The organism is Sphingobium sp. PAMC28499, assembly GCF_004795815.1.
In the GTDB taxonomy this organism is placed as follows: Bacteria; Pseudomonadota; Alphaproteobacteria; order Sphingomonadales; family Sphingomonadaceae; genus Sphingobium; species Sphingobium yanoikuyae.
Window position 1 is genome coordinate 4,576,715 of record NZ_CP039248.1, and the last position, 57,671, is coordinate 4,634,385.

Here is a 57,671-nt window from a genome sequence, read left to right on the forward strand (position 1 = left end):
CACAGGACGGCTTCACCGCGCAGGCCAACAGCTTCGCCACCGTGGCGGCGAGCGGCGACGTGGCGAAGATGCGCGTGGCGGCCAAGACGCTGGGCCAGAGCTGTGGCACCTGCCACCGCAGCTTCCGCGTCGAGGAGAAGCGCTGATGTGGCGCCGGGCGGCCGCGATCCTGTGGCTGGCGCAGCCGGCCGCGCTCTGGGCGCAGGCCGCCGACCTGCCGCCCGAGGCCGCAAGTGGCGAGCCGCTGCCGGCGGGGATCAGCGTCCGCAAGGTTGGCGAGCAGAGCGTCTATGTCGATGCCCATGGCCGCACCCTCTATGGCATGGATATGCGCGCCGTGACCGGGCGGACCGGGCATCAGCCGCTCTGGTGTTCGGGCGATTGCCTGACGCACTGGACGCCGCTCGCCGCGCCCGCCAAGGCGGAGATCGTGCCTGCACCGCCCGAGTTCGGCGGCGATCGCAAGGCGCCCCGACTGAAGCAGGACGGCCCCGACTGGATCGTGATGCAGGGACCGAGCGGGCCGCAATGGGTCTATAAGCGGGTCAATCTGGTCTTCACCCATGTTGGTGAGCGGCCCGGCACGATCGGCCATGAGGGCGAGGACGGCCTCGTCTGGAACAGCCTGAAATATGTGCCGGCCGCGCCCAAGATCGACGCGCTGGCCGATGTGACGGCGCGGCTGGTGGACGGGCGCTATCTGCTGGTCGATGGTCAGGGCAATTTGCTGGTGACGCATAAGGGCAAGGGCTGTGGCACGGCCTGCGCCGACTGGCGCGTCTTTCCGGCGGGCATGGCGCGACGGGGCATGGGCGCCTGGACCGTGCGGCCCGATGGCGACCGCGCCCAATGGGCCTATCGCGACCGGCCGGTCTTCACCATCGCGGGCGACGACCCGGCGGACATTCCCGCCGAGGCCGAACCGCTGATCCCATGACATTTCGCAAGGAGAGGATGATCGTGCAGTATCATCGCAAACTGATCCTGCTGCTGGGCGCGCTGCCGCTGGCGGCGTCGGTGCCGGCATCGGTGTCAGCGCAGGGGGACGCCCCCGCGAAGTCCGCCGTCCCTGCCACGCTGCCCGCCCCGCCAGCCAATGGCGAGATGGGTTTCGTCGTCAGCCATTTCGCGCCCGCCATCTATCAGGGCAAGGAGGATTGCCCGCAGGGCCTCGCCGCGACCCTGCGCGAAAATTATCTCCAGACCCAGCCAGTGGGGGAACGCACGCGGCTGCTGGAAAAGGCGAACGAGAAGGAGCTGACCGCGCGCTGGACAGGCTATGCCTTCGGTCCCGACAATCTCAACATCTGCACCCATCCCGACAAGTTCGACCGGCCGCCCCAGCGCATGGTGCAGGGCAAGGTCGCGCAGGGGCTGAACCTGGACGATGATGCGGGTGGCGCGGCGGCGGACGACAGCTGCGGCCATGCCAATTTTACCGGGCCAGCCGGCGAGCCGGGCGTCGACAACCAGATGTGGCGGGCGATGGGCTGCGTGCGGACCTGGCGCGGGGTCGACGGCACGGGCGGCGACATCGTCAAGGGCCTGACCCAGTTTCTGGTAAGCGGCGAACATAGCCAGCTGCTCTTGCTGAGCGGCGTCGACAGTCTGGAAAATGATCCCGACGTGACGGTCATCTACGCCAATACCGAAGATCGGGCGGTGGTGGATTCGCGCCAGAATTTCATTCCCGGCGCCAGCTACAGCGTCACCGCCAATGCCGCCCATCGCAATGTGCTGAAAGGGCGGATCGTCAATGGCGTGCTGACCACCGAGCCGGCCCATATCCGTCTGAAGCAGAATTGGGGGCAAGGGTCGGAGCGGGACATTCGTGGCCGCCGCAACGAATATGATTTCACCAAAGCGCGGCTGCGCTTCACCTTCCAGCCGGACGGATCGATCAGGGGCATTGTCGGCGGCTATCAGCCGATCTGGAACGTGATGGCCAGCGCCTCGGTCGGTGGCGAGGGCGCGGCGACTACGGCCGGCTATGACTGCGCCGCCATGTATGCCGCGCTCAAAGCCATGGCCGATGGCGATCGCGATCCGGCGACCGGCCAGTGCCGCCGCATTTCCAGCGGCATGGAGGCCTGGGCCGTGCCCGCCTTCGTCACCGACCGCCTGCCCCAGCCCAAGGTGGCGCAACGATGAGCGGGCCTTTTTGCCACAGGGCGCGCTGGGCGCTGCTCGCCGGGTTGCTGCTGAGCGCCTGCACGGTCGAGAAGGCGCCACAGACCGCCGCCACGCCCGAGGCCAGCTTCGCGCCCTTGAAGACGCCGCTGGGCCAGGTGGCGGGGATGCGCCGTCTGACCGAAGCGCAATATCGCAACAGCATCGCCGATATCTTCGGCCCCGACATCAAGGTGGCAGGCCGGTTCGAGCCGATCGTGCGGCCGGTGCATGAGCTGATCGCCACCGGCGCCAGCGCATCGACCATCTCGCCCGCCGGGCTGGAGCAGTTCGACGCGATGGCGCGCAATATCGCTGCGCAGGTCTTCGCGCCGGATCGCCGCGCCCAGTTCATGCCCTGCGCCCCGCGCGACGCGGCCGCGCCCGACGCCGATTGCGCCGCACGGACGCTGATGCCGATCGGTCGCTACCTGTTCCGCCGGCCGATGACGCAGGAAGAGATCGGCGCCTTTGTCATGATGGCGGGCAAGGGTGCTGGCGATGGCCAGGGTTTCTATGACGGGATGCAGCTGGCGCTCGCCGCCATGCTGGTATCGCCGCAGTTCCTCTACATCATTGAGAGCGCGGAGCCCGATCCGGAGGCGCCCGGCAGCCTGCGGCTCGACAACCATGCCCGCGCCGCGCGGCTGAGTTATCTGCTGTGGAACACGACGCCCAATGAGGCGCTGCTGCGCGCGGCCGACGAGGGCAAGCTGACCGATCCGGCCCAGCTCGCAGCAATCGCGCAGAAGATGGTGCGTTCGCCGCGGCTGGAGGACGGCGTGCGGGCCTTCTTCGCCGACATGCTGCTGTTCGAGAAGTTCGACGAGATGGCCAAGGACCAGATCGTCTATCCCCGCTTCAACCCCGATGTGGCGTCGGCCCTGTCCGAACAGATGCTGCGCATGATCGTCGACCAGCTGGTGACGCGGCAGGGCGACTATCGCGACCTATTTACCACCCGGCGGACCTTCATCAACCGCGCTCTGGGGCCGCTCTATCAGGCCAAGGTGTCCAGCATGCAGGGTTGGGTGCCCTATGAATTTGCCGATGGCGACGATCGCGCCGGGCTGCTGGGCCAGGCCGGCTTCCTGGCGCTCTATTCCCATTCGGGCCGCAGTTCGCCAACCCTGCGCGGCCGGGCGATCCGCGAGCTGCTGCTGTGCCAGCCGGTGCCCAATCCGCCAGGCAACGTTAATTTCACCGCCGTGCAGGATGTCGGCAACAAGGCGATGCCGACCGCGCGCATCCGCCTGAACGCCCATAATAGCGATCCGGTCTGTGCCGCCTGCCACAAGATCACCGACCCGCTGGGCCTGCCGCTGGAGCGGTTCGACGGCATCGGCGCTTTCCGCCGGACCGAGAATGACGCGCCGATCGATACCGCCGGCGTGTTCGAGGGCACGGCCTTCCAGGGCAATGTCGGCCTGGGTCAGGCACTGGCAGCGAGCAAGTCGACCACCGAATGCGTTGCCGGCCGCGCCTTCCAATATGCGACCGGGCGCATGCCGGAGGATGAGGAGGCGACCGCGATGGCACTGGAACAGGGCTTCGCCGCCGACGGCTATCGCATCCAGGCGCTGTTCCTGCGGGTCGCGACCATGGCCGATGCCTATCGCGTCAGCACCCCGCCGCTGGCCAAGCCGCAGGTCGCGATGATGACCAGCCCGCATATCCGTGAAGGAGACCGTCCATGAGCTTCACCCTCGATCGCCGCACCGCGCTGCGCGGCATGGTCAACGGCATGGCCGTGGCCGTCGGCTTGCCGCTGCTCGACATCTTCCTCGACGGCAACGGCACCGCCATGGCGGCGACCGGCGCGCCGATGCCGATCCGTTTCGGCACCTGGTTCTGGGGGCTGGGCGTCAATCCGCCGCGCTGGTTTCCCAGCGCCGCCGGCAAGGATTATGAGCTGAAGGTAGAGCTGGCCTCGATCGAGGCGCTCAAGCACAAGGTCAATATCCTGGGCGACTTCACCCTGCCGCTCGACGGCAAGCCCAACCTACCGCACATCAGCGGCGGCATCGGCATCCGCACCGGCATGGCGATCGATTCCGACCGGGGCCTGCCGGGGCCGTCCTTCGACGTGTCGATCGGCGATGTGATCGGCACCCGCACCCGTTTCCGCTCGATCGAGCTGTCAGCAACCGGCGATCCGCGCAATTCGCTGTCCGGGCGCGGCAATGGCAATCTCAACCCAGCGGAAGTATCGCCCGCCGCCCTTTATACAAGACTGTTCGGCGCCGGCTTCCATGATCCCAACAGCGCGACCTTCACCCCCGATCCGGCGGTCATGGCGCGGCGCAGCGTCCTCTCCGGCGTGTCCGACCAGCGGCAGGCGCTGGAAGCGCGGCTGGGCGCGGCCGACAGGCAGCGGCTCGACCAGTATTTCACCTCGCTGCGGCAGCTGGAAAACCAGCTCGACGTGCAACTGACCAAGCCGGCACCGATGCAGGCCTGTGTCGTCCCGCCCAAGGTGCCCGACCTGCCCGTCAATGCCGAGATCGAGAATGTCATGCGCAATCACGAGATCATGACCGATCTGCTGGTAATGGCGATGGCGTGCGACAATGTCCGGCTGTTCAACATGAACTTCAACAATGGCGCGTCGTCGCTGACGCGGGTGGGCAGCACCATCACCCATCATCAGCTGACCCATGAGGAGGTGCTGGACAACCGGTTGGGCTATCAACCCGAAGTCACCTTCTATGTCGACAAGTGCATGGAAGCCTGGACCTATTTTATCAAGGCGATGGACGCGGTGAAGGAAGGCGACCGCACCCTGCTGGATAACAGCCTGGTCTTTGCCCATAGCGAGACCGAGTTCGCCAAATTCCACACGATCGACAATATCCCGATGATGACGGCGGGATCGGCCGGCGGGCGCATCCATACCGGCCAATATATCACCGGCGACGGATCGCCGGTCAGCCGGGTCGGCCTGACCCTGCAACAGGCGATGGGCGTGCCGGTCGACCGCTGGGGCACGGGCAGCCTGGAGACGAACAAGATCATCCCCGGACTGATCGTCTGATCCCCTATTCCACCCGCGCCGCGTAGAGGCCGTGGTGCGACAGCATGAACAGGGTCTTGCCGTCCGGGCCGCCGAACAGCAGCTGTAGCGGCCGTTCGGGCACGTCGATCCGGCCGATCGGCTTGCCGTCGGGCGCGTAGACGAAGACATGGCCATTGGCGACATAGACCCGGCCCTGCGCGTCGCTGACCACGCCCTCCCCGCCACGATCGGCGAAGGGCTTGAGGTCGATCAGCGTACCGTTGCCGGCGACCAGCGCGCTGTAGGTGCGATTTTCCGATCCGTTGGTGACATAGATGCGCTGGCCCGGCTTGCCCTGGACGAAGCCATAACTGTCGAGCGTGTGGGAGAAGCGCAGGCCGCGATGGTCGACCGGTCCCTGGGCGAAGACGCGCCAGGCTGGCAGGGCGATGCTGCCATCGGGTGAGACATAGGCCTGCGCATTGGGCTGCGCCGTGTCGCGGGCGAACATGTCGGCAAGCGTGGTGAATTGATAGGTCTTGGGGTCGATCTGATCCCTGAACTCGCCATTCACCCACCAGTTGACCGGGAAGATGGTGGCAGCAGCGCCCTGCCCCGCAGGCGTCGCCGGGATGACGCTGACCTGCGTGTCGGGCGCGCCGGGGGTGACGCTGTAGACGGTGCCGTTGCGGCCATAGGAGGAAAGGACGAGCAGATTGCCCGACTTGTCGATGGTCAGGTTCACCGGATCGAGCGCGGCGTCGCGGATCATCTCCAGCCGGCCCGCGTCGGACCAGCGCCAGATGCGCTGGAAGAAACGGTCGATGAAATAGAGCCGGCCCTGTGCGTCCACCGCGCCGCCGCCCAGACCATAGAAACCGTCAGCGAGCTTCTGAACGCTGGCGCCGCCGAAAGTCGAGGGGGCGACCGGATCGGGTTTCGCCGACACGTCCAGCACCGCGAACTCGCGTTCGCGTACTTCCAGGCCATGGGTGATATCCTGAATGGCGTTTTCGAACGGATATTTGGTGAGGCGCAGGAAGGTGCCACAGCCATTTTCGTCGCAGGTACCGACCCCGCTTTCCGCGTTCACATGGACGTTGCGGAAGCGGATGTCGTGGGAATTGTAGAGCGACACGGCGGTCGGCGCAGGCTTGCGCGTGCGGGTGACGCGATAACCGTGGAAATTGGCGACCAGGATATTGTGGGAATCGCGGATTTCGAGCGCGACGGCATCGCCGCTCTCGCCCGCCTCCCCCTCAGTCTGGGGCGCCAGCAATTCCCAGTTGGCGACGCGGTTGAGGCCGATTTCGGTGCGGACATGATGTTCGACCGAGGCCTGGATCAACCGGCCCGGCGTTTGCGTGTCGGAGATCAATATGCCCGGATGGCCGAATGTGCTGGGGCTCCAGATATTGGCGAAGGTGCCCCCGCCGCCCTGCGTCACCCAGAGGCTGGCATATTGGCCGCCCCAGCGGCGCGATGCGTCGGGATCGGCGGTGGCGTTGTTGTTGTAGGGGCTGCGCCGGCTGCCATCGAAGGCATCGGTGCCATGGCCGCCCTGGAACTTCACGTCGTTGACCATGGAGTTGGCGCCGGCCTTCCACAACAGGCCGGTCGCGCGCGGATTGGCGCCATTGGTGTCGAGCGCCAGGCCGGCGACGATCGCGTCACCGCCCCGCGCGCTTTCGACCAGCGCCTTGGGCGCGCCGACGCCCTGAAAGGCGGGCGTGCCATCGGGCAGGACGATCTGGGTCAGGCTGGGGTGGAGGCCGATCAGCACCGTGTCGGCGCGCAGCCGCAGCGTGTCGCTGACCTTGTAGAAGCCGGCGGGCAGATAGACGACACGATGGCCGTCGATCGCCTTCTGCAGCACGGCGGTGTCGTCTGTGGCATTGTCGCCTTTCGCCCCCAATGTGCGGACATTCACCCATTCGGCGACGGGCGGCAGCGGACGAATGGCGGGCGCGCCGGGCGCCGGCAGGCTGTCGATCGGCTGCGCCTGCATGTCGGTCTTGTAGTCGCCGATCCGGCCAAGCCCCGGCAGGGTCAGGCCATGGGTGAAGGCGGAGACCTTGTAAGCCTTCCCCTGCCCCGTCACCGTCCGGCCGCTTTCGCGGAAGCGGGCAAAGGTGGGCGTGTTGACGGCCAGCACATTCTGGAAGCCGACCTGGGTATAGACATTCTTCTCGTTGGAAATGATGATACCGGCCTTCGACACATTTTCGAAGCGGACATCCTGGCCCCAGAGCCAGTCGCCATAGCCCCGGTCGATCTCGATCCCGACCGGCACGTTGCGGAAGGCGACATTGAGCAGGGTCAGGCCCGCCTCATGCTCGCGAATGGCGGCGTCGCGCTGTCCCTCGAACGTCGCATCGACCAGGGCGAAGGGCCAGGCGGGCGAGGTCTTTTCCGCGAGGATGCCATAGCGGCCGCCCTTGAAGTGCAGATCCTCCGCCTCGTTGGCGACATGGTAGAGGCCGGCGAGGCCCGAACCGATGTCGAAATCGACATGGCTGACGAAACTGTGTTGGGCGGAATGGAAGCGGATCGCGGTCGCCGCCGGATTGCCGTCCATGATGCGGAAATCGATATTGCCGAGCGCAGAATAGAAGGTGCCCGGATTGGCGTCGGCAATTGTCTTGTCGAACGGCACGCTGCCGGCCGGCGGGAAGGCGGCGGGCCAGCTGTCCTTGTCGGTCTGACGCTTGCCGCCGGTGAAGATCAGCATATGGGCGACGCCGCGCTGGAAGCCGGGCGTGTTGGCGCCGAGCAGGATCACCGGGCGCTGGGCGCCAATGCCGAAGATGCGCACGCCCGGCCATAGGAACAGGGTGCGGCTGATGCGATAGGTGCCCTGGGGCAGGAAGACGATGCCGCCACCGGGCGTCGCGGCGGCGGCGTCGAGCGCCTGCTGGATCGCGGCGCTGTCATCGGCGCGGCCATCGCCCACGCCCTTCACCGTCACGGCGCGCGCATCGTCGGGCATGGCGGTGTAGACGGACGGGGACGCGAAAGCCGGCTGTGCTGCGGCAAGGCACAGCAGGACGGATGCGCAGGCTCCACTCAATCCACGATACATCTATCAGGCTCCGTAAAAAGAAGATGTCCCGGCCGTGCAGGACCGGGACAAGTTTGGGGGGGAGAGATGTTATGTTTTATCAGAAATTGAAGCGGACACCGGCGCGGTAGATGCGGCCCAGCGTGTCGTAGAGCGCCGGGTTGATATCGAGACCGGTGTTGGTCTGGGGCGAGGCGACCGGATCCTTGTCGAACAGATTGTCGACCTTGCCATAGAGGGACACACGGTCGCTGAACTTGAAGGTGGCGCCGATGTCGACATAGAAGGCCCCCTTCATCTTGTTATAGTCGATGGTCGGGTGGTTCGCGGTCGAGGTCGGGCAGGACGACTGGCAGACGACATATTGATTGCCGAAGGTGCCGTCGCTGATCCAGCGTTCCTGCACCGTCAGGCTGAACTTGCCGCTGTCATAGGTCTGCACCGCCAGCCATTTCCAGTCGGGCGTGTTGCCGTTGTTGGCACCGGCCTGATCGACCGGATCGACACCGGCAATGCCCGCCTCCACAATGAACTTGCGGATATGGGTGCCGAGCGCGCGGACGGTGAAGTTGCCCGGCAGGCCGAGCGGCTGCTGCCACTGATAGCTCGCCTCGATATCGAAGCCGCTGGTCCGCCAGGAGGCAAGGTTGAACGGCTGGACATTGATATAGTTGAGGCTGGGATTGGCATTGTCGAGGCTGAAGCCGCCACAGAAGGCCTGATTGCCATCATAGCAGAACTGGACGATCTGCTGCGCCGACAGGCTGGAGACGACGCCCTTCAGCTTGATATCATAATAGTCGAACGACAGGCTGAGGCCCGGCAGCCAGGAGGGACGCGCCAGCACGATACCGATTTCGGTGTTGCGGGCGATTTCGGGCTTCAGATTGGGGTTGCCGATGGTGTTCTGGAATGCCTGAACCGCTGCGCCCTGGAAGGGATCGCTGAAGTTCGGCAAGGTCGTGACGGTCGGCGCAGCGAACAGCTCCGACAGGTTGGGTGCACGCACGTCGCGCGAGGTGACGGCGCGCAGGCGGATGCCGTCGAGCGGCGTATCCCAGGTGCCGCCGACCTTCCACGCCCAGACCGTGCCCGATGTGCTGTAATGGGTGCCACGGCCCGCGGCGTTCAGATTGGCGCGGCCGACCGCTTCGCTGTCGAACAGCGGCATGTCGATCTCCACGAAACCTTCATAGACTTCATATTTGCCGCGACCGTTCTTGTAATTGCCGGCCGCCCAGTTGCTGCCCTGCGCACCGTTGAGCAGCGGGTCGGCGGGATAATCGGCGCTGTTCGGGCTGAGATCGGACACGCCCGCGCCATAGGGGTCGGCGTTCACGCGGTAGAATTCGCGGCGATATTCCGCACCGAAGGCAACCGAGAGCGGTCCCGCCCACAATTCCACCGGATTGCCCGAGAAGTTGAGGCTGGCGACGTCCTGGGTCAGCTTGGTGTGCTGGAACGGGCCATTGTCGTGCGGCGCGACATAGGCGAGCGCGGCCGCCGAGGGGGTGAAGCCGCCGAAGATGTTGATCGGCTGGCAACCGAGCGCGCGGGCGGCCGGATCGGCGCAGACGATCGCGCCGTTCAGTTCGATCGCATTGGCCGCCGCGGCATAGCGGTTCTGCAGCACAATATCCTTCACCCGGATGTCCGAGATGGTGATGCCATGCTCATAATAGGCGTCATAATTCCAGTCGGTGCCGGCCGCGCCGAACTTGCCCTTGGCGCCAGCGACGAAGCGATATTGCTTGCGATCGGTATAGACCTGCGGATCGGGGAAGGCGGCGTTGGACGAACCGAAGCCGAAGGAGGTGATGCCGGCCGTGGCGCACTGGTCGCGCACCGACTGAGGCAGATAGGGGTTGGAACATTGGACGGTCAGGTTGGCGCGGCCATAGCCGGGGCTGGGCTGGTTGTTGGTCTTCACCTGCGCGACATTGACCGTGACATAGGCTTCGTTGTTGTCGGCGAAATCATAGCCGATCCGGCCATAGCCGTTGATGCGCTCCAACGAGGATTTGAGCGAGGCGCCCGAGCCGGGTGCGCCCGACAGATCGCCGCCCTCGCAGAAGCTGTTGCCGCGATAGCAGTTGGTGACCGCGCCGGTGCCGGTCGGCGTGCCGTTCGATCCATAGTTGAACTGATAGGGATTGCCATTCTGGTCGAAGGCGATGCCCTGCAGCGGGCCATTGTTGATCAGGCCGTAGCGGGCATATTGATAGGGCTGGGCATAATCGCGGTAATTATATTGCGGCAGGCCATTGTTGGTCTGGCCGGTGTTCATCAGCGTGGTGGCGCGATACCAGTTGCGGCTGCCGGCCAGATCGGTGCCGAAGTCGCCGGCACCCACGCCGCCTTCATGGTCATATTCGCCGCTGACCACCACATGCAAACGATCGTCCATGAAGGATTTGCCATAGGCGGCCTGGACCAGCGCGGTTTCGTCATCGCCATATTTGGTGATGCTGCCCAGGATATTGCCCTTGAAGCCTTCGAAATGAGTGTCGGTGATGAAGTTGACCACGCCGCCGACCGCATCCGAGCCGTAGGAGGCCGAGGCACCGCCGGTGACGACGTCGACGCGCTTCACCAGCAGCTGCGGGAACATCGAGATGTCGGGCACGCCGGTGACGTTGGCGCCGACGACGCGCTGGCCGTCGAGCAGGGTCAGGGTGCGGATCGCGCCCAGACCGCGCAGCGAGAAGGAACTGAGGCCCTGCTGGCCGCTGGAGGTGGAGAAGGTGCCGGTGGCGGCGCCGGTCGAGCCCTGGAGCGAGGGCAGTTGGGCGATGGTGTTGAAGATGTTGGGCTGGGCGTTGTTGGCGATCTGCTCCTCACCGATGACGGTGGTGGGCGTCGGCGCATTGAAGCCGCTGGTGGTGATGCGCGATCCGGTGACGATGATGTCGGCGCTCTGCGCGGCCGGCGCATCGCTCGTCTGGGCCTGCGGCGCGGGTTCGGCCGCCGGTTCGGTCTGGGCCTGGGCGGTGCCGGCCAGCGCCATGAAGGCGACGGCGGCCAGGCTGACGCCCGCCATATGCCGATGGATTGCGATCTGCACGTTCATTCCTCTTCCCCTCTTGTCACCAGGCGCCCTCCCGGCGTCGGCGCGCCCATGGCGGGCTATTGTGTGAGTATTAATCCCGAGCGGTCGCCACCGCACTTACGACATAGGTCGTAGGTGGCGGCGAACCGTCGCTTTTTCAGGGCTTTGCGGCGTAGAGCGCGTGGTGCGTCAGGATGAAAAGCGTGCGCTTGTCGGGGCCGCCGAACAGGATCTGGAGCGGCCGGTCGGGCACATCGATCCGGCCCGTTTCCTTGCCGTCGGGGCCGTAGACGAAGATCTGGCCATTGGCGACGAACACCCTGCCCTGCCCGTCCACCGCGACGCTCTCGCCGCCACGATTGGCGAAGGGTTTGAGGCCGGTCAGCGTGCCGCCCGGCCCCACCGTGCCGCTATAGGTGATATTCTCCGACCCGTTGGTGACGAGCAGGCGATCCCCGATCTTGCCGGAGACGAAGCCATTGGCGTTGAGCCCGTCGGACCAGCGCCAGCCGGTATGATCGATCGGCCCCTGCTGCCAGACGCGGAAGGCGGGCAGGGACAGGCTGCCGTCCGGGGAGAGATATTCCTTGGCCTTGGGCGTGCCGACGTCGCGGGCGAACATCTCGGCGAGGGTAGTGAATTCATAGCTCTTATGGTCGAGCTGATCCTTGAACTCGCCATTATTCCACCAGTTGACCGGCAGCAGCGTCTTAGCCGGGCCAGTGCTGCGCACCGGGGTCGGCTGGATCAGCGTCAGCGCGTCCTTTGGACCGGCGGGGTCGAACGAATAGGCGCCCCCCTTCGCGCCGAGCGAGGACAGAACCATGACATGGCCCGAAGCGTCGATGGCCAGATTGACCGGATCGAGCGCATGGTCACGGACGATCTCCAGCCCCTTGCCTTCGCTCCAGCGGTGGATGCGCTGGAAACGGCGATCGATGAAATAGAGCGCACCCTGTGCATCGACAGCCGCGCCGGAGATCGACCAGAAGCCATCCTCCAGCTTCTCGACCTTGGTGCCGGACGGTGCGACCGCCGGGACCGCACTGCCGGCCGGGCCGATGTCGAGCGCAGCAAACTCGCGTTCGCGCACCAGCAGCTTGCGGCTGACATCCTCGATCGCATTGTCGAACGGATATTTGCTGGCGCGCAGGAAGGTGCCGCAGCCTTCATCGTCGCAGGTGGCATAACCGCTCTCGCCATTCACATGGACATTGCGGAAGCGGATATTGCCCGAATTGGTGATCTTCACCGCGCTCTTTTCCGGCGCATAGGTGCGGGTGACGCGATAGCCATGATAATTGGCGAAGAGCAGATTGCTGGAGTTGCGGATGTCGAGCGAGATGGCGTCGGGGCCGTCATCGACCTCCTGTTCGGTCTGGGGCGCCAGAAACTCCCAATTATGGACGTTATCGAGCACGAATTCGTTGCGGGCATGATGTTCGACCGACATTTCATAGACATGGCCGGGCGTGTCGGTGTCGGTGATGTAGAAGCCCGCCTGGGCGAAGCTGTTGGGGCTCCAGACGTCGGCAAAGGTGCCGCCGCCGCCGTCCGTCACCCAGATGCTGGGATATTGGGCGTCGAGCCGGCTGTCGGTGACCGGATCGCCAGTGTTGACGCGCAGCGTGCCGAGCATCTTGCCGTCGGCGGTAGGCGTGCCGCCGCCGCCCATGATCTTGACGTCCTCGACCAGGCTCTGTTCGCCCGATCGCCAGAGCAGGGCGGAGGCGCGCGGGTTCACCCGGCCGGTGAACAGGCCAAGGCCAGAGAGGATATTGTCGCTACCCTTGCGGCTTTCAAGGATCGGCAGGACCGCGCCGAGACCGGCATGATTGGGGTTGTTATCGGGAATGAAGAGCTGCGTGATGGCAGGGTGCAGGCCGATGAGGATGCTGTCCGGGCGCAGGGTCAGCCTGTCCGTCACCTTGTAGAAGCCGGTCGGGAAATAGAGGATGCGATTGGCGTCGATCGCCTTTTGCAGGGCGGCGGTGTCGTCCGCCTTGCCGTCGCCGACCGCGCCCAGGGTGCGGACATTGACCCACTGATCCATCGGCGGCAGGTCGCGGATCGCGGACGCGCGCGGCGCGGGCATGGCGGAGAGTGGCTGGATGTCCGCAGTGGTGGCGTATTCGCCCGTGTGGCCGAGTGCGGGGACGGCGAGGCCATAGGAGAAATTGGCGACCTTATAGGCCTTGCCCTTGCCGTCGACCGTCCTGCCGCTGTCGCGGAAGCGGGCGAAGACCGGGCTGTTCACGGCCAGGGCATTGTCGAAGCCGACCTGGGTGAAGACATTCTTCTCGTTCGAGATGACGACGCCGGCCTTCGACACATTTTCGAACCGGACATCCTTGCCCCAGAGGCTGTCGCTGTAGCCGCGGTCGATCTCGATCCCGACCGGCGTGTTCCTGATCGCGACATTGACGAGGGTAAGGTCGACCTCATGCTCGCGGATCGCCGCGTCGCGCTGCCCGTCGAAGGTCGAATCGAGCAGGGTGAACTGCCAGGCGGGCGAGGTCTTTTCAGTGACGATGCCGTATCGGCCGCCCTGGAAATGGACATTCTCGATCACATTGCCGGCCTGATAGACGCCGGCAAAGGCGGTGCCGAGACGGAATTCCATATGGCTGAGGAAGGCATGCTGGGCCATGCGGAAACGCACGCCGGCAGCGGCCGGATTGCCCGCACCGATCTCGATATCGACATTGCTCATCGACGAATAGAAGGTGCCCGAATTGGCATCCCGAACCACCTTGTCGCGGGGCACGACGGTCGGCACCGGGACCGGCACCTGACCGACATTATATTGATCGCCGCCAGCAAAGATCACCATGGTCGACACGCCCTGCTGGAAGCCGGGGGTGTTGGCGCCGAGCAGCAGTAGCGGGCGGGTCGGGCCGACGCCATAGACGCGCACGCCCGCCGGCACGATCAGCGAGCGGGTGATACGATAGGTGCCCGATGGCAGGAAGACGATGCCATGGCCGGTCGCGTCGCGGGCCTGGTCGAGCGCCTGCTGGATCGCGGCGCTGTCGTCGGCACGGCCGTCGCCGACCGCCTTTACCGTCACCGCATGAGGCTCGGCCGGCGCGACCGGGAAGACCGAGGTCGTCGCGGCGAAGGCCGGTGCCCCAAGCGTTGTTGCCGCCAGCAAAGCCGCGATCATGCTGCGTCCGATCATGTCCGCCTCCCATCCTCATTTTTATAGATGGTGCATGGCTAGGGGAGCGGTCGCGGCTTGGCACTTGCGACAAAGGTCGTAGTTTTCCTGTGGGGTGACGCGGCCTTATAGCGGGAAAACCAATCCCCCTGCCCCAGCGACCAAGGACGCCCGCTTGCCGATTTCCGCCGACCCTGCCCCCGTTTCGCCCAAAGCCGTGGGACGCGCCGTCATCGTCATGGGGGTCAGCGGCTGTGGCAAGTCGACGCTGGGCGCGATGCTGGCCCAGGCGCTGGACTGCCCCTTCCTGGAGGGGGACAGCTATCATTCGGCGGCGGCGGTGGAAAAGATGCGCGGCGGACAGGCGCTGACCGACGAAGATCGCTGGCCCTGGCTCGACCGGCTGGGCGCGGCGATCGCCGGCACGGTGGCGGCGCGGGGCGTGGCGGTCGCCGCCTGCTCCGCATTGAAGCGCGCCTATCGCGACCGGCTGCGCGCGGCGATCGGCGTGCCGGTGCATTTCATACTGCTCGACAATGACCGCGACGAACTGCTGGCGCGGCTGGGCAACCGGCCGGGCCATTATATGCCCGCCAGCCTGCTCGACAGCCAGCTTGCCACGCTGGAGCCGCCGCTGCCCGAGGAAGGGGCGATGATCCTGACCACCAATGTGCCGGCGACCGAGTTGCGCGACCGGGCGCTGGCCTGGCTGGGATAAGGGCACACCGACGCGACAGTTGAAAGTTCATAGTGTCGATAGCCAGCAATGGCGGGCGGAAAATGGGCGCAATGCGCCTGTCACGCGCCGACGAAGCGACAGTGGCGCTACACTGGCGCGCTTTCGAAGCGACAGTCAGGCGACAGTGAAACGACAGCAAGGCGACAGTCGGACCGGCGCCGGGCGGTGCGCGCGACGCCGAATAGCGAACCGGCGAAAGGCGTGATGTCGGAAGAGCGGCCTGTTCCATCCGGCAGGATAGATCAGAGAAAGGTCGAGTAGGAAAGCGCCGCCAGACGAGCGCAGGCGACCAATGTCGGACATTCCTTCCCGGCACGGGGAGGTGGCAGCGCGAAGCGCTGACGGAGGGGCAGGAGCCTATTAGTGCTGCGCTATTGGGCCATTGCCCCTCCACCGCCTGCGGCGGTACCCCTCCCCAAGCAAGCTTGGGGAGGAATTGGGTCGCGTGCAGCTCAGCGATAGCGGCCCATCGTCACCTTGAGCCAGACCGGCTTGTCGATGATGTTGAGGCCATAATCGGTCTGGTCGCCGTTCCAGATGCGATCGAAGACCCAGTTGTCGCCTTCGAAATGGCCTTCCTCGACCTTGACGATCATGCCGTTGGCCGGGGCGCCTTCGCGCGAGCCGAACTGGACGCGGACATGGTCGCCGGTGAAGAGAAATTCATTGGCCGAAAGCTGCGCCACGACCATGCCGCCGACCATCGCCTTGTCCCAGGCCGGGGTGTCGGCATTGGGGAACCATTCGCGCTGGCCGAACTGCCACTGGCCAAAGCTGGCCGTGACCGTCCAGTCGCCCATGGTGCTGCTGAGCGGCGTGCCGTCATCCGGCCGCGCCGCGCCCCAGGTCGGGTGGGCGAAGGCGATCTTCGCCCAGGGGCGCATCGCCGCGCCGAGCACGCCGAATTTCGAGGCGAAGGCGTGGATGGTCGCGTCATCGAAGCCCTTGGCGCCGAGCGGATAGTTGAAATAATCGGCATCATCCATGCCGAAGGGCGAGAAGCCGATCGCGCCGCGCCCCAGCGCCGACCAGAAATAGCGCGCATATTCGGCGGCATTGCCGATTTCGGGCACCATCAGCGCGTTGTCGGGCCTTGTGTAGAGATCGAGATGCTTGAAGACGTTGCGGCTGCCCCGGTCATAAATGTCGGGCGCGGCCAAATCGAGCGAGGGGGCCGCCGCCTTCCAGATGTCGATCACGTCGCCCTGCGGCCCGCCGCTCGACACGGTCATCGGGTCGACCGGCTTGTAGGGATCGGTCAGCGAGGCGTTCACATACATGGGCAGCGGCTTGATTGCCTTGCCGGCCTTGGCCAGTTCCTCGATATAGCGGGCGGTGTACCAGCTGTTGAAGGTGCGGTCCGCGGTATCGCCGAACACGCTCTTCCAGCTGCCCGCCGGCTTCTTGAGCGCACGGGTCAGTTCGGCCGGGACCGGGCCGTCGAACAGTTTCTGCGCGGTGGCGCTAAAATCGCGGGGATTCTGGTAGCTGCCGACCTCATTTTCGGGCTGCACCATGATGACCGTATTCTGCGCATCATGATCGCGCACATAGGTCATGAGCTTCAAAAAGGCGCGCTTGTCCGCTGCCAGCGTGGCCGCGCCATGGGGCGAGAGCACGCCATGATCCTTGCCATCGGCGGTCTTCATGCGCGGGAAGCGACGATTGTCGAGCTTCACCCAGTCGGGGGTATAGGCAAGGCCGGTATTCTTCCAGGCGCCGAACCAGAGGAGGACGATGCGCTTGTCATGGGCACGCGCCTCGTCAAGCAGGGTCTGGACGAAGCTATAGTCGAACTCGCCTTCCTTGGGCTCCAGCTGTTCCCAGGCGACCGGCACTTCCACCGTATTGGCGTGGATGCTGTCGAGCCGGTCCCAGACCTGCTTCAGGGGGGCGGCATAATTGCTGCTGTTATTGACCTGGCCACCCAGCATCAGGAAGGGCGCGCCATCGACGATCAGGGCGTGGCGGCCATTCTTGCTCTCGATATGCGGCACTTGTCCGCCATTCTGGGCGAGCGCGGGGGTTGCGAGCAGCATGGCGCCCGTGAGCAGGGGAAGAAGATTGCGCATCAGATCGGGTCTCTCAGGGCTGTTCGTCTAGGGAAAATATGCGGGTGGCGGCGGTCCATTTGGCGCCGGGGACGGACCAGGGCAATGGCCGCTGGGCGCCGTCCATCTGCGCTTCCCAGGCCTGCACCGCCGGATCGGCGGCGTCGGCCGCCGCCTTGGCCGCCGGGTCGAAATCCGGGCCGGTCTCCATCAGCATGACCAGCCGGTTGCCGCTGCGATAGATGTCCATCGCCCGAACGTCGGCAGCGCGGATGCTGGCGCCGATGGCCGGCGGCAGCGCGCCCGATGCGTGCCATGCCTCATATTGGGCGATGGCAGCCGCATCGTCGGCGAGGTCGATCAACAACACATGACGCATCACATCACCCAGCCGCCGTCGATCACATGGACCGCGCCGGTGGTGAACGCCGCATCGTCGCTGGCGAGATAAAGGACCAGGCCGGCGATCTCCTCCGCCTTGCCGAGGCGCCCCATCGGCTGGCGCGCAACGAAGGCGGTCTGGGCGGCTTCATAGTCGCCGGTATCGTGCAGTCGCTGTTGCAGCGAAGGCGTGTCGACGGTGCCGGGGCAGATGCAGTTGCAGCGAATGCCCTGCCCGACGAAATCGGCGGCGACCGCCTTGGTCAGCCCGATCACGCCCGCCTTGGTCGCGCCATAGGCGAAGCGGTTGGGGATGCCCTTCACCGAGCTGGCGATGGAGGACATGTTGACGATCGCGCCCGCGCCCTTTTCCACCATGCCCGGCAGGAAGGCCGAAATGGTGTGATATTGGGCGGTCATGTTGAGCGCGACGGCAAAGTCCCAGTCGGACTGGCTGCATTCCAGGATATTGCCGGCATGGACGACGCCGGCGATGTTGGCGAGGATGTCGATCGGGCCGATGTCTGCGGCGAGCGCGCGCACGGCGGCGCCGTCGGTAACGTCGAGGGCAAGCCGCTCGCAGCCCTCCAGCCCGTCAAGCGCATCGAGATCGCGGTCGGTGGCAAAGACGCGGGCGCCCTCCGCCACGAAACGCTCGACCGAGGCGCGGCCGATGCCGCGGGCGGCGGCGGTGATGAGCGCGGTCTTGCCGGCGAGACGGCCGTTCTGCGGGGCGCTCATGCGCGCGCCACCATCGGCAGACATTCGGGACCGATGGGATCGAAAGCCTTGTAGGTCAAAATAAACTCCTGATGGCCCAGTTGTTCGGAAAGGCTGCGCTCGCCCGCCGCGACGGCGAGGATGGCATCATAGATTTCCTGGCCGACCTGATCGAGGGTCGCTTCCCCCTCCAGGATGCGGCCGGCATTGACGTCCATGTCAGCGGCCAGGCGGCGGCCGGTTTCGGGATTGGCGCAGATCTTGATGACCGGGGAGATGGCCGATCCGACCACCGATCCACGCCCGGTGGTGAACAGGGTGACATGCGCGCCGCAGGCGATCAGCTCCACGATTTCGGCATTGTCGGAGATGTTCGGGAAGCCAAAGCGCGGCTCGCCATCGGGCACGACGTCGAGCAGATAGAGACCGCCCATCGGGGGGATATCGCCCGGCTTCAATATGCCGTCGATCCGCGAGCTGCCCGACTTGCTGTAGGCGCCCATGGATTTTTCCTCCTGGGTGGTGAGGCCGCCTTCGGCATTGCCCGGCGCGAAGCTGCCAAAGCCCATGACGGTATAATAGGCCTCCGCCTTCTGCACGCAGGCCTCGATCGCGGCGGCGAGTTCGGGCGTGGCGGCGCGGTCGGCCATGATCTTCTCACAGCCGACCAGTTCGCCGGTCTCCTCGAAGATGCAGGCCGCCCCTTCCGCCACCAGCCGGTCGAAGGCGCGGCCGACCGCCGGATTGGCGGTGATGCCGCTGGTGCCGTCCGACCCGCCGCAGATGGTGGCGATGACCAGTTCCTCGACGCCCATCGGCACGCGCTCGACCGACGCGATCTGTGCCCGCACCCGATCGACCGCTTCCAGCCCGGCGGCGATGGTGGCGGCGGTGCCGCCCTTCTCCTGGATCACCAGCAGTTCGGCCGGGCGGCCGCTGGCCTCCACGACGGCGCGCAGTTTCTCTCGATTGAAGCTTTCGCAGCCGAGCGAGACGATGACGAGGCCGCCGACATTGGGATGGGTGGCGATCGCCTCCATCACCTTGGCCGCATAGGCATTGGGATAGCAGCCGGGGAAGCCGATCAGCTGGACATCGGGATCATCGGCCTTGTCGACGATGCGGCGCGCGACATGGTGCGCGCATTCGACCAGATAGGCGACGGCGACGACATTGCGGATGCCCTTGCGCCCGTCGGATCGGAGCCAGCCCTGGATCATGCGCCCTGCTCCAGCGCGGTGCGGGTGTGGCTGCTGATATAATCGCTCTTCATATTGTGCATATGGACCCATTGGCCGGCGACGACCGGCGCGGTCATCGATCCGATCGGCGCGCCATATTTGATGACCTTGTCCCCCTGCGCCAGCGCCATACGGGCGATCTTGTGGCCGATCGCGATGCCCTCGCGCGCGGGGATGGTGCCACCGGCGACGGGCAGGATATCGCCCGCCTCGATCGCGCTGACGCAGATCAGCACATTGTCGTTAGGGTGCAGCAGGATGAGGCGGCTGTCATGTTCAAGCATGGCTGTGGGCCTTGGCAAGAGGATGGGCACGGGCGGCGGCGTCGAGCGCCGGCCAGAGCGTGTCGGGGATGGAGGCGCCCAGGCGGGCGATCGTGTCATGGACCTGATCCGCTCCGACCAGGCCGGGGATCACGGCCATGACCTGCAGGTGGCGCAGCGGATATTGCAGCGCAGCGGCGGGCAGCGCGACGCCGGCATCGCGGCAGAGCGCCGCCATGGCCTGGGCGCGGGCAAGGATCGCCGGGTCCGGGGCGGCATAATCGAAATGGAGCGGGCCGCAGAGATCGCGGGCGAGGATGCCGCTATTATAGGGGCCGCCGACGATGACCCGCACATCGGCGCTGGCGCAGCGGTCGAGCAGTTCCTCCGCGCCGCGATCGAGCAAGGTGTAGCGGCCGGCGATCAGGATGGCGTCCAGTTCCACCCGGTCGAGCAGTTCGTGGCAGATCGCGACCTCGTTCACGCCGATGCCGATCGCGCCGATCGCGCCGGCGTCTTTGAGGTCGCGCATCGCCCGATAGCCGCCGTCGAGAAAGGCGGCGAGATGATCATCATGCGCATCGCCATGGGTCAGGCGGCCAATATCATGGGCGAGCAGCAGGTCGATCCGGTCGCGGCGCAGGCGCTTCTGGCTGCTTTCGAAGGAGCGCAGCACGGCGTCATGGCCATAGTCGAAATGCGGCTCGAACGGGTCGGCGTCGACGAAGCCATGGCGTTCGCCCTGCGCATCGGTGGGCCGCAGCAGACGGCCGACCTTGGTCGAGACCCGCGCCCTGCCCTGCGGGTCATGGTCGGCCAGCGCCGCGCCCAGCCGCCGTTCGGCAAGGCCAAAGCCATAATGGGGGGCGGTGTCATAATAGCGGATGCCGGCGGCGAAGGCGGCGTCGAGGGTGGCGCGCGCCTCCGCATCGCTGACGACGCGATAGAGATTGCCGATGGGCGCGGTGCCCATGCCGAGGGTGGGAAAATCGATCATGCGGCGGCTCCCTGCGTGACGCGATAGAGGCGCGCCGCATTGTCGGCGAAGATGGCGCGATGGGCCGCGACCGGCAGCGATGTGCGCGCGAGATCGAGCCAGGCGGCATAGTCGGACGCGAGGGTCAGCACCGGCCAGTCGCTGCCCCAGAGCAGGCGGTCCGGGCCGAACAGGGCGACCAGTTCGGCGATGAAGGGAGCGGCCGCGCCCTCCCCTGCCCCCGGCGCCAGCTCTGTCAGCAGGCCCGACAGCTTGCAGGCGACATTGGGGCAGGCGGCGAGATCGGCCATGGCGGCGCGCCAGTCCGCCGGGATCGCGTCGCCGACCAGCGGCTTGGCGGCGTGATCGATGATGATGCTGAGGTCGGGCTGGCGCCGGGCCAGCCGGGCAAGCGAGGCGAGATGCTGCGGCCGCACCAATGCGTCGAGCACCAGTCCCTCGCGGGCCAGCGCCGCGAAGCCGGGTGCCAGTGCCGGATCGTCGAAACAGTCGGGCGCGCCGCCCTGCATCATCGGACGGATGCCGACCAGTGGTCCGGCGACCTGCATCGCGGCGACGCGGGCGGCGACATCGCCGGTGAGGTCAACCCAGCCGATGACGCCGGCGATGCGATCGGTTTCGGCGGCGAGTGACAGCAGCCAATCGGTGTCGGCCTCTGATTCCTGGCTCTGCACCAGGATCGCGGCGTCGACCTTGTTGGCATCGAGCTGCGCGAGCAGATCATCCAGCCCATAGTCGCGATGAATCGCCGGCAGGTCTTCGCCGGGCCAGCTGCAATCGTTGCGGCCGAGCTGCCAGAGATGGACATGGGCGTCGATCATGCCACCCCGCCCTTCCCGCGCATCACATGGGCATAGGCCGCGACCAGCAGGAAGCAGAGCGCGGGCACCAGCATTGCGGCGTTGATCGTGCCGGCCATGTCGGAAATCAGGCCCATGAGCGCGGTCAGCACAGCGCCACCAATGATGGCCATGACGATCATCGATGCGCCCGGCTTGGTCAGCGGGCCGAGGCCGTCGAGCGAGAGGACGAAGATGGTCGGATACATGATCGACATGAAGAAGCTGGCCGCCACCAGCGCGACGACGCCGGGCAGGCCGAGCCAGACGCAGCCGACCAGTGCGAGGCCGAGATTGACGAGCGCGAACAGCCGCATCAGCCGCGCGCCATCGAAGCGCGAGAGCAGCGCCGCACCGGCAAAGCGGCCGGCCATGAACAGGCCGAGCGACAGGGTCAGCAGCCAGGCGGCATGCTGGGCGGTGATGCCCGGCAGCGCGGTCTGGGCATAGCGGATGAGATAGCTCCAGATGCCGACCTGCGCGCCGACATAGAAGAATTGGGCAGCGACCCCGGCCAGATAGCGCGGGCGACGCAGCAACTGGCGATAGCCGGCCAGCGGCGAGGCGGCGCCGGCATGGCCCTCCACCGCCGCCTTCGGGAAGGGCGTGCGCGCGAGCAAGGCCGCCCAGGCCAGCACGACCAACGCGATCAGCAGATAGGGCAGGCGCACGGCCGCGGCAGCAGCGGCGCCCTGTGCCGGCGCATCGGACAGGATCAGCGTCGCCCCCAGCGCCACGCCGGTGATCGAGCCGAGCGGATTGAACGCCTGGGCGAGATTGAGGCGGCGGGCGGCGCCGGCGGCATCGCCCAGCACCGCGACCATCGGATTGGCGGCGGTTTCGAGGAAAGCCAGGCCACTGGCGATCACGAACAGGGCGAACAGGAAGAAAGGATAGCTGACCGCGGCGGAGGCCGGCAGGAACAGCAAGGCCCCAAGCGCGAACAGCAGCAGGCCCAGGATCACCGTCGCCTTGTAGCCGAAACGCTGCGCCGTCAGCGCGGCGGGAATGGCGAAGCAGAAATAGCCCAGATAAAAGGCCGACTGGACCAGGCCCGAGGCGAAGTCCGAAAGGGCGAAGGCGTGCCGGAAATGGGCGATCAGCACGTCGTTGAGATTATTGGCAAGGCCCCAGAGGAAGAAGAGGCCGATCGTCAGCATGACCGCCATCTTTGTGGCGCCGCTATCTTCCTGTCTGTCTACCCTGGCATCTGCCTGCATCACCCATCCTCTCTATTGGCGAACATGGCAGGCCCGTCCCTGTTGGGATCGGGCCTGCGCAGTCGGCGGAGGTTATACGCCTCCCATGCGGATCAGTAGGTGATCCGGGCCGTCAGGCTGATGCGACGATCATTGACCACCACGTCACGCGGACGGCTGTCGATGCCGAAATAGGTCGCACGACGGGTGTTGGTCAGGTTGGTCCCGTCCAGCGCCAGCGCGAACTGCGGCGTCACATTATAGCTGATCGACGCATCGAGCTGACCGAAGGGCTTGTTGAACACCGGCAGGCTGCCGGTGCCGTTGCCCGCGGTGGTCACGACATATTTGCTGCGCCAGTTATAGGCGACGCGGGCCGACAGGCCGCCCTTCTCGTAGATGCCGACGATGTTGTAATTATATTTCGACAGCAGTTCGAGCGGAACGTTGGTGACCGGGCCGCTGGTGGCGGGCGACGGTGCCTGCGAGTCCACATAGGTGAAGTTCGCCTGCATGCCGAGGCCGTCGAACGGACCGGGCAGGAAGTCGAAGAACTGCTGATAGGCGAGTTCGAAGCCCTTCACCTTGCCCTTGGCGACATTGTTGTAGGACGTCACTTCATATTCATAGCTGTTGCCATTGTCGAAGGTGACGTCGCGATAGGACACGGCGGTCTGGATGTAGTTCTTGATATTCTTGTAGAAGGCCGCTGCGGTCAGCGAGCCGGTCCGCGAGAAATACCATTCCACCGTGGCGTCCAGATTGTCCGACTTCATCGGCTTCAGATACGGGTTGCCGCCGCTGGCCGTGTGGATCTGATCCTGCTGCGCGGCGCCCGGTTCGCTGATCGTCAGGCTGGGGTTGAGCTGCGTGAAGGTCGGACGCGAGATGTTCTTCGCGGCGGCGAAACGCAGCTGCAGATTGTCGGTCAGGTGGACGCGCAGGTTCAGGCTCGGCAGGACCGAGGTATAATCCTGCGACACGGCGATCGGGTTGAACACGGTCGGGCCGCTGACTTCATTGCCATTTTCGTCCAGCACGATCGGGGTCTGCTGATAATAGCCCGACACGTCGAGATTGGTGCGGACCACGCGGATGCCGATATTGCCGTCGACCGGATCGGCCTTGAAGAAGGCGGTGGCATAGCCGGTGAAGGTCTTCTGCCGCTGCTGGTTGGTGCCGCTCTGGGTATAGGCCGGCGCGCTGGCAATGCCCAGCGTGTCGAGCGTGTTCTGATAGTTGCGGATGATGCCGCGGTTGAAGGCGATGATGTTGCCGAACAGGTCGGCGTCGCCGCGGAAGAAGTCACCCAGGTCAACCGTTTCCAGTTCGCTGGGGATGCCCGACAGGCCGGTATAGCGATAGCCGGTGTCGATCGTGCGGTTCTTGCGGTCGGCATAGCGGAAGCCCGCCTTGATCGACGACAGGATGCCGGCATCGAAGCGATATTCGGCGTCGAGGCGCGCGGTCTTGTCCGACGCCTTCGATTCATTGAGGTTATCGAGATAGAAGGCGCTGGTGTAGGTCGCCGGGTTGGTGAGGCCGGTTTCCGAACCGATGTTCACGACCGGGACCGAACTCGAAATATCCTGATAGAGGGTGTCGGCAACGCCGTTCAGGCCGAAGATCGAGCGCAGATTCTTGGTCTTGGCATCGACATACTGGCCATCGGCGGTAACGGTCAGCTGGTCCGTCGGCTTCCACTTCAGGTTCAGCGAATAGTCCGTCGTGGTCGAATGACGGGTCTGGGCGCTGGTGTTGTTGCCGACCGGCACGTCGATGAAGGTGCCGCTCTCGAAATCGCCATTGTCGGCATAGGTGAAGGCCGCGCCGGGCTGCGGGATGATCGCGCTGCCCGAGCTGTAGGCGAAGAAGCTATAATCGTCGAAACGGAACTTATAGTCCGAACGGAAGACTTCGGCGGTCAGCTCCAGCGTATCGCTGGGGCGCCACTGGAGCGCGACATCGGTGCCGAGGCGACGACGATCGCCATAGACTTCACCGATACCGGTACCATGCGGCAGGGTCGTGGTCTGGCCGGTGCGGCCCAGGCTCGCCAGCACTTCGGCGTCGGTCGCGTTGGTCGGATCGAGCGTGTAGAAGGGCTCGGTCGAGATCGTGTCCTGACGGAAGGCGGTCTTCTGGAAGGAGACGCTGGCGAGGATGCCGATTTCACCGATGCCGGTGTCCCAGCGGTCGCTGACCATCAGCGAGGCCGAGGGCTTGAACTTATCGGTCAGGTCGAAATAGCTCTGGGTCGCGGTGGCGGCGACCTTCAGGCCATCGAAATCGAACGGCTTGCGGGTGCGGAAGTTGATCGTGCCCGACAGCTGATCCTCGATCAGGTCGGCCGACGGATTCTTGTAGACGTCGATGCCCGACAGCAGTTCGGACGGGATGTCTTCCAGGTTGAGCTGGTTGGCGCCCGAGGCGGTGAAGATGTCGCGGCCGTTGAGTTCGGTGCGGACCTGGGTCAGGCCGCGGATCGCGACCGAGCTGCCTTCGCCATATTGGCGCTGGACCTGGATGCCGGTGATGCGCTGCAACGCTTCGGCGACGTTCCGGTCGGGCAGCTTGCCAATGTCTTCGGCGACGATCGAGTCGACGATCACGTCGCTGTTGCGCTTGATCGACTGGGCGCTGGAAAGGCTGGCGCGGACACCGGTGACAACGATGCCATCTTCGGACGCAGGAGCATCGCTCGACTGTTCCGCAGCCACATCCTGGGCGTGCGCCTGGACGCTGCACCCCAGCATGACGCTGGCGAGCGAGATACCGGCGAGCAATTCCGCACGCGACGGCACGTTAAAATTCTTGAACATTTGGTCCCTTCCTCTCCCCTGGCCCCTGGTCGGAGCACTGATCGATTCGGCGCCGCGATGCCGCGGCAAAAACATATTCCCCTGCCGTGATATTTCCCTATTGGGAGCGATACCAACGCGGCGCCCTATTACTCTCCGTTTCCAATTTGTGAAATATAAAAATTGATTTCACCTGTAGATGGTGTGTAGGGAAGGACCAACAGATGATGGCGCTACCAAAGGCGAGATAGCGCCCGATTGGTGAGGGGATCGGGATGGAAGGCAAGGCGCGCTACCAAGCGCCGGCCCTGAAGAAAGGGCTGGAAATTCTGGAGCTTCTGGCCGGTTCCAGCGAGCCGCTGATCATGTCCGACATCTCCGCCGCGCTTGGCCGGTCGGTCAGCGAGATTTTCCGCATGCTCCAGGTGCTGGAGGAACATGGCTATATCGCCCGCGCCGAGGATGGCTATCGCCTGACCAACCGGCTGTTCACCCTGGGCATGAGCCAGCCGCCGATTCGCGACCTTGCCTCCACCGCCCTGCCGGTGATGCAGGAACTGGCGCGGCAGGCCGGGCAAAGCTGTCATATGGCGGTGGTGTCGGGGGCGGAAATGGTCGTCATCATCGCGATCGAAGCGCCGGGCCTGTCCGGCTTTGCCGTGCGCGTGGGCTATCGCCGGCCGCTGCACCGCTCCAATTCCGGCCGCATCCTCCTCGCCTTCCAGTCGCCCGAAAATCGCGAGGCGATGCTGAAGGACATCCGGGCCAGCGATCCGCAATTGGAGGAAGCCGAACTGGTCGCGCGGCTGGACGCCGCCGTCGCGGCGGGCGGCGCGGTGTCGCCCAGCCCGATGCTGACCGGCATCACCGACCTGTCGGCGCCGATCCTGGTCGGCGGGATCGCCCGCGCATCGCTGACCATGCCCTTCGTCGACGGCGCCGCCAACCGGGCGAGCATCGAGCAGTGCAATGATCTGGTGCGCGGCGCCGCGCAGGCGATCGGCGCAGCCATGTCGCCGATCAAGGATGCGCCGTCCCGCGCCACCGCCATGGAGGAAGAGCAATGACCCTGCTGGATCGCCGCACAGCGCTGATCGCTGCCGCCGGCCTTGCCGCCCTGCCCGGCCTTGCCGCCGCGCAGACGACCGCGGCCGACGAGGTGATCGAGCTGTGGCCCGGACCGCCGCCCGGCGACGCGCGCGCGCGGATCGTCCGCAAGATCGACGACCAATCGAAAGACCCGGCCAAGCCCGATCGCTGGGTGACGGGGATCGCCCGCCCGGTGCTGGTGGTGCGCCGTCCTGCCCGCCCCAATGGCGCGGCGATGCTGGTGGTGCCGGGCGGCGGCTATGGCTTCCTGTCCTACGACAATGAGGGCACCAGCCAGGCCGCCTGGCTGAACGAACGGGGCATCACCGCCTTCATCCTGCTCTATCGCCTGCCCGGCGAAGGCTGGGCCCAGCGGCAGGATGTGCCGTTGCAGGATGCCCAGCGCGCGATGCGGCTGATCCGCGCGCGGGCTGTCAATTTCGCTGTCGACAAGGGCCGCGTCGGCGTGCTCGGCTTCTCGGCCGGCGGCCATCTGGCGGGATCGCTGGCGACGCGCCATGGCGAGCGCGTCTATGCCCCGGTCGATGCCGCCGATCGCGAAAGCGCGCGCCCCGATGTCGCCGGCCTCATCTATCCGGTGGTCAGCCTCGACGCGCCCTTCACCCATGGCGGGTCGCGCGACATGCTGCTGGGTGAAGGCGCCAGCGCCGACATGCGCCGCGCCCGGTCGGTGGAGGTGCGGGTGGACGCCGATACGTCGCCCATCTTCCTGGTCCATGCCAGCGACGACGGTCTGGTGCCGCCGGCCAACAGCATCGCCCTGTTCCAGGCGATGGAGGTGGCCAAGCGCCCGGTCGCGCTCCATATTTTCGAGGATGGCGGCCATGGCTTCGGCAACCGCCTGCCCCGGACGATGCAGGCGTCGGCCTGGCCCGGTCTGTTCATGACATTCGCCGCCAAGCAGGGATTGCTGGCGCAATGAAGACAGCGCTGTCGATAGGTCTGCTCGCGCTTGTCGCCAGCGCTGCGTCCGCGGCACCGGACTCCTATCAAAGCGCGCCCGAACGCCGCACCGTCGCGGAAAAGGATTGGGGGCCATGGCTTGGCCCGTTCCGCGCCAGGCTGGTGCCCAGCCTGATGCAGGATTTTGGCGAACGCTATCTTTACGCCCCGGCCAATGCTGCCCTGCCTGCGCCGAAGGATGGCGAGCAGCGCGTCGTGTTCCTGGGCGATTCCATCACCGATCGCTGGAATCTGGCCGCCAGCTTCCCCGGCAAGCCCTATGTCAATCGCGGCATCGGCAGCCAGGTGACGGCACAGATGCTGCTGCGCTTCCATCAGGATGTCGTGGCGCTGCAGCCCAAGGTCGTGGTGATCCTGGCCGGGATCAACGATGTCCAGGGCTTCCTGCAGCAGGAAACGCCCGAACAGATCGAGGCGAATTGGGAAGCGATGGCCGACATCGCCACCGCCCATCATATCAAGGTCGTGTTCGGATCGATCCTGCCGGTCAACAACTACACGGATGCGGCGAAGGATGTGGTGGCGGAGCGCAAGCCAGCCGAACTGGTCGCGCTCAACCAGTGGCTGCGCGCCTATTGCGCACAACACGGCCATGTCTTTGCCGATTATCATGCCGCGATGGTCGACCAGAATGGCCTGATGGCCGCCGCCTATACCCAGGACGGCGTGCATCCGCTGGACAATGGCTATGCCGTGATGGCGCCGATCGCCGCCAGGGCGATCGCGCAGGCGCTAGGAACAAGGAAATGAGGACGACGATGCTGCGTTTCACCGCCCCCCTTCTCGCCGCTGCCTGCGCAATGGCGCTGGCCATGCCGGCCCTCGCCGAAACCAAGGTGCCGGGCGATCCGCATGCCAATGATCCAGTCGGCATCGTCGCCGATCCCTGCCCCACCCATGAGAAGCCGAGCGACGAGGCTGGCTGGAAGCTGTGGAACCTGCACATGCTGACCCGCGATTTCGGGCAGCTGTGCCGCTATGCCGCCGCCAACAAGGCAATCGAGGGCCAGAAAGTGCGCGTCGTCTTCATGGGCGATTCCATCACCGACAACTGGATCAACCTGGACCCGACCATGTTCCAGAACGGGCTGGTCGATCGCGGCATCAGCGGCCAGACGACGCAGCAGATGCTGGTGCGCTTCCGCAATGACGTGATCGCGCTGAAGCCGCAGGCGGTCCACATCATGGCGATGACCAACGACATCGCCGGCAATACCGGCGCGGCAACGATGGAAACGGTGCTGGGCAATATCCAGACCATGGCCGACCTCGCCCGCGCGCATGGCATCAAGGTCATCATCGCCTCCGTGCCCCCCGCTGCCGCCTTCCCCTGGAGCCCCGGCATGACGCCCGCACCGCAGGTCGCCGCGATCAACAAGTGGCTGGCCGACTATGCCCGCGCCAATGGCTTCACCTTCGTCGACTATCACAAGGCGATGGCGCAGCCCGATGGCGCGATGAAGCCGGGCCTGTCGAGCGACGGCGTCCATCCGACCAGGGAAGGCTATGCCATCATGCGTCCGCTGGCCGAGGCCGCGATCGCCAAGACTTTGGGGGAAAAGTGATGCAGGATTTCGGACGCCGATCCTTCCTGGCGGGCGCGGCTGCGCTGGGCCTGGCCAATGCCGCCCGCGCGGCCAGCCCTATGGGCACCGCCAAAGGCCCGGTGCAGGCAAGCTGGCCCTCGCTGGTCGACAATTACCGCTATCCCGACTGGTTCCGCGACGCGAAGCTGGGCATGTGGTCGCACTGGGGCCCGCAATCGGTGCCGGCGCAGGGCGACTGGTATGGCCGCTTCATGTATATGCAGGGCCACCCGATGTACGAACATCACCTCAAAACCTACGGCCATCCGTCGGTCGCGGGGATGAAGGACATCCAAAATCTGTGGACCGCCGACAAGTGGGATCCCGATGCGCTGATGGCCAAATATCAGAAGGCCGGCGCGAAATATTTCATGGCGCTGGCCTGCCATCACGACAATCTCGATTGCTATGACAGCCGCTACCATGCCTGGAACAGCCTGCGCGTCGGGCCGAAGAAGGATATTGTCGGCATCTGGGAAAAGGCCGCGCGCAAGGCCGGCCTGAAATTCGGCGTGTCGAACCATGCCGCCCATGCCTGGCACTGGTATCAGCCCGCTTACGGCTATGATCCGGTCGGCCCGCAGAAGGGCGTGCGGTATGACGCGTTCCGGCTGCGCAAGGAAGATGGCAAGGGCCAATGGTGGGACGGCCTCGACCCCCGCGAACTCTATACCGGCGGCCATGCCGTGCTGCCCGACGGCATCGACACGATCGAGGCGATGGACAAGTGGCACGACGCGAATAACGGCCAGTGGATCGAGACCGGGCCGAAGGATGATCCGGCCTATGTCACCCGCTGGCTGCTGCGCCAGACCGACCTGGTCGCGAAATACAAGCCCGACATGGTCTATATGGACGATCATGAACTGCCCTTCGGCCCGGTAGGGCTGGAAGCGGCGGCGGACTATTATAACCGGTCGATCGAATGGCACGGCAAGATCGACGTGGTCATGACCGGCAAGCAGCTCAAGCCCTATGCCCGGTTCGGCATCGTCCAGGATGTCGAGCGCGGCTATACCGACCATATCTGGGACGAGCCGTGGCAGACCGACACCTGCATCGGCGACTGGTTCTACAATATCGCCCGGCTGACCGACAAAAGCTACAAGAGCGCCGAGCAGGTGATCCAGCGGCTGGCCGATGTCGTGTCGAAGAACGGCAATCTGATGCTGTCCATTCCGCAGCCCGGCGACGGCTCCATCGACAGCGAGGCGGAGAAGATCCTGGACGCGATGGCCGGATGGATGGTGCATGGCGGCGAGGCGATCTTCGGTTCGCGGCCGTGGAAGCGCTATGGCGAAGGGCCGACCCAGGCGATCGTCGGCATGCAGAATGAGGAGAAGGCCAAGCCCTTCACCGCGCAGGACATCCGCTTCACCACCAACAAGGGCGCGCTCTATGCGCTGTTCCTGGGCAAGCCGGCCGGATCTACGACCATCCGCTCACTGGCGCGCAGCCAAGGGACTGGCACAATCGAGCGGGTGACGCTGCTCGGCGGCGGCCAGCTTGCCTTCCGTCAGGATGGCGCGGGCCTCCACTTCACCATGCCGCACGGCATCGATTTCGTCCCCACCGTCCGCATCGACGGCCGGGGTCTGGTTTAATGCAAGTACAGGGAATGACTGGGATGATCGCAAAGGGCTTCAAGGCAAGACTGGCGGGGATCGCATTGGGTGCATCCTGCATCGCCATCGCCGCACCGGCGCTGGCCGCGCCGATGGCGCTGCTGGATCGCAATGGCAGCCGGGTCGCGATCGAACCCTATGCCCCCAATATCGTGCGCGTCACCATCGCGATGGACCCGGACCTGGCGCAGGCGGCACCGGGCGAAGGCCCCAATGCCAAGGCCGATGCCAGCGGCTGGACCCATAGCAGCGACGCGACCGGCGACATCTTCACCTCCTCGGCGCTTTCGCTGACGATCGATGCCCAGCCCTGGCCCGGCGCGCCGACCCAGATGCAGCGCTATTTCGCCCCGGCCCTGCCGCCGGTCAGCCTGTCGGTGAAGGATGCCAGCGGCACCGTCCTGACCAAGATGACCGGCTGGGAAATGGCGCCCGTGACCGTCAATGGCGAGAAGACCTTCAAGGTCGGCGCCAGCTTCGACGCGCCGCTGGACGAGCATTATTACGGCCTGGGCCAGAACCAGGAAGGCTATATGGATCTGCGCGGCAAGCAGATCGACTGTTCGCACAGCTATGACGCGCCGGCCGGCGAGACCGTCTGCGTCCCCTTCCTGGTCACCAACAAGGGCTATGGCATCGTCTGGGACAATCCGGCGCGCACTTTGGTGTGGCCGGGCCTGCACAATTCGACCCGTTTCCAGAGCCAGGTCGGCGAACGCGTGTCCTTCTTCGTCATCACCGGCAAGACCACCGATGACCTCTATGCCGGCTATGCCAAGCTGACCGGCGCGACGCCGCTGCCGCCCAAGGCCGGTTTCGGCCTGATCCAGAGCAAGGCGCGCTACGAGAGCCAGAAGGAATTGCTCGACGTCGCCAATGGCTATCGCCAGCGCAATCTGCCGCTCGATATCATGGTGCTGGACTGGTTCTACTGGACCCGCATGGGCCAGCTCGACATCGACCGCACCTATTATCCTGACCCCAAGGGGATGAACGACCAGCTCAACGCCATGGGCATGCGGTCGATCATCAGCGTGTGGCCGCGGTTCGAGCGCGAAGGCCGCTATTTCGAGTTCCTCAAGTCCAAGGGCTGGTTCCTGAAGGACAAGGACGGCAATCCGGTCGACGGCCTGCCGATGCGGTCCGACCGGGCCGGCGCGCTGATCGACAGCACCAACCCGCAAGCGCGGGAATGGTTCTGGGGCAAGCTGCGCGACAATATCGCGAGCCAGGGCTTCGACTGGTTCTGGCTGGACGAGACCGAGCCGGATCTGGTGCCGGACGGCTATTTCTACTCGATCGGTTCGGGCGACCGCTATCATAACCTGTTCCCGCTGGTGCATACGTCGGGCGTGGCCGAAGGCTCCGAGCGCGACCGCCCCAATTTCCGCAACATGATCCTGGCGCGCGCCGCCTATCTGGGCTCGCAGCGCAATGGCGGCCTGTTCTGGTCGTCGGACATCAAGTCGACCTGGGAAGCGCTCGACCGGCAGGTGCCCGCCGGCCTCAACTTCACCGCGTCGGGCCTGGCCTATTGGGGCAGCGATATTGGCGGCTGGCAGTGGCCGAGCGGTCCCAAGGCGCAGCATCCGGTGCTGCTCGATCCGGCCGGCATGACGGCGGCGGGTGCGGACTATACCGATTATCCCGAACTGTTCGTGCGCTGGTTCCAGTATAGCGTGTTCACGCCGACGCTGCGCATCCATGGCCAGCGCCCGGACACGGAATTGTGGACCTATGGCAAGGCGGCCGAGCCGATCCTGGCCGACTGGCTGCGCCTGCGCTACACGCTGATCCCCTATATCTATGCGCTGGGCCGCCACACCTATGACACCGGCGCGCCGTTCATGCGCGGCCTGTTCATGGACTTCCCGAACGATCCCAAGGTGTCGGACATCGGCGACCAATATATGTTCGGCCCCGCCTTCCTGGTCGCCCCGGTGACCAAGCAGGGCCAGACCAAGCGGTCGGTCTATCTGCCCGCCGGCACCGCCTGGTATGATTATTGGACCAACCAGAAATATGAGGGCGGCCAGACGATCGAGGTGGATGCGCCGATCAACCGCATGCCGCTGTTCGTGAAGGCCGGTTCTATCGTGCCGATGGGCGTGCAGGTGAAGAGCACGGCCGAGAAGCAGGCCTTGGAAAGCATCCGGGTTTATCCGGGTGCCGATGCGCGCTTCACCCTTTATGACGATGACGGCACGACCAATGCCTATCGCAAGGGCGGCATGAAGGCCGAGCTGGTCTGGGACGACAAGGCAAAGACGCTGACGAGCAAGACGAAGCTGCCCACCGGCCAGGCCATCAGCGGCCTGGTGCAGATCGTCGGTCAATAAGGAGACAAAGAAGATGACGGGTATCAATCGCCGCGAACTGGGCCTGGGCCTGGGTGCCGCCGCGCTGGGCGCGGGCCTGGCCGGCAGCACCGGTGCGAACGCGCAGGCCGCAGCCGCGGCCGCCGGCGCGCCGCAGGGCAGCCTCGCCTTCCCCGCCGACTTCCTGTGGGGCTGCGCCACCGCATCCTATCAGATCGAGGGCGCCGTGAACGCCGATGGTCGTGGCCAAACCAACTGGGACGTGTTTTCCCACACGCCCGGCAAGGTCGCCAATGGCGACACCGGCGACATCGCCTGCGACAGCTATAACCGCTATCAGGACGATATCGCCCTGCTGAAGGCGCTGGGCGTCAAGGCCTATCGCTTCTCGATCGCCTGGTCGCGCATCTTCCCCAATGGCCGGGGCAAGCCCAATGCCAAGGGGCTGGACTATTATAACCGTCTGGTCGACGGGCTGCTGGCGGCGGGGATCACCCCGCATGTCACCATGTTCCACTGGGATCTGCCCCATGCCCTGCCGGGCGGCTGGCAGAATCGCGACACCAGCTACGCCTTCGCCGACTATGCCGGCTATACCGCCGGCAAGCTGGGCGACCGCGTCAATCACTTCATGACGCTCAACGAGCTGCGCTGCTTCACGGACCTCAGCTACATGACCGGCGGCAAGGCGCCGGGCCTGAAGCTGCCGATGAAGGAGGTGAACCAGGTGCGCCACCATGGCGTGCTGGCCCATGGCCTGGGCGTACAGGCGATCCGCGCCGCGACCAAGTCGGGCACGCAGGTCGGCATTGCCGACAATCCCAACATCTATGTCCCCGCGATCGAGACGCCCGAGCATATCGAGGCGGTGAAGAAGGCCGTGCGCGAAGAGAACGCCATGTTCCTGACCGCGATCATGGAAGGCCGCTATATCGACAGCTATCTGACCGCGCAGGGCAAGGACGCGCCCGTGGTCAAGGAAGGCGACATGAAGCTGATCGGCGCGCCGCTCGATTTCCTGTCGGTCAATGTCTATACCGGCAACACCGTTCGCGCCGACGAGACCGCACCGTCGGGCTACAAGATCCTGCCCCATCCGGGTCAGGCGCCGCGCATGCCCTCCCCCTGGCTCTATGTCACGCCGGAGGTCATCTATTGGGGGATGCGCGCCATCAGCGAAAACTGGAAGCCCAAGGGCCTCTACATCTCGGAAAACGGCTGCTCGGCCGACGACAAGGTGGCCGAAGACGGCAAGGTCTATGACACCGACCGCGTCATGTATCTGCGCAATTACCTCACCCACCTGCAGCGCGCGACCCGCGAAGGCATTCCGGTGAAGGGCTATTTCGTCTGGAGCCTGATGGACAATTTCGAGTGGGAGGATGGCTATACCAAGCTGTTCGGCATCCACCATGTCGACTTCAAGACCCAGAAGCGCACGCCCAAGCTCAGCGCCGACTGGTATCGCGAACTGGTCCGCACCAACAAGCTGGTGTGACAAGAGCGCCGCCGCCATCCCCTTGCGGATGGCGGCGGCGACCTAAAATTCCACGCCATATCGACATATGGCGTCGCATGGGCATTATCCCCTCGCATTGCCGGCCGCTGACTCGCGCCGCGCAATATCCAAGAGAGATAAGGAGTTACCCATGACGATGTCGCCGCTGTCCCGTGCCTCCCGCGCCGCCTGGCGGACGCTGGCCTGTGCCGGGCTGCTGTCCGCTTCCGCCCTGGCCGTGGCGGCCACGACCGCGCCGCAATTCGACGTCGCGCGCATCGTCAACGACATCAAGATTCTGGCCAGCGACGAATTTGAAGGCCGTGGCCCGGCGACCCGCGCCGAGACCAAGACGATCGACTATATCGCCAAGCAGATGGCGGCGGCCGGGCTGAAGCCCGCGGGCGACAAGGGCACATGGTTCCAGGACGTGCCGCTGCGCATGTCGAATATCACCGGCACGCCCAGCCTGTCGATGACCGTGGGCGGCGCGGCCCAGCCGCTGACCCAGGGCACGGAAATCGCCGTGCGCGCGGCCGAGACCGGCCAGTCGGCTGTCAAGTTCGCCAACCTGCCGCTGGTCTTCGTCGGCTATGGCGTGAAGGCGCCCGAGCGCGGCTGGGACGATTTCAAGGGCGTGGACCTTAAAGGCAAGATCATGGTCGTGCTGGTCAACGACCCCGATTTCGAGGGGGGCGAAGGCGATTTCGGCGGCAAGCTGATGACCTATTATGGCCGCTGGACCTACAAGTATGAAGAAGCCGCGCGCCAGGGCGCAGCCGGCGTGCTGGTGGTGCATGAAAGCGAGCCGGCCTCCTATGGCTGGGCGACGGTCAAGAACAGCAACACCAACACCATGTTCGACATCGTCCGTGCCGATCCCAAGAGCGCCCACACCCAGATGGAAGGCTGGATCCAGAAGGATCTGGCCGCCAAGCTGCTGGCCGCATCGGGCGTCGATTTCGAGGCGGCCAAGGCGGCCGCACGCAAGAAGGACTTCAAGCCCATAACGCTCAAGGCAACGATGAGCGCCGACTATGCGGTGAAGTCGGAAATCATCACCTCGCACAATGTCGTGGGCATCCTGCCGGGCAGCAAATATCCCGACGAGACCGTCATCTATTCCGCGCACTGGGACCATCTGGGCATCGGCGCGCCGGACGCGAAGGGCGACACCATCTATAATGGCGCGCGCGACAATGCGTCGGGCACCGCCGCCCTGCTGGAACTGGCCCGCGCCTATGCCAAGGGCCCCAAGCCCGAGCGCAGCGTGCTGTTCCTGGCAGTGACGGCCGAGGAGAAGGGCCTGCTGGGGTCGGAATATTATGCCGACAATCCGCTGCGCCCGCTGGCGACCACGGCCGGCGTCATCAACATGGACGGCCCCTTCGCCGCCGAGAAGACGGTCAATTTCTCCATCTCCGGCGCGGCGAAGCTGGACCTGCTGACCCTGCTGACGCAGGAGGGCGAGAAGCTGGGCCGCCATTATACGCCGGACGCGCGCCCCGAAGCTGGCAGCTTCTACCGCTCCGACCATTTCCCGATGGCCAAGCGCGGCGTGCCTGCCATCTCGTTCAATCCGGGCCGCGAACTGGTGAATGGCGGCGCGGCGCGCGGCAAGGAACTGGGCGATATCTATACCCGCGATCGCTATCACCAGCCGGCCGACCAGTATGACGACAGCTGGAACACCAGCAGCTGGGAGGGCGACATGACCCTGCTCTACAATGTCGGTCGCCGCGTCGCTGACGGCCATGACTGGCCCAACTGGTCGAGCGACAGCGAATTCCGCGCGGCCCGCGACGCCAGCCAGGCACAGCGCAAGTAAGATGTGAGGCGTGGCGGCCGGTGCCTACCGGCCGCCATGTCATATCGGCAGTTCGTGGGTCGACTTGATTTCCGACAGGGCGACGGTCGAGTTGATTTCCTGGACGCCGGGCAGCTTGCTCAACCGTTCGAAGAAGAAGCGTTCATAGGCCTCGATATCCTTGGCCACGATGCGCAGCATGAAATCCATCGTGCCGAGTAGCACGAACGCCTCCAGCACTTCGGGAAAGCCGCCGATCGCGGCGCTGAATTCGTCCAGATTGGCGCGGCCATGGGCGTTGAGCTTTACCTGGGCGAAGACCTGGGCATTGAGGCCGACCTTGCGCCGGTCGAGTAAGGCCACCCGCTTGCGGATCAGCCCTTCCTTTTCCAGCCGGTCGATGCGGCGCCAACAGGGTGACGGGGTCAGCCCGACCTTGTCCGCGATCTCCGCCGTGGTCTGGCTGGCATCGCGCTGCAATTCGCGGAGAATCTTCCGCTCGAAATGGTCGAGTTCGATCATATTTTCCTACATATCGCCGATGGCAGGATAATTCATCCTCATATTGGCGATATCGGGCTTCAAATCAGGCAAGATTCTTCTCTGGCGACCGGCGATAAGGCGGCATCATCCCGAGGAGAAGAATATGGTTTCCCGTCCTGCCCGCCTGAACCCGCCGATGCAGTCGGTGCGGCTGCTTGATCCCGCCAGCGGGCTGGACGGCGTGATTGCCATCCACAGCACCGCGATCGGGCCGGGCGCCGGCGGCTGCCGCTTCTGGCATTATGCAGACATCGGCGCGGCGCTGGACGATGCCTGCCGCCTGACCGAGGGCATGAGCTACAAGAATGCCATGGCCGGCCTGCCCTTCGGCGGCGCCAAGGCGGTGCTGCGCCGGCCCGAAGGCGAGTTCGACCGGGTCGCGCTATTCCAGGCGTTCGGCCGCGCGGTCGAGGAACTGGGCGGCACCTATGTCACGGCCGAGGATGTCGGCACCAGCGTCGCCGACATGCAGGCGGTGGCCAGCCAGACCCGTCATGTTGCGGGCCTGGATGTCGCCGAGGGCGCGGCCGGCGGCGATCCGTCGCCCTGGACCGCGCTGGGCGTGTTCGAGGCGATGCAGGCGGCCGCCCGCCAGTCGCTGGGTGCCGAACTGTCCGACCTGACCGTTGCTGTGCAGGGCACCGGCAATGTCGGCGCGGCGCTGTGCCGTCGCCTGGCCGATGCCGGCGCCCGACTGGTGATCGCCGACATCGATCCGCGCCGCCGCAACACGCTGGCCGCCGTGCTGAACGCGAATGTGGTGGACGTGGCCGACATCGCCGCGGTCGAGGCGGACATCTTTGCCCCCTGCGCCCTGGGCGGCGCGCTCGATCCGCAGAGCGTGGTGGCGATGCAGGCGCGCCTGGTCTGCGGCGCGGCCAACAACCAGCTGGCGACGCCCGATGTGGCGGAGCTGCTGCGGACGCGCGGCATCGTCTATGTGCCCGACTATGTCGCCAATGCCGGCGGCATCATCAGCGTGTCGGCCGAATATCTGGGCGAAGACCGCGCCAGCGTCGCCGCCCGCGTCGACCAGATCGGCGGCCGGGTCGCCCAGATACTGGACCAGGCCAAGCGCGAGGAGCGCTCCCCCGCGCTGGTCGCCGACGAAATGGCCGAAGCCATCATCGGCGAGGCCGAACGCCAGGCGGCGTAATTCCAAGCGCCCTCTGCGCTGTCGGTCAGTCCCGGCAGCGCAGGGTGGCGAGCGCCGCCAGCAGCATGACGGCGCCGGCAAAGGCCATGGTCCAGATCGGTTCGGTCGGGAAGAAATGGCGCATGATCGTGCCCATCACCGTCGCCACCAGCAATTGCGGGATGACGACGAAGGCGTTGAACAGCCCCATATAGATGCCGAGCTTGGTCTGCGGCACGCTGGAGGCGAGCATCGCATAGGGCATGGCGAGGGTTGAGGCCCAGGCGATGCCGATCGCCACTTCCGACAATAGCAGCGCCTGTGCATCGCGCAGGACCAGGAAGGACAGGAAGCCGAGCGCGCCGAGCGTCAGCGCCAGCGCATGGGTCCGGGCCTGGCCGATGCGGCGGGCAAGCGGCTGGAGCAGGAAGGGCGCGGCGAAGGCGGCGACGCCATTATAGGTGGCGAACAGGATGCCGACCCAATTGCCCCCTTCATTATAGGCGGCGCTGGTCGGATCGGCCGATCCGAAGACATATTGGGCGACCACTGGCGTGGTATAGATCCACATGATGAAGAGCGCTGACCAGGTGAAGAACTGGACCAGTGCCAGCTTCTTCATCATCGCCGGCATGGTCGCGAAATTGCCGACCACATGGCTGAGCAGATTGTCGGTCCGGCCCTGCGCATGGAGGGTGCGCGCGACGATGCGGGCGATGCCATAGGCGGCAAGGAGCCCGCCCAGCAAATACAGCTCCTTTTCCAGCGCCCAGCCCCAGACGGCGGCGATGATGGCGAGGCCTGCGACGATCCAGAGCGGACCACCCGCGGGGACCGGCGGCGCCTTCTCCCGGCTTGCCGCTTCGCTGGCCTGGGCAAAGCGGGCCATCTGCTCGGGCGAATATTCGCGGGTGGTGAGCACGGTCCAGAGCACGGCGAGGAACAGCGCGGCGCCGCCGATATAGAAGCTGACGCGCACCGTGTCGGGGATCATGCCGGCGGGCGCGACATTGGAGACGCCCATCTGGTCGAGCAGCCAGGGGGTGGAGGAGCCGATCACCGCGCCGGTGCCGATGAAGGCGGTCTGGATCGCATAGCCGGCCATATGCTGTTCCTTCGCCAGCATGTCGCCGACAAAGGCGCGGAACGGCTCCATCGAGACATTGAGCGAGGCGTCGAGAATCCAGAGCATCAGCGCGGCGGCCATCAGGCCGGGCGCATTGGGCATGCCGAAAAGCGCAAGCGCCGCAAACAGCGCACCGGCAAAGAAATAGGGCCGACGCCGGCCGAGGCGGCACCAGGTGCGATCGCTATAATGGCCGATCACCGGCTGGACCAGCAGGCCGGTCAGCGGCGCAGCGATCCACAGCAAGGCGAGATTGTCGAGATTTTCCCCCAGCGACTGGAAGATGCGCGACATGTTGGCGTTCTGCAGCGCGAAGCCGATCTGGATGCCGAAGAAACCGAAGCTGATATTCCACAGCCCCCAGAAGCCCTGGCGCGGCCGACTGTCGGACGTCGTCGCGCCCGGTTCCAGCCCCATCTCATTCATTCCGGCCATCCCCATCCTTCGCCTTAACTTCGCACATTTCCCGCACATTTTGACATTAAGTTGCGAACGCCTGATCCTATCGGAAAGTCTGCCTTCATGCGGTCACGCAGCCTATCAAGCACAGGCGGAATAGGACAGCCGGGGCTGTTGATCGCCCCCTTCAGTCCTGCGTCATCCTGACGAAAGTCAGGATCCATTCGGCGCGACGCCTGCGCGCGAGCGCTGAATGGATCCCGGATCAAGTCCGGGATGACGGTAGGAACAGAACAGGCGTCAGCCTTCACCGCTTGCGCTTGCCGCCGCTGGCGACGAAGCGGATTGCCTGGCCGCCGCCCGGTGCCAGGTCGATGGCGAGGACATCGCCCTTCTTCACCGGCTTCTTTTCGATCACGATCGCGTGGCGCGCTTCGGTGCGATAGTCGGCGCCGGGACCGTCGCGGTAGATCTCGGCGGTGTAGCTGCGGCCGGCATCGAGGAAGTCGAGCGTCACCTTGCTGGAGCGCGCCTGTTCATCGCCGACTGCGCCCAGATACCAGTCGTCGCTGCCCTTCGCCTTGCGCGCGATGGTGACATAGTCGCCGACCTCGCCATTCAAGGCGCGGGTGTCGGACCAGTCGGTCGGCACATCCTTGATGAACTGGAAGGGACCCGGATATCTGGCGTAATTTTCCGGCGTGTCGGCCGCCATCACCACCGGCGAATAGAGGACGACATAGAGGGCGAGCTGCTTGGCGATGGTCGAGTGGATCGTGCTGCCTTCCGAACCCGAAAGGCTGAGCACGCCAGGGGTGAAGTCCATGGGACCGCCCAGCAACTGGGTGAAGACCAGGTTCGCCTCATGCTCGGGGGGGTTCTTGCCGCCGACCCAGGCATTATATTCCATGCCCCGGCCGCCTTCGCGCGCGACCCAGTTGGGATAGGTGCGGCGCAGGCCGGTATCCTTGACCGGTTCATGGCTGTCGATACTGACATGATATTTGGCGGCGGTCTGCACGACGCGCAGATAATGGTTCACCATCCACTGGCCTTCATGCCATTCGCGATGCTTCGCGCCATCGGCGTCCACCCGCTCGATCTGGCCGGCATCGGTGACATAGCCGGTCTTCACCACCTGCTCGCCATGGTCGGCCGCCCATTTGAAGGCACTGTCGAGCTGGCCGTCATAATGGCTGGCCGAACCGCCGGTTTCATGATGACCGATCAGGGTGACGCCCTTGGACTTGGCATAGGCGGCAAGGCCGTCGGCATCGAAATCCTCGGTCGGCTGCGAGAAGTTCATGTCATTGCCGTTGCCGAACCAGTTGCCGTCCCAGCCGACATTCCAGCCCTCGACCAGCACGGCGGGGATGCCGCTGGCGGCGGCGAAATCGATATAGCGGCGGACATTGGCGGTGGTGGCGCCATGTTTGGGGCCGCGCGCCCAGGTCCATTCGCCCTTGATCATGTTCCACCAGACGCCGACGAACTTGCCCGGCTTGATCCAGCTTGAAACGTCGCCAAGCTTGTTGGGCTCGTTCAAGTTCAGGATCATGTGGTTCATGTAGAGGCCGGCGGCATCGTCGGCGACGGCGATGGTGCGCCAGGGGGTGGAGAAGCCGGCATCGCGCGATACCTTGGGCGCGCCCGCCCCCGGCGTCAGATCGGCGCGGAAAGTGTTGCCCTCGGCACGGGCGAGATTCATGCCCGCATAATCGACCAGCGCGGCTTCATGCAGCGCGACATGGGTGCCGTCGGCCAGCTTCACCGTCATCACCGTCTGGGCGGTGCCGACCGCGTCGAGCGAGGTGCGGTTGTAGAGATATTCCTCGCGGTTCCATTCATAGGCGGGCTTCCACCAGGCAGTGCCGCCTTCAGCAAAGGCGAACTGGGTCAGTTCCTCGGCAATATTGGCGTGATGGAGATTGGCCTGGTCAGGCAAGGTATAGCGGAAAGCGACGCCGTCATCGAACAGGCGGAAGGTCACGTCAATCTCGCGCTGGAGATCGCCCTTCTCGCGAAACACCAGCTTCAGCTCATTATGATGATCGCGGATCGTGGTCCATTCGCCCCAAGGCTGGGTCCAGCTCGTGTCGCTACTGGCCTGCTTGGCATCGGCCAGCGTCAGGTTGCGCTCGATCTTGGGTGCGTCGGTGAACATGAAGCCCAAGCGACTGTCGGCGATCAGCGGCTTGCCATTGCGCTGCACGGCATAGCTCGGGCGCCCCTCGCCATCGAGGCTGATGGTGAGGGTGATATGGCCGTCGGGCGAGGCGGCCCTGGCCACCACATCGGCGCGCGCGGCGGTGGGCGCGAGCGCCAGGGCAATGAGCGGGAGAGCGAGCGCGGTCAGTCGCTTCATGGAAAAATCCTTGTCTTTCGGCGCGTCATTGCGAGCGCAGCGAAGCAATCCATGGGCAGTCCATTTGGATTGCTTCGCTACGCTCGCAATGACGAGGGAGAATGTCATTCTGAATGGTCAAAGGCGGCGACGAGGCCGGATGCGGGGGCGAAATTCCAGTCGGCGATGCGGCCGGTCGACAGTTCGACCTGCCAGCAGTCCGCATCGGCCGGGCGCCAGGCGACGGGGCCGGTGCCGAGGTTGAAGACGCAGAGGCGCTGCTGCCCGTCCTGCGTCCGTTCAAAGGCGAGCAGATCGTCCGGCGTGTCGAGAAAGGTGATCGTGCCGCTGCGCAGCGCCGGGGTGGCATTGCGCAGGGCCAGCACCTGGCGCGTCCAGTGGAGCAGCGAGGCGGGATCGGCTTCCTGCGCGTCGACGGCGAGCGGGCGATGGGCCTCCCCTACCGGCAGCCAGGGCTTGGCGTCGGAGAAACCGAGCCAGGGGGCCGCGCCGGTCCAGGGCATGGGCGTGCGGGCGCCGTCGCGCGACAGGGTCAGCGGCCAGTTGGCGATCGCCTCGGGATCCTGCAGATCCTCGAACGCGATATCGACCTGCGGCAGGCCCAGTTCCTCGCCATAATAAAGGAAGATATTGCCGCGCAGGCAGGCCAGCAGCAGCATCTTCATCCGGCAATAGGCATGGGCGTCGATATCGCCGGCCCAGCGCGAAACGGCGCGCGGCGCGTCATGATTTTCGAACGCCCAGCTCGGCCAGCCGATGCCCTGCTCCGCCGGCCAGCGCGACAGCGCGGCCTTCAGGAACGGGGCGGTCAGCCTGGGGGCGTAGAGGAAGTCGAAGCCATAGGCGGTGTTGAGGCGATGATCGCCCTGGGTGAAGGCCTTCATCTCCGCATCGCTGTCATCCCCGCCGACTTCGGCGACGGTAAAGCGATCGGGATATTCGTCGAACACCGAACGCACCTTTTCCAGGAACAGCGGAATGTCCGGGTGGCTCTGGCTGTAGCGCTTGATCTGGAAATCATAGGGGCGCGTGCGGATGCGACCATCCTCCGGTGCGGGCGGATTGTCGCGCAGTTGCGGGTCGGGCATCGAATGGTTGATCGCATCGATGCGGAAGCCGTCGACGCCGCGGTCGAGCCAGAAGCGGACAATATCCAGCACAGCCGCCTGCACCTTTCCATTGTGCAGGTTGATCTGCGGCTGCTCCTTCAGGAAATTGTGCATATAATATTGGCCGCGCCGCGCGTCCCAGGTCCAGGCCGGGCCGCCGAACACCGACTGCCAGTTGTTGGGCGGCGTGCCGTCGGGCTTGGCATCGGCCCAGACATACCAGTCGGCATGGTCGTTCTGGCGGCTGGAGCGGCTTTCGATGAACCAGGGATGTTCGTCGGAGGTGTGGGCCCAGACCTGATCGACGATGATGCGCAGGCCGAGGTCATGGGCGCGGGCGATCAGCGCGTCGAAATCGGCGAGCGTGCCGAAGATCGGATCGACATCGCAATAATCCGACACGTCATAGCCGAAGTCGCGCATCGGGCTCTTGAAGAAGGGCGAGAGCCAGATGGCGTCGACGCCGAGCGAGGCGACATAGGGAAGATGGGCGGTGATGCCGGCCAGATCGCCGATGCCGTCGCCATTGGAGTCGGCGAAGCTGCGCGGATAGATCTGGTAGATGGTGGCGCCGCGCCACCAGGGAGTCAGTGCGTCGGTCATTGCGGATTAGCGCTCCGTACAGCGCAGACGCTGTAGCCAAGGGGAGGAAGGTCGAGGGCGAGGCTGCCGGGCGCGGATGCGCGCGGGGCACAAGCCGCGCCGGCAAGGGTGTCGAAGGCGGTGGAGGCGGTATCCACCTGGACCTGCGCCCTGATCGGCGCGGTCGATGTGTTTAAGGCGATGAGATATTCCACGCCCGTATCGGGATCGAAGCGGGAGACGGCAAACAGGCCCGGCTCGTCGCCGCGCGCGCGGATCGTCTCGCTGCCCCGGCGCAACGCGGCATGGCCGGTGCGCAGGCGGGCGAGCGCCGCGATCTCGCGATAGAGCGGATGGGTGGGATCGAAGCGCGGTGTGGCGGTGGTCGCATCGCTGCCGAGCAGGCGATTGTCGTTATAGCTCGCCACCTGGCTGCCGAACATATCCTCGCGCGCGTCCTGATCGCCGCCGTCGCCGACGAAACCCTGTTCATCGCCATAATAGATGGTCGGCACGCCGCGCAGGGTCAGCAGCATGGCGTTGGCGAGCATCACCCGGCGCAGCACCTCGTCCTCGCCGGCCTGCGGGAAGGCGCGGCGGACGAAGGTGGCGAAACGGCCGGCGTCATGATTGCTGACGAAGGTCGGCAACTGGCGCGCGGTGGCCGCGCCACCCTGATAGAGGGCGTCGCCGGTCAGCATGCGTTCCCAGGTGGCGGTCGCCGCCTTGCCCGCGACGGTTTCCAGCGCGGCCTGGCGGAAGGCGAAGTCGAGCACGGCGGGGAAGCCGCCTTCGCGGGTGTGCCAGGCGAGCGGGCCGGCATCGACCGTCTCGACATAGACTTCGCCGAAGACATGGAAATTGGGGATGCCGCGCGCTTTCGCCCGTGCCTGCATGGCGGGAACGAACTGCTGCCAGAAATGCGGGTCGACATGGCGGGCGGTGTCGATGCGGAAACCGTCAATGCCGAAGCGGTCGATCCAGCCGCCGAAAATGTCGATCATGCCGGCAATCACGCGCGGATGTTCGGTCATCAGATCGTCGAGCCCGGCAAAATCGCCCATGGTCGCGCTCTCGCCCGAATAGGTCGTCTCGCCGCGATTATGATAATAGCGCACATCGTTGAGCCAGGCCGGGTTCTTCACCGCCTGCTCGCCCTTCGGCACGAAGGGGGTATAGGCATAGGCGGGGTCGGTGAGCTTGCCGAAATTGGCGGCGCTATGATCGGCGTCGCCGGCAAAGCCCGGATTGATCGCCGGGCCGGCCACGCCGCCGCGCCGCTGATAGGGATAGTCGGCGCGCGAGCGATAGGGACAGGGCTGGTCGGCGCATTCGCGATATTGGATCACGTCGGCCGTATGGTTGGCGATGATGTCCATATAGACTTTCATCCCCCGGCCATGGGCGGCCTGCACCAGCGCGGCGAAATCCGCATCGGTGCCGAAATGCGGATCGACATGTTCGAAATCGGTGATCCAGTAGCCGTGATAGCCGGCGCTTTCCTGCCCCTTGGGGCCCTGCACCGGCTTGTTGCGGAAGATCGGGCCGACCCAGATGGCGGTGGCGCCCAGCCCCTGAATATAGTCGAGCCGGCGGATTAGCCCCTGGATATCGCCGCCATGGTAGAAGCCCTTGGACGCGGGATCATAGCCGGTCTGGAGCCGGTCGCCCTTGAGGCCCCCCTTGTCATTGGCGGGGTCGGCATTGTCGAACCGGTCGGGCAGGACGAAATAGATGACTTCATCTTCGGGCAGGCGGGCGCGAAAGCCGTCATCCTGTGCCATGGCCGGAGCGGGAAGCGCGCAGAGCGCAGCCAGCAGCATTGCCGTTCGTCCGCGCATGGCCTTCATCCCTCCCATTGCCGCTTGTGCCCGATTGCCGCGGCTTGGCCCCTTCTTAGTCGGCGGGGACAGGGCGGGCCAAGGGAGCGGCATACGTATTCAGACCGGTTTCAAACCCTTCTATTCCCAATGGAGACTCGCTGTCGTAGGGTCGCGCCATGGCCGCCAACGACAAAGTGACATCCTTCGACATCGCCACGCTGGCCGGCGTGTCCCAGCCGACCGTGTCGCGCGCGCTGCGCGGCGACAAGACGGTGAGCGAGGCGACGCGGCTGCGGGTCGAGGCGATCGCCCGGCAGCTCAACTATACGGTGGACAAGAATGCCTCGTCGCTGCGGCGGGGCAAGAGCAATACGCTGGCCCTTTTGTTCTTCGAGGATCTGCTGCCCGACGAAAGCTGGATCAACCCCTTCTTCCTGTCGATGCTGGGGCCGATCCTGCAGACCTGCGCCAAGCGCGGCTATGACCTGCTGACCAGTTTCCAGCAGCTGTCGACCGACTGGCATGTCGATTATGAGGATAGCCGCAAGGCCGACGGCATCATCCTGCTGGGCTATGGCGACTATGAAATCTATCGCACCCGGCTGGAGCAGCTGGTGGCGCAGGGCACGCATTTCGTGCGCTGGGGATCGGTCGACCAGCATGCGCTGGGGATGACGATCGGCTGCGACAACCGGCGCGGCGGGCGGGACGCGGGCGCCCATCTGATCGCGCGCGGATGCAGCCGGATCGCCTTTCTGGGCGACGCATCGAGCCATTATCCCGAGTTTCGCGACCGTTATGCCGGCCTGTCCGACGTGCTGCGCGAGGCGGGGCATGCGGTCGACCCCGGCCTGCATGTCGATGCGCTGTCGACCGAGCAGTCGGGTTATGAGGCAGCGAGCCGCCTGATCGCGCGCGGCGTGAAGTTCGACGCGATCTTTGCCGGGTCCGACCTGATCGCGATCGGGGCGATGCGCGCGCTGGACGAACATGGGCTGTCGGTGCCCGGCGACGTCGCCCTGATCGGCTTCGACGACATCCCCGCCGCCAGCCTGACGCGGCAGCCGTTGACCACCGTGGCGCAGGACTATCTGCGCGCAGGCGAGGTGCTGGTCGACGCGCTGATAGGCCAGATCGACCGCAAGCCGGTGACAGCGACGCTGCTGGCGCCCCGACTGATCACGCGAATGACAGCTTAGAACTTCCCTCCCCTCCCTCTCAGGGAGGGGTTGGGGGTGGGTAAGCGAGCGGAGCGAGCCTTGCTAGCTTGGCCTCATGCGCCGCGTTCCTGAACATTTGACGGCCAATGCCCGCGCGCTGCGCAACGGCCAGACCGATGCGGAGCGGATGATCTGGTTGCGCATATCCCGCTATCGCCCGCGCTTCACGAGGCAATTGGTCATCGACCCCTATATTGTCGATCTGGCATGCCGTTCGGCGAAACTGGCGATCGAGTTCGACGGGAGCCAGCATCTGGATGCGCAGGCCTATGACGAACGTCGCTCCCTGTTTCTAAGGGAACAGGGCTGGACGGTGTTGCGCTTCTGGAATGGCGACGTGATCGAGAATCCGGATGGTGTGGTGGAGGCTATCTTGAACAGGGCCGCCGAGTGCCTCGGCGGTACCCACCCCCAACCCCTCCCTGGAAGGGAGGGGAGGAAGAAGAGCGGCTGAGCCCACTCCCTCTCCCCCAAAGAAAAACGGACCGCCCTCCCCTCTAAGGGGCGGCGGTCCGGGGAGGGGGATTGCCCGCGTGCAGTCGGGCAATCCGGGGAGGAATTTCAGGACTTGCCCGACCGGCGCGAAGGCCGGTCAGAACTTGCCCGGTCAGCCGCAGGCCGATCAGAACTTGTAGGTCAGGCCCAGATAATAATCGCGGCCGTAGCGCTGATAGTCGATGACCTGGCGCTTATCGCCATTCTGATAGGTGACGAAGGGCTGGTCGGTGAGGTTCTTGCCCTGCAGCAGGATCGACAGGCCGGTGAGCGGCCCCGACTGGAATTCATAGCCGATCTGCGCGTCGAGAATGCCCTCTGCCTTGGCGGTGCGGAAGGTCGGCGCGGCCGACAGGCCGGCGACTTCGCCCAGGAAGGACGAGCGATAGCGATAGGAGACGCGCGCCTGGAAACCGCTCTTTTCATAATAAGCGGTGCCGCTGGCGACCCATTTGGACAGGCCCGGCAGGGTGACGACATCGGTCGGGTTGCTGCCATATTTGACTTCGCTGTGGGTGTAGGAACCGCTGGCGAAGATGCCGAAGCCATCGAGTGTTTCGCTGAACACCTTGAACGGCAGCGAGACGGTGCCTTCCGCACCCATGATCGTGCCCTTGCCGGTGTTGGCCGGGGCCTTCAGCAGGCCGATATAGCTGCCGTCGGCGATGATCTGGTTGCGGATGTCGGCAGGCAGCGAGGCCAGCACGTCCGAGAAATCATAGGCGATATTGTTGTTGGGATCGACGAAGTCGGTCAGATTCTTGAAATAGCCCGCGAGCGAGACATAGCCGCCGCCCGGAAAATATTTCTCGATCGACAGGTCGATATTGGTCGACTGATAGGGACGCAGCGCGATGTTGCCGCCGTTCGAGCTGAACGGGCTATATTGCGGGTCGGAGCCAAGGCCGACATTGGCCAGGTTGAAATTATATTCCTGGTTGATCCGCTCCTGGTCCATGCGCGGACGCACCATGGTCTGGGCCGCGCCCATCTTCACGAAGAAGCCGGGTTCCAGCTCGACCGAGAATTGCGCGCTGGGCAGGAAATTGGTGAAGCTTTCCTTGCCCGAGGCCGGGACCACGGTGACGACGCCGTTGGAGAAGTTGGAAATGGTGCCGGTCGACGCCTGGCGAGTGTGGATCACCTGCACGCCGATCGCACCCTTGAGCGGCTTGCCGCCCAGATCGCCGTCCAGCGTCATCTTGGCATAGCCGGTGAAGACATCTTCCTTCACGACATTGTCGCGCACCAGCGACGAGGGACGATTGTCGAACACGGCGTCGAGCGTGTTGTTGTAGAGATAGAGCGGGTCGAGCGTCAGCATCGCCGGCACGCCCAGATAGTCGAGCGAGACATTCTTGCCGAGCAGTGCCTCCTGCGGCACCGGCGCCGAGCCGGGCGTGCCATTGGCGATGGTGCAATCCGTGCCGCCGGTGGGGCAGAGGAAATAGCTGGTATAGGCGCTGGTCTTCTTGCGCCGGCTGTAATTGCCGCCGACTTCCCAGTTGCTGAAGATGCTGCCCGAAATGTCGCCGACCAGGTTGGCGCGGAACGATTTCATGTCATCGATGAACTTGGGCCGGTTGAGGAAGCCCGCCTGCACGACGGCGGTGGTGCCGTTATAGCCCCAGCCATTGGGGTCGGTCAGGCTGATGACGTTGGTGTCGGTATAGTCGAGCGTCGGCACGATGCTGAACAGGCCGTTCGACTGGCGCTCGACGCGCACCGTGTCGGACACGCCCGACCGCAGATAGCCGGTGCCCGAATAGGTTTCGAGCAGGAAGTCGGTGCGCTTGGCGCGCGACCAGCTGGCATCGACATTGAGCTTGAGCCGATCGTTCAGGCGGATGTCGTTGTTCCAGCCGAGCGAAATGGTGTCGGCCTTGCGCTTGTTATAGTCGTTGCGCTGGACGCCATAGACGTTGGAGAAGGTGGCGCCGGTGACGAAGCCATTTTCGACGGTCACGTCGCTGACGCCGACGTCCGTGCCCCAGACGAGCGGGAATTCGATGCCGCGCAGGCGCTGTTCTTCCTCGAAATGCGAGGCGAGGACATCGAAGGTCGAGTGGAAATTATCGCTCGGCTGCCATTCCAGCGTACCGACCATGCCATAGCGCTTGAGCAGGTTCGACTGCACATAGGGCTTGGCGCCGCCGATGATCAGATTGCCGTCGGCATCGGTGGGATAGCCCCAGGCGTTGAAGCGTTCATTCTGCGACGGCGTCTGCGAGGCGGCGAAGCCCAGCGACAGGCCCAGCGTGTCGTCGGCGAACTGATCGACATAGGTGGCCGAGGCGCGATAGCCATAGCGTTCGCCATCGGGATTGAGCTTGTCCATGCCATTCATCTGGCCGCGCAGCGACACGGCGAGGATGCGGTCATTCTTGTCGAGCGGACGCAGCATGCGCAGGTCGACCGTGCCGGAGATGCCGGCGGCGATCAGCGCGGCGTCGGCGCTCTTGTAGACATTGACGTTCTGGAAGAATTCCGAGGGATACTGGTCATATTCGACGCCGCGATTGTCGCCGACGGTGACCTGTTCGCGGCCGTTGAGCAGGGTGGTCGAGAAGTCCGGGCCAAGGCCGCGGATCGACAGGCGCTGGTCGCGGCCTTCGAGGCGCTGGGCGGTGACGCCGGGCAGACGGGCGAGCGAGTCCGCGATCGACACGTCGGGCAGCTTGCCGACATCTTCGGCCGAGATGGAATCGACGATCAGCACGGAATCGCGCTTCACCTTGGCGGCGGAGGCGAGCGAGGCGCGGATGCCGGTGACGACGATGCCTTCGGATTCGCCGGCGGCGGGTGCGGCGGGCGTCGCGGTTTCGGCGTCGGTCTGCGCATGGGCGACCGCGGCGAACGAGAAGGAAGCCCCTGCCAGCAGCGCAGCGCGCAGGACGGTATGACGGAATTGATGCATGGCAGTGATCCTCCCCAGGACGCATCTTGAGCGTTTCTTGCCGACATGTGTCGGTCTGGTTCAAATAGCGCCGCGCCCGTCCCTCTGCACAGATTCCAGCATACGTATTCAGCCATATTCACGACATGGCCGGTTACCGTAGCGGAAATGGCCGAAATAGCGGGTTCAGCCGTGCGATAGGGCCGATGGCATGGGCGCAGCCGCCGACAAAAATATGCGGCTGATGCTTGAAAGCCACGCGCACTTTCCTAGATTGGTCCTGTCACTCTTCCCCCCTTTGGAGTGACACCTCCCTGAACCTGGCCCCGTCGTCGAGCTTGCTCCGGCGGGGTTTTCTTTTGCTCGCCAGAGCGGGTCAGGACGCGGGCAGGAAGCCGGCGCGTTGCAGCCGGGCGACCGAATCGCGCGCGACGGGGACGCTGAGCCCGCCATCCAGGGTGATGAGCCAGCTGCGCCCGGCGGGATCACAGCGCAGGATGGCGCGATGGGCGATCCACCAGCTGCGATGCACCTGCGCGCCGGCCACCCCCTCCATCTCCGCAATCGCGTCGCGCAGCCGCATCAGCAGCAATTCGCTGCCGCCCGCGCCATGGACGCGGACATAATGATCCTCGCTCTGCAGCGCCAGGATCGGCCCGGCAAAGCCGGCCGACAGGCGATGGCGCAGGGCGGGTTCGGTGGGGGATGTTGTGGCGGCGTATTCGGGAAGTGGGGCATCGGCGGGCGACGGCGCAGCGTGGCGCCGAGCCAGCCGCCGGTCGGTCTGTTCGGCCCATTGGGTCACGACCAGCACGGCAAGCGCGCAGAGGAAGGAAAAGGGCAGCAGGCCGGTAAAGCCGTCCAGGTCGCGAAAGGCGGTGCGGCCGACATTGCGCCAGAGGAAGGCCAGCGGCACGACACAGAGCGACACGCCGGAAAAGACGGTGATCGACATCGACAGGTCAATCCGCTGCGCCAGCCGGCGCAGCAGCCAGATCACCGGCCGGACGAGGATATAGGCCCCCATCAGCAGCAGCCACCAATGGCCGATCCGCCCCGGCAGCCCGTCGCGCATATAGGTGCCGAACGGCCCCATGAAGCCGATGATGCCGGCCAGCAGCAGCATCGCCCACAGCTCCAGCAAGATGCGTCGGTTGAAAATCGGCCGCTCCCCTCTCCGCCCCGCTTGTCGCCCTGCCCGTTCGCGAAGCGCCGGCTGGAAAATGCCCGGTTTTGCGGGACATTGGCAAGCCCTCTTTCCGCGTAACGGATTGGCGCTTGCCGGCGGGCGGGCAGGTGCCATCAGCAGAGCGGACGGCCGCCCCGCGCCCCTGGGCGACGGCCGAGACGAGGAAAGAATTTGGTGACCAAGCCCCCTTCCCGCCGACTGCCTATCTTGGCCATGCTGCCCATCCTGATCGGCGGGCTGGCGCTGGACGGCGGGCCGACCCTGGCCCGGCCTGGGGCGCAAGGCGCGCTGTTCGGCCAGCCGGTGATCCGCACCCTGACATTGCCCGCCGACATGCGGCCGCAAAGCGCCACCTACACGCCGTCGGGCCGGATATTGCTGACCTATGCCAAGCCGGGCGAGAGCGATCCGCGGCAGATCAACCTGGCCATCATGGATGATGATGGCAGCCATATCCGCCCAATCTTCAGCGGGACGATTCCCGCCCGACCGAAAGATAATGGCATCCGCTACATGGTGTTTGCCGACAATAAGCGCATCTTCCTGGGCGATTTCGTGATTGAATGCCCGACCAGCCTGGACGATTGCACGCAGGCGCAACTGGTGCCGGTCACCTATCCGCCGCAGGTGGCCGATGGCGCGCATATCTGGCATCGCTGGTCGGAAATGGTGGTGGCGCCGGACAATCGCCATATCGCCTGGACGACCCTGCTCGCCAATTATTCCGCCGCGGTGTTGACCGGCGAACTGACGCGCGGCCCGGATGGCTATGTCGTCACCCGGCCGCAGATCATCAGCAGCAGCGATCCCTTTAGCCCCGATCCGGCCCATGCCGATGGCGTCATCCCGTCGCCGATCCGCGGCGGCGAGGTGAAGCAGTTCGTCCATGGCGGCAGCGCCCTGTCGCTGGTCGGCGCGGTGAAGCGCGATCTGCCCGATTCGGTGGTGATGGACCTGGCGAGCGGCAAGGTGACGCCGATCACCGATACGCCGGGCTATACCGAAACGACGATCTTCTCGCCGGACGAGCGGTTGGGCATGGTGATGACCACCCGCTTTTCGCAGACCGACCCGGCGATATTGGGGCTGATGCCCCGCCCCTATCCCGACAGCCTGAACATGGGGCTGAGCATGTTCGCCTATACCTATGCCGTCACCGGCGTGCGCACGGCGCGGGCGGGCAATGTCGGGCCGGCGCTGATCGATATCGCCCGGTCGCAGCGCGAGGATGGCTATCAGGGCGCGAACCTCAGTAGCCAGGCCGACTGGGTATTTCATTCGCCCATGTCCTGGCATCCCGACAGCCGCCGGGCGACATGGATCGAGGGGCTGCGCGGCAGCGAGACCAAGCGGGTCCAGATCGTCACCCTGCCCGGATACAAGGCCGGGCCGGCGGTCGCCCCGCGCGCCGTGCCCGACAGCCTGCCCTATGGCGATACCGACCTGTCCACCCTGTCGGTGTTGGCGGGCAAGAGCCAGAATATCGACGTGAAGGTCTATGGCCGGCGGTCAGGCCATATCCAATATCGGCGCACGAGCGGCGCCATCGAGAAAATCTATGTCGATTTCAGCGACGACGGAAAGCAGGTCTATAGCGGGCGCGAGACGACGCAGATCAACATGCGCGGCCAGTCCAGCTACGAAGCCGACATCCGCCTGACCGGTCCCCGCCCCGGCATCATGAAGCTGCAGATGACGTTCGGACCGCTGGGCGGCGCCAAGCCCGCCGCGACCGACTTCACGCCCCAAGCCGATGGTCAGCCGCGCAGCCGGGGCTTTGCCGAATATGGCGGCCGGCGCCTGAGCGTGGACCGGCTGGCGCCATGAAGAGCCGCCGGACGATCAGGCCATGGCGCTGATCGTCCGGCGGAAGCGGGTGAGTGCGATCAGGAAGAAGGCGATGCCGATCGCGGCGGTGGCGGCGAATTGCGGCCAGACGACGCCGATGCCGGCGCCCCGGAACAGGATCGCCTGACCCAGTTCGACGAAATGGGTGGTCGGCGCGAACAGCATCACATCCTGCACCAGCTTGGGCATGGATTCGCGCGGGGTGGTGCCGCCCGACAGCATCTGCAGCGGCAGCAGCACGAGGATCATCAGCATGCCGAATTGCGGCATGTTGCGTGCCAGCGTCGCGAGGAAAATGCCCATCGAGGTCGTGGAGAACAGCACCAGCGCAGCGCCCGCGAAGAAGAGCGCCAGCGATCCGGCGACGGGCACGTGCATCAGCCCCTGCACCACCAGGTTGATCGACAGGGACGAGGCGAGCAGCACGACCAGCCCCATCGACCAGACCTTTGACAGCATGATCTCGAACGGGGTGACCGGCATCACCAGCAGATGCTCGATCGTGCCATGTTCCCGCTCGCGGATCAGCGCCGCGCCGGTGAGGATGATCGACAGCATCGCGATCTGGTTGATGATCTGTGCCAGGGCGCCGAACCAGGTATGGTTGAGCGTCGGATTGAAGCGTGCCCGCACCGCCAGGTCGACCTTGGGCACGCTGTTGGCGCGATAGCGGTTGACGAATTCATTCACTTCGGCGGTCGCGATCTGCTGCACATAGCTGCTGCCCGAAAAGGCCTGGCTCATGCGCGTGGCGTCGGTGTTGAGCTGGATTTCCGCCGTCCGGCCGGCCAGCACGTCGCGCTGGAAGCCATGGGGTATGTGGAGGACGAAGGTGAAGTCGCCCGCGTCCATGCCCGGATCGATCTGCGCCGGCGCAATCATCCGGGGCAGCGTGAATTGCGGCGGATAGAAAGCGGCGACGATCCGCTGTGACAGCGGCGATTCATCCTCATCGACGATTGCGATGGCTGCATTGTGCAGCGTTTCCGGCTTGGAATTGGCCGAGGTATAGATGGAGACGGTGAAGACGAACAGGATCAGCACCAGCATGATCGGGTCGCGCCACAGGCTCCACAGCTCCTTTACGCCCAGCCGGTAGATGTTGGAAATCGTCGCGAGCATCGGCGTCAGGCCTCCTGCTTCTTGAGCAGCATGATCGCGATCCCGACGATCAGCGGCGCGGAAATGGCGAGCGGCAGGAAGGAGCCGGCCAGGTCCGAAAAGCCCAGCGCCTTGGCAAAAACGCCGCGGCTGATGGTGAACATGTGGCTGGCGGGATAGATGTCGCCGATGATCCGCGCGCTGCCCTCCATCGAGGAGACGGGGTCGGTCATACCGCCATAGGTGGTGGCCGGGATCATCGTGCCGATCATCGCCAGGAACATCGCGGCGATCTGGCTGCGCGTCACGGCCGAGGCGAGCAGGCCCATGCCGGTCGCAGTGACGCAATAGATGGCGGCGGCCAGCAGCAGGGTCGGGAAGCTGCCCTTCACCGGCACGCCGAAGATGAAGATCGCCATCAGCACCATCAGCAGGAAGTTGATGAGCGCCAGCACGACATAGGGAAGCTGCTTGCCGAGCAGGAATTCGCTGCGGCTGACCGGCGTCACATAGAGGTTGATGATCGACCCGATCTCCTTTTCGCGCACCACCGCCAGCGCGGTCAGCATCGCCGGCAGCATGAGCAGCAGCAGCGGGATGACGATCGGCACCATCGCCGGCAGGCTCTGCACATCGGGGTTGTAGCGATAGCGGTTCTCGATCGAGAAGCTGCTGCCGACCGCGCTGCCGCGCGCGGCCGCCTGCTGGCTCAGCCAATGCTGGTGCAGCCCTTGGATATAGCCCTGCACGGTTTCGGCGCGCTGCGGATTGGCGCCGTCGAACCAGGCGCCGACCGTGACCTTCCGCCCGGCCGCGATATCCCGGCCGAAGCCCGGCGGAATCTCGATCACCAGCGCCAGTTCGCCATCCTTCATGCGCCGGTCGAGATCATCATAATCGCGGATCGGCGCATGTTCGACGAAATAGGAGGAGCCGGAAATGTCGAGCGCATAATTCTGGCTGAGGATGCTGTTGTCGCGGTCCAGCACGGCATAGTTCAGCTCGTTGATGTCGGTGGTCATGCCGAAGCCGATCACCAGCATCAGGATCAGCGAACCGATCAGCGCGAGCGTCGCACGGACCGGATCGCGCTGCAGTTCCAGCGTCTCGCGCCAGGCATAGGTGAGCGCGCGTTGCGGGCTGAAGCCGCGCCTTATCGTGCCATGTTCCGCCTGCGCCATGTCCTTGAGCGCGCTTTCCTCGTCGGGCGGGCGGGTGTCGCCGCCGGCATCGACCAGATAGCCGATGAAGGCCTGTTCCAGATCAGGCGCGCCGCGCTTCTCGATCAGGCGCGCGGGCGCATCGCTGTCCAGCACATGGCCCGCATGCATCATCGACATGCGATCACAGCGCATCGCCTCGTTCATGAAATGGGTGGAGATGAAGATCGTGACCTTGTCGCGGCGCGACAGCTCCGCCAGCAATCGCCAGAAGCCGTCGCGCGCCACCGGATCGACGCCGGAGGTCGGCTCGTCCAGGATCAGCAGTTCCGGCTTGTGGACCATCGCCACCGCAAGGCTGAGGCGCTGGCGGATGCCGAGCGGCAGGCTGTCGGGCAGTTCCTCCATCACCGGGCCAAGATCGAACCGATCGGCCATTTCCGCGACGCGGGCGGGAATATCCTCGCGCGCGACATGGAAGAGATGAGCGTGGAATTCCAGATTCTGGCGGACGGTGAGTTCGGTGTAGAGCGAGAAGGCCTGGCTCATATAGCCGACCCGCTTGCGCGTGGACATGTCGTCCGGATCCACTGCATTGCCGAACAGCCAGGCCTTGCCCTCGGTGGCGGGCAAGAGGCCGGTCAGCATCTTCATGGTGGTCGACTTGCCGCAGCCATTGGACCCCAGAAAGCCGAATATCTCGCCCCGGCGAATACGGAAGCTGACATGGTCGACCGCGGTGAAATCGCCAAAGCGCATGGTCAGGCCCTGCGCCTCGATCGCGATGTCATCCTCGCTGGCTTCGAGCGGCGGGATGATGACCGGCTCATGACCGCGCTTCTTCTCCTCGGGCAGCAGCGCGATGAAGGCTTCCTCCAGCGAACTGGTGCCGGTGCGCGCGAAAATCTCGGCCGGGGTGCCGGTGTCGAGGATCTGCCCGTCATCCATCGCCACCAGCCAGTCGAAACGCTGCGCCTCATCCATGTAAGCGGTGGCGACGATGACGCTCATCTGCGCCTGGGTCTGGCGGATGTCGTTGATGAGATCCCAGAATTGGGCGCGGGCCAGCGGATCGACGCCGGTGGTCGGTTCGTCCAGGATCAACAGGTCGGGATCATGGATCAGCGCGCAGCACAGGCCGAGCTTCTGCTTCATGCCGCCCGACAGCTTCCCCGCCGGTCGGGCAAGGAAGGGGTCGAGGCCGGTCGCGCGGGTGAGCGCATCGATCCGCCGTCGCCGCTCCGCCCCGTCATGGCCGAACAGGCGGCCGAAAAACTGCAAATTCTCCTCGACCGACAGGGTGGGATAGAGATTCTTGCCCAGCCCCTGCGGCATATAGGCGATGCGCGGGCAGACATCGCTGCGATGGCGCTTGTCGCGCATGTCGCCGCCCAGCACATGGACATCGCCATCCTGGATGACATGGGCACCGGCGACGAGGGAGAGCAGGCTGGACTTGCCCACGCCATCGGGTCCGATCAGGCCGATCATCCGCCCACCCGGTATGTCGAGATCGATGCCGCGCAGCGCCTGCGTCTTGCCATAATGGAGGCGGACGCCGGACAGGCGGACGACCGGATCGACCGTCGGCGCGCCGATGAGGTCGGCCTGGTTCACTGGACTGCCCGCGATCCTTCGGGAAGGGCGCGGACCGCAAGCGAGGCGGGCCAGGCAACGCCTGGATCGATCCGGACATAGGCCATGCCGGGCAGGCCGGTCTTCACCTGGGCGATATGCTTGCGCAGCAGCGCCGGATCGATCCGTGCCTTGACCCGGAACATCATCTTCTCGCGCTCGCTCTGGGTTTCCACCGTCTTGGGCGTGAACTGGGCGACGTCGGCAACGAAGCTGATCCGTGCCGGGATCGGATAGTCGGGAATGGCATCGAGCACGATCCGCGCCTCGCTGCCGATGGCGACGCGGCCGGCGGCGGTAGCGGGCAGGAAGAAGCTGATCGTCACGTCGGACAGGTCGACCAGGCTCAGCACCCGGCCACCGGCCGTCACCACCTCGCCGGGCTGGGCGACGCGATACTGGACGCGGCCGTCGCGGGGCGCGCGCAGGCTGCTGTCGTTGATGTCCGCCTCGATCCGCTGGATGGTGGCACG

General features: G+C 65.3%; 40 protein-coding genes (2 of these 40 running past the window's edge). 18 read left to right on the plus strand and 22 right to left on the minus strand.

Features of this window, described 5'->3' with window-relative positions:
• The 5 genes in view from E5554_RS21665 to E5554_RS21685 are tightly spaced (at most 17 nt apart) and all read left to right on the plus strand, a layout consistent with a single transcriptional unit that may run on beyond the window.
• On the plus strand, positions 1–146 hold the 3' end of the coding sequence (locus E5554_RS21665) for a cytochrome c (protein WP_247594328.1). Its footprint begins 325 nt before the window's first position; 146 of the gene's 471 nt are visible here — the last part of the coding sequence; the start codon falls outside the window, past its left edge; its stop codon occupies positions 144–146.
• Positions 146–937: a hypothetical protein gene (locus tag E5554_RS21670; protein ID WP_136188045.1), complete on the plus strand. Its 792-nt coding sequence runs from the start codon at positions 146–148 to the stop codon at positions 935–937. Before E5554_RS21665 ends, E5554_RS21670 begins: the two co-directional genes overlap by 1 nt.
• Before the next feature lie 17 nt (positions 938–954).
• Positions 955–2,151: a hypothetical protein gene (locus tag E5554_RS21675; protein WP_136188046.1), complete on the plus strand. Its 1,197-nt coding sequence runs from the start codon at positions 955–957 to the stop codon at positions 2,149–2,151.
• Entirely contained in the window at positions 2,148–3,866 is a 1,719-nt protein-coding gene (locus E5554_RS21680) for a DUF1592 domain-containing protein (RefSeq protein WP_136188047.1), read from the plus strand. The genes E5554_RS21675 and E5554_RS21680 overlap by 4 nt, the downstream gene beginning before the upstream one ends.
• Positions 3,863–5,203: a DUF1552 domain-containing protein gene (locus E5554_RS21685; protein ID WP_010338474.1), complete on the plus strand. Its 1,341-nt coding sequence runs from the start codon at positions 3,863–3,865 to the stop codon at positions 5,201–5,203. Before E5554_RS21680 ends, E5554_RS21685 begins: the two co-directional genes overlap by 4 nt.
• A gap of 4 nt (positions 5,204–5,207) precedes the next feature.
• Here the strand turns inward: E5554_RS21685 and E5554_RS21690 are convergent, their stop codons facing one another.
• The 3 genes from E5554_RS21690 to E5554_RS21700 all read right to left on the minus strand — a co-directional run bounded on the left by E5554_RS21690 (position 5,208) and on the right by E5554_RS21700 (position 14,455).
• Positions 5,208–8,246 carry a glycosyl hydrolase family 28-related protein gene (locus E5554_RS21690; protein WP_136188048.1) on the minus strand — a complete coding sequence of 1,013 codons (3,039 nt, stop codon included), beginning with the start codon at positions 8,244–8,246 and terminating at the stop codon, positions 5,208–5,210.
• A 79-nt stretch (positions 8,247–8,325) separates the two neighbouring features.
• Positions 8,326–11,295 (minus strand): TonB-dependent receptor, encoded by a 2,970-nt coding sequence (locus tag E5554_RS21695; RefSeq protein WP_136188049.1) that lies wholly within the window; start codon positions 11,293–11,295, stop codon positions 8,326–8,328.
• Between the two features lie 136 nt (positions 11,296–11,431).
• Complete coding sequence (locus E5554_RS21700) at positions 11,432–14,455, minus strand: glycosyl hydrolase family 28-related protein (RefSeq protein WP_136188050.1); 3,024 nt, start codon at positions 14,453–14,455, stop codon at positions 11,432–11,434.
• 154 nt (positions 14,456–14,609) lie between these two features.
• Between E5554_RS21700 and E5554_RS21705 the strand changes: the two genes are divergently transcribed.
• A complete protein-coding gene (locus E5554_RS21705; protein ID WP_136188051.1) occupies positions 14,610–15,152 on the plus strand; it encodes a gluconokinase in 543 nt (180 codons plus the stop codon).
• Positions 15,153–15,625: 473 nt separating this feature from the next.
• On the opposite strand, the gene E5554_RS21710 is transcribed toward E5554_RS21705, so the two are convergent.
• The 9 genes from E5554_RS21710 to E5554_RS21750 form a co-directional block, all read right to left on the minus strand.
• Complete coding sequence (locus E5554_RS21710; RefSeq protein WP_136188052.1) at positions 15,626–17,245, minus strand: DUF5597 domain-containing protein; 1,620 nt, start codon at positions 17,243–17,245, stop codon at positions 15,626–15,628.
• Between the two features lie 13 nt (positions 17,246–17,258).
• The gene (locus E5554_RS21715; RefSeq protein ID WP_125988924.1) at positions 17,259–17,603 is read right to left on the minus strand and encodes an L-rhamnose mutarotase; all 345 of its coding nucleotides are present in this window, start codon (positions 17,601–17,603) and stop codon (positions 17,259–17,261) included.
• Positions 17,603–18,346 carry an SDR family oxidoreductase gene (locus E5554_RS21720; protein WP_234415724.1) on the minus strand — a complete coding sequence of 248 codons (744 nt, stop codon included), beginning with the start codon at positions 18,344–18,346 and terminating at the stop codon, positions 17,603–17,605. Before E5554_RS21720 ends, E5554_RS21715 begins: the two co-directional genes overlap by 1 nt.
• Positions 18,343–19,545 (minus strand): UxaA family hydrolase, encoded by a 1,203-nt coding sequence (locus tag E5554_RS21725; protein WP_136188053.1) that lies wholly within the window; start codon positions 19,543–19,545, stop codon positions 18,343–18,345. The genes E5554_RS21720 and E5554_RS21725 overlap by 4 nt, the downstream gene beginning before the upstream one ends.
• Entirely contained in the window at positions 19,542–19,850 is a 309-nt protein-coding gene (locus tag E5554_RS21730; protein WP_122928290.1) for a UxaA family hydrolase, read from the minus strand. The genes E5554_RS21725 and E5554_RS21730 overlap by 4 nt, the downstream gene beginning before the upstream one ends.
• Positions 19,843–20,826: an aldo/keto reductase gene (locus E5554_RS21735; RefSeq protein ID WP_136188054.1), complete on the minus strand. Its 984-nt coding sequence runs from the start codon at positions 20,824–20,826 to the stop codon at positions 19,843–19,845. Before E5554_RS21735 ends, E5554_RS21730 begins: the two co-directional genes overlap by 8 nt.
• The gene (locus E5554_RS21740; protein ID WP_136188055.1) at positions 20,823–21,647 is read right to left on the minus strand and encodes an amidohydrolase family protein; all 825 of its coding nucleotides are present in this window, start codon (positions 21,645–21,647) and stop codon (positions 20,823–20,825) included. Before E5554_RS21740 ends, E5554_RS21735 begins: the two co-directional genes overlap by 4 nt.
• Positions 21,644–22,825, minus strand: coding sequence for an L-fucose:H+ symporter permease (fucP, locus tag E5554_RS21745; protein ID WP_247594329.1), 1,182 nt, complete (start codon positions 22,823–22,825; stop codon positions 21,644–21,646). Before fucP ends, E5554_RS21740 begins: the two co-directional genes overlap by 4 nt.
• Positions 22,826–22,977: 152 nt before the next feature.
• A complete protein-coding gene (locus E5554_RS21750) occupies positions 22,978–25,686 on the minus strand; it encodes a TonB-dependent receptor (RefSeq protein WP_136188056.1) in 2,709 nt (902 codons plus the stop codon).
• 254 nt (positions 25,687–25,940) lie between these two features.
• On the opposite strand from E5554_RS21750, the gene E5554_RS21755 reads away from it, so the two are divergent.
• The 8 genes from E5554_RS21755 to E5554_RS21790 all read left to right on the plus strand — a co-directional run bounded on the left by E5554_RS21755 (position 25,941) and on the right by E5554_RS21790 (position 36,593).
• Entirely contained in the window at positions 25,941–26,732 is a 792-nt protein-coding gene (locus tag E5554_RS21755; RefSeq protein WP_136188057.1) for an IclR family transcriptional regulator, read from the plus strand.
• A complete protein-coding gene (locus tag E5554_RS21760) occupies positions 26,729–27,697 on the plus strand; it encodes an alpha/beta hydrolase (RefSeq protein ID WP_136188058.1) in 969 nt (322 codons plus the stop codon). The genes E5554_RS21755 and E5554_RS21760 overlap by 4 nt, the downstream gene beginning before the upstream one ends.
• Positions 27,694–28,488, plus strand: a complete 795-nt coding sequence (locus tag E5554_RS21765) for an SGNH/GDSL hydrolase family protein (RefSeq protein ID WP_136188059.1) — start codon at positions 27,694–27,696, stop codon at positions 28,486–28,488. Before E5554_RS21760 ends, E5554_RS21765 begins: the two co-directional genes overlap by 4 nt.
• Before the next feature lie 8 nt (positions 28,489–28,496).
• Positions 28,497–29,303 (plus strand): SGNH/GDSL hydrolase family protein, encoded by an 807-nt coding sequence (locus E5554_RS21770; RefSeq protein WP_136188444.1) that lies wholly within the window; start codon positions 28,497–28,499, stop codon positions 29,301–29,303.
• Entirely contained in the window at positions 29,303–30,928 is a 1,626-nt protein-coding gene (locus tag E5554_RS21775; protein WP_136188060.1) for an alpha-L-fucosidase, read from the plus strand. The genes E5554_RS21770 and E5554_RS21775 overlap by 1 nt, the downstream gene beginning before the upstream one ends.
• A 23-nt stretch (positions 30,929–30,951) precedes the next feature.
• Positions 30,952–33,288, plus strand: a complete 2,337-nt coding sequence (locus E5554_RS21780; RefSeq protein WP_136188061.1) for a glycoside hydrolase family 31 protein — start codon at positions 30,952–30,954, stop codon at positions 33,286–33,288.
• Between the two features lie 13 nt (positions 33,289–33,301).
• On the plus strand, positions 33,302–34,765 hold the full coding sequence (locus E5554_RS21785; protein ID WP_136188062.1) for a GH1 family beta-glucosidase: 1,464 nt from the start codon (positions 33,302–33,304) through the stop codon (positions 34,763–34,765).
• A gap of 151 nt (positions 34,766–34,916) precedes the next feature.
• Complete coding sequence (locus tag E5554_RS21790; protein WP_136188063.1) at positions 34,917–36,593, plus strand: M28 family metallopeptidase; 1,677 nt, start codon at positions 34,917–34,919, stop codon at positions 36,591–36,593.
• 39 nt (positions 36,594–36,632) lie between these two features.
• On the opposite strand, the gene E5554_RS21795 is transcribed toward E5554_RS21790, so the two are convergent.
• A complete protein-coding gene (locus E5554_RS21795; RefSeq protein ID WP_004208390.1) occupies positions 36,633–37,094 on the minus strand; it encodes an Lrp/AsnC family transcriptional regulator in 462 nt (153 codons plus the stop codon).
• Between the two features lie 124 nt (positions 37,095–37,218).
• Between E5554_RS21795 and E5554_RS21800 the strand changes: the two genes are divergently transcribed.
• Positions 37,219–38,271, plus strand: coding sequence for a Glu/Leu/Phe/Val dehydrogenase dimerization domain-containing protein (locus E5554_RS21800; protein ID WP_136188064.1), 1,053 nt, complete (start codon positions 37,219–37,221; stop codon positions 38,269–38,271).
• Positions 38,272–38,296: 25 nt separating this feature from the next.
• Here E5554_RS21800 and E5554_RS21805 read toward each other — a convergent pair whose 3' ends face one another.
• The 4 genes from E5554_RS21805 to E5554_RS21820 form a co-directional block, all read right to left on the minus strand.
• Complete coding sequence (locus E5554_RS21805) at positions 38,297–39,802, minus strand: MFS transporter (RefSeq protein WP_136188445.1); 1,506 nt, start codon at positions 39,800–39,802, stop codon at positions 38,297–38,299.
• A gap of 280 nt (positions 39,803–40,082) precedes the next feature.
• Complete coding sequence (locus E5554_RS21810) at positions 40,083–42,140, minus strand: glycoside hydrolase family 97 protein (protein ID WP_136188065.1); 2,058 nt, start codon at positions 42,138–42,140, stop codon at positions 40,083–40,085.
• Between the two features lie 104 nt (positions 42,141–42,244).
• Positions 42,245–43,852, minus strand: a complete 1,608-nt coding sequence (locus E5554_RS21815; RefSeq protein WP_136188066.1) for an alpha-glucosidase — start codon at positions 43,850–43,852, stop codon at positions 42,245–42,247.
• Positions 43,849–45,672 (minus strand): alpha-amylase family glycosyl hydrolase, encoded by a 1,824-nt coding sequence (locus E5554_RS21820; protein WP_136188067.1) that lies wholly within the window; start codon positions 45,670–45,672, stop codon positions 43,849–43,851. Before E5554_RS21820 ends, E5554_RS21815 begins: the two co-directional genes overlap by 4 nt.
• 158 nt (positions 45,673–45,830) lie before the next feature.
• On the opposite strand from E5554_RS21820, the gene E5554_RS21825 reads away from it, so the two are divergent.
• Positions 45,831–46,853 carry a LacI family DNA-binding transcriptional regulator gene (locus tag E5554_RS21825; RefSeq protein ID WP_136188068.1) on the plus strand — a complete coding sequence of 341 codons (1,023 nt, stop codon included), beginning with the start codon at positions 45,831–45,833 and terminating at the stop codon, positions 46,851–46,853.
• A 76-nt stretch (positions 46,854–46,929) separates the two neighbouring features.
• A complete protein-coding gene (locus E5554_RS21830; RefSeq protein ID WP_136188069.1) occupies positions 46,930–47,328 on the plus strand; it encodes a DUF559 domain-containing protein in 399 nt (132 codons plus the stop codon).
• A gap of 168 nt (positions 47,329–47,496) precedes the next feature.
• Here E5554_RS21830 and E5554_RS21835 read toward each other — a convergent pair whose 3' ends face one another.
• Both E5554_RS21835 and E5554_RS21840 read right to left on the minus strand, forming a co-directional pair.
• A complete protein-coding gene (locus E5554_RS21835; protein WP_010338929.1) occupies positions 47,497–50,286 on the minus strand; it encodes a TonB-dependent receptor in 2,790 nt (929 codons plus the stop codon).
• Positions 50,287–50,641: 355 nt separating this feature from the next.
• Positions 50,642–51,391 carry a LytTR family DNA-binding domain-containing protein gene (locus E5554_RS21840; RefSeq protein ID WP_136188446.1) on the minus strand — a complete coding sequence of 250 codons (750 nt, stop codon included), beginning with the start codon at positions 51,389–51,391 and terminating at the stop codon, positions 50,642–50,644.
• Between the two features lie 237 nt (positions 51,392–51,628).
• On the opposite strand from E5554_RS21840, the gene E5554_RS21845 reads away from it, so the two are divergent.
• On the plus strand, positions 51,629–53,281 hold the full coding sequence (locus E5554_RS21845; protein WP_136188070.1) for a hypothetical protein: 1,653 nt from the start codon (positions 51,629–51,631) through the stop codon (positions 53,279–53,281).
• 15 nt (positions 53,282–53,296) lie between these two features.
• On the opposite strand, the gene E5554_RS21850 is transcribed toward E5554_RS21845, so the two are convergent.
• The 3 genes in view from E5554_RS21850 to E5554_RS21860 are tightly spaced (at most 5 nt apart) and all read right to left on the minus strand, a layout consistent with a single transcriptional unit that may run on beyond the window.
• Complete coding sequence (locus tag E5554_RS21850; RefSeq protein WP_017500701.1) at positions 53,297–54,424, minus strand: ABC transporter permease; 1,128 nt, start codon at positions 54,422–54,424, stop codon at positions 53,297–53,299.
• A gap of 5 nt (positions 54,425–54,429) precedes the next feature.
• A complete protein-coding gene (rbbA, locus tag E5554_RS21855; protein ID WP_281729014.1) occupies positions 54,430–57,180 on the minus strand; it encodes a ribosome-associated ATPase/putative transporter RbbA in 2,751 nt (916 codons plus the stop codon).
• On the minus strand, positions 57,177–57,671 hold the 3' portion of the coding sequence (locus tag E5554_RS21860) for an HlyD family efflux transporter periplasmic adaptor subunit (RefSeq protein ID WP_004208404.1). The gene runs 597 nt beyond the window's last position; the window shows 495 of its 1,092 coding nt (coding positions 598–1,092); its start codon lies off the right edge, out of view — the gene reads right to left on this strand; its stop codon occupies positions 57,177–57,179. The genes rbbA and E5554_RS21860 overlap by 4 nt, the downstream gene beginning before the upstream one ends.

Bases quoted from the DNA above. Each gene is read 5' to 3' on its own strand.
- E5554_RS21670 (WP_136188045.1), top strand. From the start codon at position 146: ATGTGGCGCCGGGCGGCCGCGATCCTGTGGCTGGCGCAGCCGGCCGCG.
- E5554_RS21675 (WP_136188046.1), top strand. From the start codon at position 955: ATGATCGTGCAGTATCATCGCAAACTGATCCTGCTGCTGGGCGCGCTG.
- E5554_RS21680 (WP_136188047.1), top strand. From the start codon at position 2,148: ATGAGCGGGCCTTTTTGCCACAGGGCGCGCTGGGCGCTGCTCGCCGGG.
- E5554_RS21685 (WP_010338474.1), top strand. From the start codon at position 3,863: ATGAGCTTCACCCTCGATCGCCGCACCGCGCTGCGCGGCATGGTCAAC.
- E5554_RS21690 (WP_136188048.1), bottom strand. From the start codon at position 8,246: ATGTATCGTGGATTGAGTGGAGCCTGCGCATCCGTCCTGCTGTGCCTT.
- E5554_RS21695 (WP_136188049.1), bottom strand. From the start codon at position 11,295: ATGAACGTGCAGATCGCAATCCATCGGCATATGGCGGGCGTCAGCCTG.
- E5554_RS21700 (WP_136188050.1), bottom strand. From the start codon at position 14,455: ATGATCGGACGCAGCATGATCGCGGCTTTGCTGGCGGCAACAACGCTT.
- E5554_RS21710 (WP_136188052.1), bottom strand. From the start codon at position 17,245: ATGCGCAATCTTCTTCCCCTGCTCACGGGCGCCATGCTGCTCGCAACC.
- E5554_RS21715 (WP_125988924.1), bottom strand. From the start codon at position 17,603: ATGCGTCATGTGTTGTTGATCGACCTCGCCGACGATGCGGCTGCCATC.
- E5554_RS21720 (WP_234415724.1), bottom strand. From the start codon at position 18,346: ATGAGCGCCCCGCAGAACGGCCGTCTCGCCGGCAAGACCGCGCTCATC.
- E5554_RS21725 (WP_136188053.1), bottom strand. From the start codon at position 19,545: ATGATCCAGGGCTGGCTCCGATCCGACGGGCGCAAGGGCATCCGCAAT.
- E5554_RS21730 (WP_122928290.1), bottom strand. From the start codon at position 19,850: ATGCTTGAACATGACAGCCGCCTCATCCTGCTGCACCCTAACGACAAT.
- E5554_RS21735 (WP_136188054.1), bottom strand. From the start codon at position 20,826: ATGATCGATTTTCCCACCCTCGGCATGGGCACCGCGCCCATCGGCAAT.
- E5554_RS21740 (WP_136188055.1), bottom strand. From the start codon at position 21,647: ATGATCGACGCCCATGTCCATCTCTGGCAGCTCGGCCGCAACGATTGC.
- fucP (WP_247594329.1), bottom strand. From the start codon at position 22,825: ATGCTGACGATCGGCCTCTTCTTCCTCTGGGGCCTTGCCAATAATCTC.
- E5554_RS21750 (WP_136188056.1), bottom strand. From the start codon at position 25,686: ATGTTCAAGAATTTTAACGTGCCGTCGCGTGCGGAATTGCTCGCCGGT.
- E5554_RS21755 (WP_136188057.1), top strand. From the start codon at position 25,941: ATGGAAGGCAAGGCGCGCTACCAAGCGCCGGCCCTGAAGAAAGGGCTG.
- E5554_RS21760 (WP_136188058.1), top strand. From the start codon at position 26,729: ATGACCCTGCTGGATCGCCGCACAGCGCTGATCGCTGCCGCCGGCCTT.
- E5554_RS21765 (WP_136188059.1), top strand. From the start codon at position 27,694: ATGAAGACAGCGCTGTCGATAGGTCTGCTCGCGCTTGTCGCCAGCGCT.
- E5554_RS21770 (WP_136188444.1), top strand. From the start codon at position 28,497: ATGCTGCGTTTCACCGCCCCCCTTCTCGCCGCTGCCTGCGCAATGGCG.
- E5554_RS21775 (WP_136188060.1), top strand. From the start codon at position 29,303: ATGCAGGATTTCGGACGCCGATCCTTCCTGGCGGGCGCGGCTGCGCTG.
- E5554_RS21780 (WP_136188061.1), top strand. From the start codon at position 30,952: ATGATCGCAAAGGGCTTCAAGGCAAGACTGGCGGGGATCGCATTGGGT.
- E5554_RS21785 (WP_136188062.1), top strand. From the start codon at position 33,302: ATGACGGGTATCAATCGCCGCGAACTGGGCCTGGGCCTGGGTGCCGCC.
- E5554_RS21790 (WP_136188063.1), top strand. From the start codon at position 34,917: ATGACGATGTCGCCGCTGTCCCGTGCCTCCCGCGCCGCCTGGCGGACG.
- E5554_RS21795 (WP_004208390.1), bottom strand. From the start codon at position 37,094: ATGATCGAACTCGACCATTTCGAGCGGAAGATTCTCCGCGAATTGCAG.
- E5554_RS21800 (WP_136188064.1), top strand. From the start codon at position 37,219: ATGGTTTCCCGTCCTGCCCGCCTGAACCCGCCGATGCAGTCGGTGCGG.
- E5554_RS21805 (WP_136188445.1), bottom strand. From the start codon at position 39,802: ATGAATGAGATGGGGCTGGAACCGGGCGCGACGACGTCCGACAGTCGG.
- E5554_RS21810 (WP_136188065.1), bottom strand. From the start codon at position 42,140: ATGAAGCGACTGACCGCGCTCGCTCTCCCGCTCATTGCCCTGGCGCTC.
- E5554_RS21815 (WP_136188066.1), bottom strand. From the start codon at position 43,852: ATGACCGACGCACTGACTCCCTGGTGGCGCGGCGCCACCATCTACCAG.
- E5554_RS21820 (WP_136188067.1), bottom strand. From the start codon at position 45,672: ATGCGCGGACGAACGGCAATGCTGCTGGCTGCGCTCTGCGCGCTTCCC.
- E5554_RS21825 (WP_136188068.1), top strand. From the start codon at position 45,831: ATGGCCGCCAACGACAAAGTGACATCCTTCGACATCGCCACGCTGGCC.
- E5554_RS21830 (WP_136188069.1), top strand. From the start codon at position 46,930: ATGCGCCGCGTTCCTGAACATTTGACGGCCAATGCCCGCGCGCTGCGC.
- E5554_RS21835 (WP_010338929.1), bottom strand. From the start codon at position 50,286: ATGCATCAATTCCGTCATACCGTCCTGCGCGCTGCGCTGCTGGCAGGG.
- E5554_RS21840 (WP_136188446.1), bottom strand. From the start codon at position 51,391: ATGCTGCTGCTGGCCGGCATCATCGGCTTCATGGGGCCGTTCGGCACC.
- E5554_RS21850 (WP_017500701.1), bottom strand. From the start codon at position 54,424: ATGCTCGCGACGATTTCCAACATCTACCGGCTGGGCGTAAAGGAGCTG.